Here is a 57,671-nt window from a genome sequence, read left to right as displayed (position 1 = left end):
CTTGCACGAGTGGCGAAGCTGGTAGACGCACCTGACTTAGAATCAGACGCAGTAATGCATGTGGGTTCGAATCCCACCTCGTGTACTTGGCAAATGCCAGAAAGGAGTTAGAAATGACACAGAATATTCCAGCGATCGATATGGTCGCTACGGGACAGAGAATTACTGATTTAAGAGTGGCAGCCGGTATGTCTGTTAGGGATTTACAGGATGTGTTCGGATTTGCTACTCCACAGGCGATTTACAAATGGCAGCATGGAACTGCTATGCCTACAATCGATAACTTAGTTGCTTTATCTGTTATCTTTGGCGTGGCTATTGATGACATCATTGTTTTAGGGGAAGGACTTTATGAACTAAGCGCATGAATTGAATATAGATAAGCAGGTGTGAATACGCCTGCACATGGTCCCATAGGCGTTGGGTGCGTGGCCTCCAGGGGAGGCCGAGCTACGCACTCGGAGGACGCGAAGCGACGACGGACACTGGCCTTTCACGTCAGAGATACCGGGTTCAAGTCCCGTTGGGATCATCTGCCTTCTTGGTCTAATTGGTTAGGACGTCAGCCTCTCAAGCTGGAGATGCCGGGTTCAAGTCCCGCAGGAGGTATTATGGGTGGGTATGCCTAGAAGCGAGGGCAAGAGTCTGTAAAACTCCCACATTTGAAACACCGCAGGTGCAATTCCTGCTCCACCCACTTATGTTTGCGTGACCGAGATGGCTTATGGTGCTGCCCTGCTAAGGCAGAGCACGGCTTTTCGTGCCGAAGGTTCGCCTGTGCGTAGCTCGGCCGTGCTAAACGGATGTCCCCCGGACATCCAGCACCCTTCCGCAAACGCTCCGGGTAGGTATGCCTAGTGGCGAAGGCAGGGGTCTGTAAAACCCTGACAACAGAAACAACGTGAGTTCGAGTCTCACCCTGCCCACTTAAGTGTCATCCGATGACACTATACAAACTGGTCCGGCGGGACGATAATACAAATGTAACAAAGATATGGAGCTGCCAAAGAGCAGCAGAAAGTTAAGAGGATTTATTTAAGAATGTACTACGTAACTATCAACAAGCAATTTAATAACAAACAGTTTATGCAGTTCTGCAAAAATCAGAAGTGCTTTGTTAGTTATGCAAATTGCAAGTTGGTGGAAAGTGGTCCAGGATCCAGAAAATGATGGATGGTCCGGAGCATTAAGAATAGATTAGGTCGATTAGATCTGTAACCACTTAGCTTGCAAAGTTAAGTGGTTTTTTAATGCAAAAAAGGAGATTAGAAAAATGGATTATCCAGTAATAGATGTTGAAACAACAGGAACACACATAAGAGAGTTGATAAGAGAAAGCGGTCATACAGTCACGGAAGTTTCCGAATACCTTGGGACTAGCACATCACTTGTCTATAGATACATAAGAGGAGATGTCCTTCCAAGTATAGACAGGATAGTGGCGCTTTCAGTATATCTTGAAGTTCCTATTGAGAGAATAATTGCAGTCGAGTAAGACTGCATCTTACGGTATGGGGTAATGGGTAGCCCACAGGACTTTGATTCCGGTAGTCTTAGTTCAAATCTGAGTGCCGTAGTAAGACGTAGTAGCCAAGATGGAAAGGCTCCGGACGCGAAGCGAAGCTAGTCCCCTTGTGGGACAACTCCGGGATCGTGAGTTCCCTTCGCAGGCTCGGAGTCGCAAGCATGGCATCCCTTGGATGCCTGCGACCTCACTATGTCTCTATATGGACTTGTAGCTCAAATGGTAGAGCGGGGGATTGAAAATCCCTGTGAGGCGGTTCGATACCGTCCGAGTCCACTACGCTTCCTTGGCAGAGCGGATATGCACCGGCCTTTTAAGCCGAGAGATGCGGGTTCAACCCCCGTGGGGAGCACTAAGCTGTTGTAGCTCAGTTGGAAGAGCAACGGTCTCTTGACGCGAGATAGCAAATCTGTGATTTGCGTGATCGAGCTAATCCAGACGGGAAACCGAAGGTCGTGGGTTCCCTCGCGGAGCTCGGAGTCGCAAGCGTGGCATCCCCCGGATGCCTGCGCCCCCACCAGCAGCACTGATGCGGCATAGTTCAATTGGTAGAGCACCTGACTGTTAAGTGAGATAGCAAATCTGTGATTTGCGTGATCGAACTTAGGCAGAGACGACTCAGGGTGTTGCAGGTTCCCTTCGCAGAGCTCGGAGTCGCAAGCATGGCATCCCCTGGATGCCTGCGACCCTGCTACCGCAGTTTTGGATACATAGCTCAATCGGCAGAGCGCCCGGCTGTTAACCGGGAGGTTGTGGGTTCAAGTCCCTCTGTATCCGCTTTTCCAGGATAGCTCAAGAGGTAGAGCACCCGCTTCATACGCGGAAGGTTATGGGATCCCTCGCAGAGCTCGGAGTCGCAAGCGTGGCATCCACCGGATGCCTGCGACCCGTTCCTGGGACTATAGGAAATTGATTGATATATTTTTTTCTACTGTCTGCTATAATAGAAATGATAATTTTTGCAGAAGTAAAAATTATTCTCCAACCTCGAGGCATGATTAACTGCAGGGATAATCTGGTATTAGTGCCACCAGATTCAGCTTAGAAGGGGCATGTGTGTCCGCTATCTCGTGCGTGATCATTGCGATGGAATCGGGGAGAAAGGAGAAGGAGCTTATGGCAAAATGTAAGGGTGTATCATCAAAGACACATACTCAGAAACAGCTTAATGATTATGCTAATCAACATAATCCAAACAACAAAGCTTTTAAAGCAAATAGGCAGAATCAAAAAGCTCTAAAAAACAAGGCACGTCAGATTGCATTCTGGCGAGATATTGAGCCGGCTGAATGGTATTGCTATAGTAATCCATTTGACTTTGAATAATTGCAAATGAGATGGTAGGGGTCGCATAGCGATCCCTATTTTAAAATTATAAAAGTTGTCAACAATCTAATTGCAATAAATTCATAAATGTGTTATATTACCTAAAACACAAACGTCCGGGAGGTGAATCATGACAACGCTAGTAACCTACTTCAGTGCTGAAGGAACCACAGCAGCGGTAGCAAAGGAATTCGCAGCTAAGATTGGCGCTGATCTTTTTGAGATAGTTCCAGAGCAGCCTTACACAGCTGCAGATATCAAGTGGACCAATCCACTTGCAAGATGTAACAAAGAGCAGATTGGTAAGAAGGATGTTCCTGTAAGTGGAAGAATTGAGAACTTTGACAACTATGATACTGTCTACATTGGCTTTCCTATCTGGTATGGCCAGGCGCCAAGAGTAGTATACACATTCTGTAAGGGCTATGATTGGAATGGCAAGACTATACACGCATTTGCCACATCTGGTGGAAGCGGAATAGGTAAGACAGCTGAGAAGCTTGGAGAATATGTTTCAGGAGCAGCATCAGTAGATGCTAAGCTTGCACATTCCGCATCAGAACTGTAATACGTGAGATTTTTACAAAATTGTCCTAACATGGTAATATATATTCTGCCGTGTTAGGGCTATTTTTATTGTAGATTATTTATGTATTGAAGGAGATAAATACCATGAAGTTGGGCATAGTAGGTTTACCAAACGTAGGTAAGTCAACACTTTTTAACTCACTCACAAATGCAGGAGCGCTTGCTGCGAACTATCCTTTCGCTACAATCGATCCTAACGTGGGAGTTGTAGCAGTACCTGATAAGAGGCTTAAGGCTCTTGGAGATCTTTATCATTCCAAGAAGGTTACACCAGCAACTATTGAGTTCGTTGATATTGCTGGACTTGTAAAGGGCGCATCTAAGGGCGAAGGTCTTGGAAACCAGTTCCTTGCTAATATTAGAGAGACAGATGCTATCGTGCATGTAGTAAGATGCTTTGAGGATCCTAACGTTGTACATGTAGATGGAAGCGTTGATCCAGCAAGAGATATCGAGACAATTAACCTTGAGCTTATTTTTGCTGACCTTGAGGTACTTGAGCGTAGAATTGCCAAGGTTACCAAGACAGCCAGAATGGACAAGACAGCGGCTAAAGAGCTTGAGCTTCTCAATAAGATCAAGGCTACTCTTGAAGACAACAAGATGGCAAGAGAGCTTGAAATTGAGGATGAAGATGAGAAGGCACTTATGAACAGCATGGATCTTCTCACATGGAAGCCAGTTATTTATGCAGCAAATGTCAAGGATGATGATCTTGCAGATGATGGCGCTTCTAACCAGTATGTACAGGCTGTAAGAGATCTGGCAGCTAAGTCTGGTAGTGAAGTATTTGTAATCAGCGCTCAGATCGAGGCTGAGATTTCTGAGCTTGACGAGGATGAGAAGGCAGAGTTCCTTGATAGCCTTGGCCTTACTGAGTCAGGTCTTGATAAGCTTATTGCAGCAAGCTACAGAACTCTTGGACTTATGAGCTTCCTTACATCTGGTGAAGATGAGACAAGAGCTTGGACTATCAAGATTGGTACTAAGGCTCCACAGGCAGCAGGTAAGATTCACACTGACTTTGAGAGAGGCTTTATCAAGGCAGAGGTTATCAACTACGAGGATCTTCTCCGCGAAGGCTCACTTTCCGCAGCAAGAGAAAAAGGACTTGTCCGCATGGAAGGTAAAGAGTACGTCGTTCAGGATGGAGATGTGATATTATTTAGGTTTAACGTGTGATACTGCAAAGCATCGCAGAAATATTGATGTGTAAGACAATGCAAGCTCGCTTGCGTATTGGTTTACATATCAATATTTGTATGAGGCGCGCAGCGCCTCAACGAGGAATTACGAAGTAATTCCGAGTCTGCGATGCTGACATATATATAACATGGAGGATATTATGCCTGACATAATGGGGAAAATGGATATTGCATTTCCGAATCTGCATATCTATTTAAAAGATGTTCCGAAGTCATTTTCAATATTTGGCTTTGATATTGCTTTGTATGGGGTGATCATAGGGCTGGGATTTTTCCTGGCGCTGCTGCTTATATCCAGAATGGCTAAAAAGACTGGTCAGAACCCTGATGATTACTGGGATATAGCGGTTTATATCATTGTCTTTTCCATAATAGGAGCGAGGATTTACTACGTGTTCTTCGCCTGGGATTATTACAAGGATAATCCGATAAGTGTGCTGTACATCAGAAATGGTGGACTTGCCATTTACGGAGGTGTTATTGCGGGCTTCCTTACGGCCTTCATTTACACCAAGGTCAAGAAAAAGAACTTCCTCATGATGGCAGATACTATCATGTATGGACTTCTTCTTGGGCAGCTAATTGGCAGATGGGGGAACTTTACTAACAGAGAGGCTTTTGGAGAATACACAAATGGCCTTCTGGCAATGAGACTTCCCGTTGATGCTGTAAGGGGCGGCGAGATCACAGCTCTTATGAAAGAGCATATGAGCGCAGCCACAAATTACATTCAGGTGAGCCCTACATTCCTATATGAGAGCCTTTGGAATCTGTGCCTGTTGATACTTCTTTTTATCTACTGCAAGCACAAGAAGTTTAACGGCGAGATAGTTCTTTTGTATCTTGCAGGCTACGGCCTTGGCAGATCATGGATCGAGGGCCTTCGCACAGATCAGCTTATCATGCACACTACAGGACTTCCAGTTTCACAGATGCTGGCTATATGCCTTGTAATCTTTGGAGTTTTAGCGGATGTTATAGTAAGAATCAGGATCATGGGAAAAGAAGTTTCCACCTGGCCTGAAGCAGCAGAAGCAGAAAAAGAGACATCTGAAATAGAGACATCTGAGAAAGAAACATCTGAAAAAGAGACAAAAACAGAATAAGTTATATTGAAGATAGCAAATGAGTTATTTATTACTTGAAAGAGTGATAGATAGCTCTTTTTTTATCTCTTTTTTGCCTCATATCTTTCTGCAAGTTAAACACTCTGACATGAATTATTAATTTTTCATAAATAAAAATTCTGTTCTACAACATATTCTTACTCTTTTGTTACCCACCACAACATATATTTAACATTTGTTAATTTGCTAATTTGGATGCAAAAACGGGGTTGTTTTAATAAAAAAATTAACCTATAATACATTTAGGTGGTAAAAAGTGTCACAAAGTGGTAAAAAGTGGTAGAAAAAGTGGTAAAATAATTTGGGAACAGCGTTTAAAGGTGAATACAGTCATTCCATAGATGCTAAGGGAAGACTCATAATGCCTGCTAAATTCCGCGAACTCCTTGGCGAACAATTTGTGGTGACTAAGGGATTTGACGGATGCCTTTTTGTGTTCTCTGAAGAAGGGTGGGAAGCCTTTGAGGAGAAACTACAGGCCCTTCCTATGGATAAGCCTGAGGCCAGAATGCTGGGAAGATTCTTTATCGCTGGAGCCATCGACGCTGAAGTGGACAAGCAGGGCAGAATACTGATTCCTGCAAATCTTTTAGCTCATGCCAAGATCGAGAAAGAGGCTGTGATCGCCGGAGTCGGCAACAGAGCTGAAATCTGGAGCAAGGCTGAGTGGGAGAAGGCTAGCACCTTTGATGACATCAATAGCATTGCTGCGAAGATGAGCGAGTACGGTTTGAGTATTTAAGGAAAAGACATGGAATTTAAACATTATTCGGTGCTTCTTAATGAGTGCCTGGACAATTTGAATATTAAGCCTGATGGAATCTATCTTGATGGTACTCTGGGCGGAGCCGGTCACTCTTTTCACATAGCAGAGAGACTTACCGCGGGCGGACATCTCTACGGGACTGACCAGGATGAGGATGCTATTGCTGCGGCTACTAAGAGACTTGAGCCCTTTGCGGACAGAGTCACCATTATCAGAGATAATTACGAGAATGCAGTTACAAGACTCCGTAATCTTGGAGTTAAGGGCGTGGATGGAATTCTTTTGGATCTTGGAGTATCTTCCTATCAGCTTGATAACGCTGAAAGGGGATTTACCTACAAGGAGGATGTGCCTCTTGATATGAGAATGGATCAGAGACAGACCCTTACAGCCAGAGATATTGTCAACGACTATTCTGAGACAGAAATCTTCCACATCATAAGAGACTATGGCGAGGACAAGTTCGCCAAGAACATCGCCAAGCACATCTGCATAGAGAGAGCTAAGGCTCCAATTGAGACTACATTCCAGCTTAACGACATTATAAAGGCAGCAATTCCAGCCAAGATGAGGGAAAAGGGAGGACATCCTTCCAAGAGGACCTATCAGGCTATCAGGATTGCGCTCAATAGAGAACTAGATGTGCTGCAGAACTCCCTTGATGGATTCATAGATTTTTTGAATCCGGGAGGAAGACTATGCGTTATAACCTTCCATTCACTGGAAGATCGTATAACCAAGAATAACTTCCGAACAAATGAGAACCCTTGCACTTGCCCACCCAACTTCCCAGTTTGCGTGTGTGGCAAGGTCTCCAAGGGTAAGGTTGTGACCAGGAAGCCTATTTTGCCAAGTGATGAAGAACTTGCAGAAAATAAGAGATCACAGAGCGCTAAACTCAGAGTATTTGAGAAGGCTGGCGAATGAGTCTTGGACAACAATCATCAAGCAGCTAATCGCATCTAGGAATACAGAATATTAGAAATAAAGAAATACAGATATAAAGAAATACAGATATTAAGAAATACAGAAACATAGAAGTACACAAATTCGGAAATTCAGAATAGAAAAGGAGGATGAACATGGCAAACAGATATGTTTATGGAAATACTGTTAGAAAAGTAAATAGACCAGAAAGTCAGCCCAGGCCACTCCATGTTCAGCCTGAGAGAAAAAGAAGACATCATATGAGCCTTGGCTATTTGCTGTTTTTATCAGTGGCTGTCATGCTAATGGTTGTGACTCTGTCCTGGTATATTTCTCTTCAGTCACAGATCACAAACTCTGTTAAGAACATTGCTACACTTGAGAGTCAACTTAACACATTGAAACAGGAGAATGATGAGGCGTATAATAGAGCGAATGGAAATGTTGACCTCGAGGAGGTTAAGAGAATAGCCATTCAGGAATATGGAATGACCTATGCATCAGAGGGACAGATCGTTACTTACTCTGATGGAGGCGGCAACGACTATGTTCGTCAGGTTGCTCCGATTCCACAAAGTGATGGAAAGTGATGTGCCGTAGATGAGACAAAAGAAAAAGCCAAATGGTCAGAAATTTACTTATGGAATGAGAAAAAAGCTGTTAGTACTATTTGTTTTAGTACTAATGGCTTTCGTTGGATTAGGGGTCAGACTCATTCTGATCACTCAGAATAATGGAGAAGAGTACGAGAGGCAGGTTTTGTCACAGCAGCAGTTTGACTCAACAACCTTGCCATTCAGGCGAGGAGAGATACTTGATGCCAACGGAACGATCCTTGCCTACAGTGAGAAGGTCTACAACCTGATCCTGGATGCCAAGCTTCTTTTAAGAGATGAGAAATATCTCGAGCCCACTTTAAAAGCTCTCGTAACTGAATTTGAGCTTGATGGAGGGCAGATCAGAAACTATCTTAGTGATCATCCAACATCTCAGTACTACGTTCTGGCAAAAAAGCTATCTTATGAGCAAATAGCTGATTTCCAGGAGATGATAACTCCCGGTACAGAAAAATATGATGAAAACATCCAGGGTGTCTGGTTTGAATCAGGATACATAAGGAAGTATCCAAACGGGTCGCTTGCCTGCGATATCATTGGTTTTACAACTGGTGATAACAATGGTATGTATGGCCTTGAGGAATACTACAATGACGTCCTGAGCGGAACTACAGGAAGAGAGTACGGCTATATCGATGATGATTCAAATCTTGAGAGGACTACAATTCCTGCAACTGATGGAGATAGCATAGTTACTACAATTGATGGTAACCTTCAGAATATTGTTGAGAAGTATCTTCAGGAATTTAATGACGAATATGTCAACAACGTCCGTGAGGGTAATGGAGCCAATAATGTGGGCTGTATCATGATGAATGTTGATACCGGCGAGATCCTGGCTATGTCAAGCTACCCCTTTTACGACCTTAATGACCCAAGAGATACATCAAGGCTTATTGGTATGCCTGCAGTTGATGAAAAGGGCAATAAGATAAAAGGCGAGTCGATTTATGACTCAGGCGTTTATATCACAGAGGACATGCTCTCTACCTTTACCAGCGAGCAGCTTTATCAGAACTATAACGCTCTTTGGAAAAACTTCTGCATAACAGATACCTACGAGCCTGGATCTGTTGCCAAGCCCTTTACAGTTGCTACTGGCCTTGAAACAGGGGCTATTACAGGTAACGAGGTGTACAATTGTACAGGATCTTTGGAAGTTGGCGGATGGGATATCAAGTGCCATAACGTCTACGGTGATGGACAGGTTTCTGTAGAAAGAGGTGTAGAGATTTCCTGTAACGTTGCAATGATGTACATTGGTCAGTCCATTGGAATTGATGATTTTACCAAGTTCCAGAGACAGTTTGGCTTTGGACTAAAGACCAACATTGACCTTGCAGGAGAAGCCAGAACAGAGGGACTTACTTACAAGTCTACAGATATGGTTCCTACTGACCTTGCGGTCAATACCTTCGGACAGGGCTTTAACGTAGATATGATCGAGATGATCACAGCCTACTGCTCACTTATAAATGGTGGCTATTTCTACGAGCCTCATGTGGTAAAAAAGATAGTTAATTCAAGTGGTGCTACAGTCAAGAATATTGAGCCAAGAGTATTAAGACAGACAGTTTCCCAGAGCACTTCTGATAAGATAATCCAGTACTGCGAAGCGGTTGTAATGGGAGATGAAGGTACAGGTAAGACTGCAAGACCAGCGGGCTACAGGATAATTGGTAAGACTGGAACAGCCCAGACTCTTCCTCGTGGTAACCGTCAGTACGTTGTATCTTTTATGGGAGCAGCTCCTGCTGATGACCCCAAGATTGCAGTTTATGTTGTAGTAGACAGGCCAAACGTTGCAGATCAGTCTACATCAACAAGACTTGCTACAACCCTTGTCAGAAAGATCCTTACAGAAGCACTTCCTTATCTCAACATTCCTATGACTGAGGAACTATCTGAGAAAGAGCAGCAGGAACTTGCTGAGCTTCGTGAAAAGATGATCACGCCTCCTCTTGCAGAAGGTGCTGAGAGCTCAGAAGCTGCAAGCGCAGAATCTTCTGAGGAAAATATAGAAGAAGTTGAGATTCAGGTAGAAGAAACTGGAGATACAGAAGAAAAGCCAGCTATCTGGGAGTCGTTTGACGTTGACCCTACAACGGGGTATTATATTGACCCGGACACAGGTAATCTTTTAGACCCTGTAAATGGAAGTCCTTCCGGATCAGATGAACTACCTGATTTTGGAAATGATGAAAAGTGGAATAGTAGCGAGGGAAGTAGCGGTGAGTGATTATTTATTGAGAATACTGATACCAGTTTTTGTAGGATTTATTATTGCGGCAATCATTGGTCCCTGGATCATTGAAATGCTAAGAAGCCTTAAGGCAAGACAGACAGAAAGAGAAGAGGGCCTTGAGTCCCACAAGAAGAAGCAGGGAACACCTACAATGGGAGGAATTATATTCCTTATACCTTTTCTTTTGATCGGAATATTCTATGCAAGCAGTCATAAAGAGATAATTCCGGTGCTGATCCTGACCTTTGGCTTTGGAGTTATTGGTTTTCTTGATGATTATATCAAGGTTGTAAGAAAGCATAACGAAGGCCTTAAGCCTATGCAGAAGCTCTTGGGACAGCTTATTGTAGTTGTTCTTTTTGCAGTATATGTCAGCATCTTTACTGACATTTCTCTGGCCATGACCATTCCTTTTACAAATATAACCTTGGATTTTGGAATATTTAATTATCCTGTTCTTTTCTTTATTGCTCTTGGAACAGGTAATGCAACCAACCTTACAGACGGCGTTGACGGCCTGTGCGCCTCAGTAACCGCTGTAGTGTCCGTATTTTTTATATTTGCAGCGAAGTTCTATGGAGCAACTGGCTCAGAAGTAATGGCTTCAGCCATGTTGGGAGCTCTTTTGGGATATCTTATATATAACGTATATCCTGGAAAAGTCATGATGGGAGATCTTGGATCTCTTGCTATAGGCGGCTTTGTAACAAGTATGGCCTATATGATGAAGCTCCCGATCTTTATTGTGATCTTTGGCATTATCTATTTTGCGGAGACAGTGTCAGTTATCATGCAGGTTACCTATTTTAAGGCAACTCATGGTAAAAGAATTTTCAGAATGGCACCACTTCACCATCACTTTGAAAAAGGTGGCTGGTCAGAGACAAAGGTTGTAAACGTATTTACAACAGTGACAATACTGGCGTGCCTTCTTGCCTATGCAGGACTTAGATAAAAGATATAGTTATGGCGATAATATGGATAAAATGATTTAAATGGTAACCGGATATTATCTGGAGATCATTAAAAAAATTAAGAAATACAGAAGGAAGTTACAATGACAGCAGATTTAAAAGGAAAAAAAGTTCTTGTGATCGGTTCTGGCCTTTCAGGTGTAGGATCAGTAAATCTTCTCAATAAGGTAGGCGCATTGCCTGTTGTTCTTGAGGAAAATACTAAGGTTACAGAGGAAGACATCAGAAATAAGCTCCACGAGGAAGACAGAGACAAGACTGAAATAATTATTGGTACAATAGAGGATTCAAAGCTTGATGAAATAAGCCTTACAGTTCCATCACCAGCTGTACCTCTTGATGCGCCTACTGTAATGCGTATCAAGGAAAAGAATATCCCTATCTGGAGCGAGATAGAGCTTGCCTATAATTTTGCAAAGGGCAAGATGGTAGCTATCACAGGAACAAATGGTAAGACTACTACAACAACTCTTGTGGGCGAGATCATGAAGGCTCACTTTGGAAAGGCCTATGTAGTCGGTAATATCGGCGTTTCCTATGCTGAGAGTGCTCTTGAAATGACAGAGGATAGCGTAACAGTGGGAGAGATCAGCTCTTTTCAGCTTGAGGCGGTAGATAATTTCCACGCCAACGTTTCAGCTATTTTGAATATTACTCCAGACCACCTGAACAGGCACCACACAATGGAGTGCTACGCTCAGATGAAGGAGAATATCACTCATAATCAGACTCAGGAAGATACCTGCGTTCTTAATTATGACAACGAATATACCAGGGATTTCGGTACAAGGTGCCCAGCCAGAGTTGTCTTTTTCTCAACAAAAGAAAAACTTGCTGACGGCTTCTATCTTGATGGTGAGGACATTTTCATGAGCACAGCAGGAAATGCAATGAAGGTTATGAATATCCATGATATGAACCTTGTAGGCATGTGCAATGTAGAAAATGTTATGGCAGCTATTGCAATGTCACTTGCTATGGAGGTGCCACTTGCTACAATCCTTGAAGTTATCAGGAATTTCAAGGCTGTTGAGCACAGAATTGAGTTTGTAGCTACTAAGCGTGGCGTTGACTATTACAATGATTCAAAGGGAACTAATCCTGATGCTGCAATTCAGGGCATCAGAGCCATGAGCAAGCCTACAATCCTCATCGGAGGAGGCTATGATAAGGGCAACGAGTACGATGAGTGGATCGAGAGCTTTGGAGATACAGTAAAGCTCCTTGTTCTCATCGGACAGACAAGGGACAAGATAGCAGAATGTGCACAGAAACATGGCTTTACTAATTATGTTTTCAAGGATACTTACGAGGAAGCGCTTAATTTCTGCACAGAGAGCGCACAGCCGGGAGATGCAGTTCTTTTGTCACCAGCCTGCGCAAGCTGGGATATGTTCCCAAATTACGAGACAAGAGGCAAAAAGTTTAAGGAATACGTAAACAAATTGTCTGACTAAACTGTATTAAAATATTAGAGAGATAACGAAGGCTCTTTGCCTACACAGGGGGGAATTTTGACAAAGCCAGCTTTTTTAACAAAACCAAGAGAAGAATCATATGTGGATTATAGTCTGATATTTATAGTTCTGTTTTTGATCGCATTTGGACTTATCATGCTCTATTCCACAAGCTCATATGCCGCTGCGATCAGTACCGGGGATTCTGCGTATTATTTTAAACACCAGATGGGACCTACGATCATAGGGCTTATTGGCATGATTGGCTTTTCATATTTCCCGCACAGGTTCTTGCAAAAGCTCTCTGTGCCGATTTATATTTTTGCGGCAGCGCTTCTTTTTCTCATTATTCCTTATGGAAAAGAAATCAATGGTGCCAAGAGATGGCTTATCATCGCTGGTGTATCAATTCAGCCTGCTGAGATTGCCAAGTTTGCTGTAATCATCTTTTCAGCAACTATGATCATCAAGCTCAGAAAGAACCTTACTACGGTTAAGGGGTTTATGGTTGCATTAGTGTTCCCACTGATCATTGCCTTTATGGTTTATAAGATCACTAAAAACCTGAGTTCTGCAATTATCATCTTGGGTATCACGATCATCATGCTCTTTGTTTCTACACCGGGCTATAAGCTCTACGTGTTGTCTGCTGCAGCGATACTTGCGGTTGTGGCTGTTGGCGTGTATCTAATAGCCAATGCTGAGGACAGTAGTAGCATGAACTATCGATTTATACGAGTTCTGGCCTGGCTTGATCCTGCTGCATATGCCAGCGATAAGAGCTTCCAGACTATTCAGGCTCTTTACGCCATTGGCTCTGGCGGCTGGGCAGGTAAGGGACTTGGCGAGAGTATGCAGAAGATGAAGCTTCCAGAAGCTCAGAACGATATGATCTTTTCTATCATATGCGAGGAACTTGGGCTCCTTGGCGCACTGGCTGTTATGTTCATGTTCTTTTTGCTGATCTGGAGACTTATGATTATAGCCAACAACGCCAATGACATGTATGGAGCTCTTTTGACTATAGGAGTTATGGCGCATATTTCTATCCAGGTTATCCTGAATATCGCCGTAGTGACCAATACGATTCCTAACACAGGAATTACGCTGCCCTTTATAAGTTACGGCGGATCTGCGGTCATATTTCAGCTGGCAGAGATTGGAATTGCACTGAATGTGGCCAGAAGTATTGGCAAATAAGGGAAAAGACTTAACTGGGGGAGATGTAGTTCTTTTACATGGCAAAAAAGAGAAGAAAAAGGGCCGTAAAGCGGCGAAGAAGACAATATGAATATCGGCCTGGGTTAAGAGAGAGGCTTGAGGATTTTCACCCGATAGAGAGCATTAAAAACTCGTTTCAGACCAGTAGGAGTTTGTATATAATAATTGGAATTTTATTTCTGCTTCTTCTGGGGTGCGGGATTGCCGTTAAATATGTGGCAAACACCTACACTGTGACTAACATTTATGTCAGCGGCAATACCCATTACACCAATGAAGAAATCATTGATATGGTCATTACCGATAAGCTTAGTCACAATTCCTTGTATCTTTCGCTTAAATACAGGAATAAGAGCATTGAAAACGTTCCGTTTGTGGAGAAAATGGACGTGGACATTGTCTCACCTGATACTATCAGGATAAATGTCTATGAGAAGGCTGTGGCAGGATATATAGCCTATCTTGGGCATTACATGTACTTTGACAGGGATGGAATAGTGGTTGAGAGCTCAATGGAGCCTTCTGACTCGGTTCCGCAGGTCTTGGGCCTTGATTTTAACTATGTTATCCTCTACGAGAAACTTCCAGTGGAAAATGAGACAGTATTTGCCGAAATTTTGGATATAACACAGCTGCTTGATAAGTATCATTTACACGCTAATAAGATATTTTTTGATGCAGAATACAATGTATATTTGTATTTCGACGGTGTTGAAGTGAGTTTGGGAACCCGTGAATTTATAGATGAAAAAATAATACAACTTCAATACATATTGCCTAACCTGGAAGGTAAAAATGGCATCTTAGAGATGAAAGATTTTGACGAAGACACCAAAAATGTTACATTTGAAGAGAAAAAATAATAAATTGTTTTCGAAAAACCAAAAATTTAGAATAAAAAAACGGGTTGATAATTGAAAGAAAAAATCGTATCATAGCTATTAGGAGTTTATGAGGTTTGTGAAGGAGGAGTAATCTTGCTGGAGATAAAGTCAAATGAGGCTGAATCTGGCTGCAAAATCATCGTAGTTGGGGTTGGCGGCGCAGGTAATAATGCTGTAAATAGAATGGTAGATGAAAATATTACCGGTGTAGAATTCATCGGTATTAATACTGATAAGCAGGCTCTTCAGCTCTGCAAGGCACCTAAGCTTTTACAGATTGGTGAGAAGCTTACCAAGGGTCTTGGTGCAGGTGCTAAGCCAGAGATTGGACAGAAGGCTGCAGAGGAGAGCGCAGAGGAGATTTCTGCTGCACTTAAGGGCGCAGATATGGTATTCGTTACCTGTGGTATGGGTGGCGGAACCGGTACTGGTGCTGCTCCTGTAGTTGCCAAGCTTGCCAAGGACATGGGAATCCTTACTGTAGGCGTAGTTACTAAGCCTTTCAGTTTCGAGGCTCGTGTTCGTATGCAGAACGCTATGCTTGGTATACAGAATATTAAATCTAATGTAGATACACTTATCGTTATTCCTAATGATAAGCTTCTTCAGATTGTTGACAGACGTACTACAATGCCTGATGCACTCAAGAAGGCAGATGAAGTACTTCAGCAGGCTGTTCAGGGAATTACTGATCTTATCAATGTTCCTGCAGTTATCAATCTTGACTTTGCTGATGTTCAGACAGTTATGAAGGATAGAGGAATCGCTCATATCGGTATCGGTAGTGGTAAGGGCGATGACAAGGCTACAGATGCTGTTAAGATGGCTGTTGAGTCTCCACTTCTTGAGACTAAGATCAATGGCGCATCTAATGTTATCATCAATATTTCTGGTGATATCACTCTTGCAGATGCATCTGATGCTTCCGAGTATGTTCGTAGTCTTGCAGGAGATGACGTTAATGTTATCTTTGGTGCAATGTACGATGAGAGCAAGACAGATACATGTACTATTACTGTTATTGCTACAGGTATTGAGGACAAGATCAATACTGTTGTTAAGCCAGCTGCCACAGCAACTGCAGCTCCTCACGTTGGAGTTTCACCAGTTCAGGCACAGAGCCAGGTACAGCCTACAGTAGTTCCACTTCAGGCTTCACCTGTAACACCTCTTCAGGCAGTTGTTAGCCCTATGCCTACAGCAAGCGCTGAGAGCGTTAATACAGTTAATATCGCAAGACCTACTCAGCCACTTACTCTTAACAAACCTTCAGAGATCAGAAGCACAGTAGAACCTAAGTCACTTAAGATTCCTGATTTCCTTCAGAGAAAGTGATTTAAGGATTTGATTTTCGATTTATAGGATAAAGATTTAGCCCTTGTTTCCGCGACGCGGGAACAAGGGCTTTTTTTGGTGGCATTACACGAAAGTGCATAGAAGTCGCAAATTCATATAAACAAGTTTTAGGTTGTAGTGCTTGCTGAGACTTTATGGCTTATACGAAAATGGTGTGCAGGCTGATTTGCGTGTAAGCCAGGTTCCTGGTGGTTTTATACGAAAGTGTAGTGTAGGCCAGATTTCGTATAAGCCACCACTTTGGTGGCATTACACGAAAATGTATAGAAGCCACAAATGCATATAAACAAGTTTTAGGTTGTAGTGCAAGCTGAGACTTTAAGGCTTATACGAAAATAGCGTGCAGGCTTGTTTGCATGTAAGCCGTGGTTCCTGGTGGTTTTATACGAAAGTGTAGTGATAGCCAGATTTCGTATAAGCCACCACTCTAGTGGCTTTATATGAAAGTGCATAAAAGCCACAAATGCATATAAACAAGTTTTAGGTTGTAGTGCAAGCTGAGACTTTAAGGCTTATACGAAAATAGCGTGCAGTCTTGTTTGCATGTAAGCCATGTCTCTAGTGCCCTTTATACGAAAGTGGCTTGCATGCCAGTTTTCATGCAAACCACCACTTTAGCGGCTTTATACGAAAGTGCATAGAAGCCACAAATGCATATAAACAAGTTTTAGGTTGTAGTGCTTGCTGAGACTTTATGGCTTATACGAAAATGGTGTGTAGGCTGATTTGCATGTAAGCCAGGTTTCTGGTGGTTTTATACGAAAGTGTAGTGTAGGCCAGATTCGTATAAGCCACCACTTTGGTGGCATTACACGAAAGTGCATAGAAGCCACAAATGCATATAAACAAGTTCAAATTTTCGGTTCAAATTTTTCCCCCATTTTCTAATTCCTTAATTTTTCATTTAAGTTATTTTTAGGTAAGTTCCCCATAATAAGGCCATAAGCTACAGACGGATCAAACAAGGCAACCAAAGAAAGAGAGATTAGAAGCATGAAAAAGAGAAAACAAGTTTTAGCCATATTACTTCTAAGCGCCGCGCTAGCTGCTACAGGATGCAGCACAACACTTGCTAGTGGCACAAGCTCAGAAGTATCACAAGATAGTGAAAGTTCAGCAGATGTATCTGCAAGCTCCGATTTAGATCAGAACCAGTCAGCAGATGGCAATGCCTCAGAAGAAGCAAATGCTAGCGGAGACAACAATGAGACCGCAGATGCGCAGGCAAATGGCCAGTTCCCAGGAGGCGCTGGTCCTCAGGGGTTCAACGGCTCCGGATCTTCAGTTGCATCAACTGCACTTGACCTGACAACAATTCTTGATTTTGAGAATATGTTCAGCGATAGAGATCTTGAGCAGGAGGCAGATTTAAGTGAAGCTCAGAACCTGACTCTGGAGAGTGGAAAAGACATAACTATCACCGAAGAAGGTGTTTATGTGATAAGCGGCACAGCCACTGACTGCACAATAATTGTAGAAGCAGATGATACAGCTAAAGTCCAGTTGGTGCTCGACGGAGTATCAATCACAAATACTGATTTCCCAGCTATCTACGTCAAAAACGCTGACAAGGTATTTGTTACAACAACTTCATCAAGCAATACACTTACGGTGAGCGGAACCTTTACTGCTGATGGAGAGACAAACACAGACGCAGTTATTTTTTCAAAGGATGACATTACATTTAATGGAACAGGTACACTTTCAATCAGTTCCACAGCAAATGGCATTACCGGCAAGAATGACGTGAAATTTACAGGCGGCACTTACACAATCACTTCCGCAGAAGATGCAATTGAAGCTGGCGATTCAATCAGAGTATGCGATGGTTCTTTTACCATCAAATCGGAAAAAGATGCCCTTCATAGCGAAGATTCAGATGATGACACCACAGGATATGTATATATCAGCGGAGGAAGCTTTGATATCGACGCTGCTGACGATGGAATCCAGGCCACAACATATCTTGTGATTGACGGCGGAACAATTGATGTAAACGCAGCAGAGGCGCTTGAAGGAACCTACATCCAGATAAATGACGGAACAATAAACATCTACGCCACAGATGATGGAATCAACGCTTCTACAAAGTGCAGCACAATAGGCCCTGTTATTGAAATCACAGGTGGCGATCTCACGATAGAGATGGGCAGCGGTGACACAGATGCCCTTGATGCTAACGGCGCGCTTTACATAACTGGCGGAAACATCGACATTACAGCCCAGTTCGCATTTGATTATGACACCGAAGCAACCTTTACAGGCGGAACAATTACAGTAAACGGTGAAGAAGTTACAGAAATCACAGAGTCCATGATGATGGGCGGCGGAGGCTTCGGAGGACGAGGCGGCATGGGCCCTCAGGGACAGATGAATGGTCAGGGCGGCACTCCACCCCAAGGAGATATGAACTCTCAGGGCGGCACACCACCAGAAGGTAGTGATCAGCAGTTTGGCACACCACCTCAGGATAATCAGAATGGTCAGACAATGGGCCGTGGCGGCAAATTCAATCAAAACCAGCAGACAACCCAGTCACAGGAATCTACAGAGCAAGCTAGCAACTAAAAATTCATCATAGAGAGGAACAAAAATGGCAGGCTTTAAAGACGTATTTGAAAGAATCGAACTTAAATTTTTACTGGATGAAATGCAGTACAGAGCCCTCATGAAAAGGCTTGAACCCATCGCAAAGGTTGATAGCTATGGGCAGACATCCATACTCAACATATATTTTGACACTCCGGACTTTCAGCTAATCGAGAAATCCCTTGAAAAGCCCGTATACAAAGAAAAGCTCAGGCTCCGCACCTACGGAATCCCTGAGGATGACACAAATGCTTTTATCGAGATCAAGAAAAAGTATAAGGGCGTCGTGTACAAAAGGCGCATTTCCATGGGCTATGAGGACGCTTTATACTATCTCTTGGAGGGAAAAGAGCCAGAGAAGCCCAGTCAGATTTCCCACGAAATAGACTACTTTATGCAGTACTACAAGGGAATAAAGCCTGCCATGGCTATTTCCTATGACCGAATCGCGATGGCCGGAATAAATGATCCAGACCTTAGGATCACCTTTGATACCAATATCAGATGGAGACGGGATAATCTTTCTCTCAAGTATGGCAACACAGGAAAAGACATACTTCTTCCAGGACAGCACCTGATGGAGCTCAAGATTGCAGGCGCAATGACCATGGAAATGGCACATATACTAGACGAGCTTAATATACGCCAGACCTCTTTTTCCAAGTACGGGAGAGGCTACACCAACTACATGACTGAACTTATTGAGAGAAACAAAAAGAAAAATGCCAGCATCCAGCAGTTTCGCGAAGCTGTGTAAGTATTATTAAGCAATGAAATAAAAGGAGAATTCAAATGACAACAGATCTTATTTTTGGAACCATAATGACAAGCGGCACAATCTCAGGCGTGAGCTTTATCATAGCCACCCTCTGCTCACTTGTAATAGGCTGCTTTATCGCCTTCATGTACACTTTAAAGAACAACTATTCAAAGAGCTACATAGTTACGCTGGCTCTTCTTCCTGCCATCGTTCAGGTAGTAATTATGCTTGTTAACGGCAATATCGGAGCCGGAGTTGCGGTAGCTGGCGCCTTTTCACTGGTACGTTTCCGTTCAGCTCCTGGTACAGGAAAAGAAATCACAAGTATCTTCCTTGCCATGGCTGTAGGCCTTGCAACAGGTATGGGCTACATCGGAATCGCTGCTATTTTTGCAGTTATCATCACACTTGCTAATCTCCTCCTCTCAAGCCTTTCATTTAAGGGAATCGGCCTTGAGGAAAAGACTTTAAAGATCACAGTTCCAGAAAGTCTTGATTTTGAAGGAATCTTCGATGACATTTTCATGCGCTATACAAATACTGCAAATCTTGAAGAAGTTAAGACATCAGGAATGGGAAGCCTTTACAAGCTTACATACAAGGTAGTATTAAGGGATAAGGCTTCAACTAAGGGAATGATCGATGAGATCAGACAGAGAAACGGAAATCTTGAAGTTACTTGCTCAAGACCAGTCATGGTAAAGGCTGAGGAACTTTAAACTTGTTTATATGAATTTGCGGCTTCTATGCACTTTCGTGTAAAGCCGCTAAAGTGGTGGCTTGCATGGAAACTGGCATGCAAGCCACTTTCGTATAAAGGGCACTAGAGGCATGGCTTATATGCAAACAAGCCTGCACACCGTTTTCGTATAAAACCACCAGAGACCCGGCTTACATGCAAATCAGCCTACACACCATTTTCGTATAAGTCATAAAGCCTCAGCTAGCACTACAACCTAAAACTTGTTTATATGCATTTGTGACTTCTATGCACTTTCGTGTAAAGCCGCTAAAGTGGTGGCTTATACGAAATCTGGCCTTAACTACACTTTCGTGTAAAACCACCAAAAACCTGGCTTACATGCAAATCAGCCTGCACGCTATTTTCGTATAAGCCATAAAGTCTCAGCTAGCACTACAACCTAAAACTTGTTTATATGCATTTGTGGCTTTTATGCACTTTCGTGTAAAGCCACAAAAGTTTTACTAGTGATAACAATAAAACGCAATTTAGTGTAGAAAAGACGGAGAAATGATGATACAATAGTTTGTGTGATGTTTAATTGTCTATACAATATACAGTGTGGTATATTTATATTGCAATTATACAGGCAATTAAACTTGCAATCGGAAAGTTGTTTCTAGTAAATGAGAGTAATGAGATAACGGAGGAAATCCCATGAAATGCCCTTTTTGTGGAAAAGATGACACAAGAGTAATTGACTCAAGGCCAGCAGATGAGAACACTTCTATCAGAAGAAGACGTGTATGCGATTCCTGCGGCAAGCGTTTTACGACCTATGAGAAGGTTGAGACAATCCCTCTTATCGTTATTAAGAAGGGCGATGTTCGTGAGCCTTACGACAGAGCCAAGATAGAAGCTGGCGTATTCAGAGCCTGCCATAAGCGCCCGGTAAGCGCTGAGCAGATCACCAAGCTTGTTGATGCTGTGGAGACCGAAGTCTTCAACATGGAGCAAAAAGAGATCCCCAGCCGCGCTATTGGTGAGATTGTGATGGATAAGATGAAGAATCTTGATCCTGTTGCATATGTAAGATTTGCTTCCGTATATAGAGAGTTCAAGGACGTGAATACCTTTATGGATGAGCTTAAGTCAGTGCTTCGCAAGGAAGCTGATGGAACCATCACAGATTCTACAGACAAGAACACTCCACTTCTCAAGAAAGAGTAAAAGAAATAATAATAAGTAGCTAATAACACCCCAGGTTTACTGGCTCTAAACGCTTAGAGTGTGCAGTGGGCTTGGGGTTATTTTTGGCAAATGGAGGGAAAATGCTAAAGAGATACCAATACAGATGCACTTTTAAAGAAGAATGCGGCGCTGACAGCTTCCAGCAGGCAATAGATAAGTGCAAAGAAAAGGCTGCCCAGGCTATAAGAAGAGGGGATTTTGTCAATATTTCTTTTTACAGATATAAAGATATGGGATTTATCTATGTTGAGTCTGTGGCAGAGAAATTGGTGGGGGATATTCTAACTGACATCAAGGATTTCCTGAAAACCTGGCCAAGGGAAGATGGCGACACCTATTTTGTCCCTATGATCAACGTGTATTACCATCACACTCCTGAAGATGATCTTGATGTTTGGGAAAAAGAGAGAACGACTGCGGTCAAGACTAGAGTTGGAAGAATTGCTTTTGTTTACCCGGATAAGCTCACTTCTTACATTCTCCACCACAAGGAAATAGTGGACGAGGGACTTTTGAAAGGCGACAAATACGCCTATATCTCAATGCATGAGAATCTTTTGTTCTCATATTATGAGGAGCCTAGGAATAATGTGAATATCAGCGGACTTGATAAGGAGTCAGAAGCCATAAAGAGATGGCTGGAGGTTGATCCTGAGTCTCACTTTGACAGAGTCAAGGCCAAAGGAGATAACTTCCTTGTTATACCATGTCTCTTTTCCGTGGACAGGTTGGATCTGTGATAGACAGGATGAAACTGCGATAGACAAGGTAAATCTGTGATAGAACTAAGAATAAATAATAGAGGACCATCGTTACTAAGATGTAATGATGGTCCTTAATCTTTTTAATACATGGCAGTTGATCTGAATTCTGTTAGCTATTATGAACTAGCAGTTTGCAGACGAGTAGGATGTCCAATGGTTTTTTACTTAATTACTTGCCCTCAAGGTCTGCAACGCGGACAGGCTCTCCGTTTAAGAGGATATATCCAGGCGGAAGCTTGGAAGCATCAGACATTGAAGTTGTATATTTCCTGGTCTCATGAACGTGAGGCATTGTTCCTGCGGAATTGTTCTTGGCATATTTGTTAAAAGAAACATATTCGCCAGGGGCTGAATGCCTATGGGGCATGGAGGAAGACTGCTGCGCCCGCTCAGTCACCTTCTTGTGTCTGACAGCGATTGCAATTACGATAACTCCTGCATATATCAGTATAGTTATAATTTCACCCATTTGAATACCTCGCCTTGATATTTTTTCGAATATATATCTTGATTTTACTAATATTTTGAATTCACTAATATATTGTATCACAAGGTAAGGCTATTTAAGCACTGTTTTTGTATGAAATCTGCCTTGCTAATGCTTTCGTGTAAAGCGAAAATCTACCTCGGCCGATTCCTTTTAAACTTGTTTATATGAAATTGCGGCTTCATGTAACTTTCGTGTAAAGCCAGTAAAATACCGGCTTATACGCAACGCTGCAAATCTATTCATTTCGTATAAGGCACTTCAGAAGCTAGTTTACATGCATTTACGCCTCCATGGCACTTTCGTATAAGTCGAAAATCTACCTCGGCCGATAGCTCCTAAAACTTGTTTATATGAAATTGTGGCTTTATGCAATTTTCGTATAAAGTCAGTAAAATGCCGACTTACACGCAATTCTGCAAATGTATCACTTTCGTATAAAGCCTCCCAAAAACTTGTTTACATGCAATTACGCTTCCATGGCACTTTCGTATAAAGTAGTGCTCTCACCAAGGTAGGCGCAGGAAAGCCATAGAAATATAATGTCGGTTTTAAAGAAGATATTATCACCGTTAGTAGTTAATAGACTGAATTTTCTGAACTATTACAAATATATTACAAAAATGTTTAAATTATATTGACAATTGGTTCCCATAACCATATGATATAGTTGTCGCGACAGAAAATATGGGAGGTGCAAAATAATGCACAATTTAAAATGCATTAAAAGGGGTTTATCAGTTCTTTTGGCTGTGCTCACTGTTGTATCTTTTGCTCCTGCAGCTACAGTTCATGCAGCAGGCACTACAGATAAGACAGCGACAGAGGTTGTAACAGATATGAGGGTAGGCTGGAACATCGGAAACAGCTTAGATGCAATCAGCCAGGCTTATACTTATCCAGCGACATCTTTAAATGAAACTTATTGGGGAAATCCAGCAACAACCAAGGCACTTATCGATGAAGTGGCTAAGGCTGGATTTAATACAATTCGTGTTCCCGTATCATGGGGACAGTATACAACAGGTTCTAACTACCAGATTCCTGACTTCGTAATGAAGAGAGTCAAGGAAGTAGTTGATTACTGTATCGCCAACGATATGTATGTAATTCTCAATTCTCACCATGACATTGGTTCTGAGAAGAATTTCTATTATCCAAACAATGCTAACAAGAGCCGTTCAGAGGCATATTTCAAGTCTATCTGGACACAGATCGCTACTGAGTTCAAGAACTATGACTCACATCTTATTTTTGAGACTATGAACGAGCCTAGACTTGTAGGCCATGGCGAAGAGTGGTGGTTCCCAAGAAATAACCCTAGCTCAGACATCAGAGAGGCAGTAGCTTGCATCAATGATTACAACCAGGTTGCACTTGATGCTATCAGAGCAACAGGCGGAAACAACGCAAACAGATGCGTTATGGTTCCTGGATATGACGCTTCAATCGAAGGCTGCATGGTTGATGGCTTCAAGCTTCCTAAGGATTCTGCAAGCAACAGACTGATCCTTTCAGTTCATGCTTACATTCCTTATTACTTCGCACTTGCAAGTGATACATTTGTTACAAAATTTGACGACAACCTTAAGTGGGACATTGATTCATTCTTTAATGACCTTAATTCTAAGTTCCTTTCAAAGAACGTTCCTGTAGTAGTAGGTGAGACAAGTGCTACTAACAGAAATAACACATCAGAGCGTGTTAAGTGGGCTGATTACTATTGGGGAACAGCTGCCAAGTATAGCAATGTAGCTATGGTTATCTGGGATAACAATGTTTACCAGAATGATGCTTCAGGTTCAAACGGCGAGTGCCACATGTACATCGATAGAAACTCACTTCAGTGGAAAGACCCAGCAATCATCGATGCTATCATGAAGCATGTTGACGGAACACCTGCAACAATCAATGGAAAAGAAATCCCTGGCACAGAAGAGCCTACTCCAGTAGACCCAGATCCTACACCAGTAGATCCTGATCCAACACCTGTTGATCCAGAGCCAGTTGATCCTACTCCAGTGGATCCAGATCCAACTCCAGTAGCTACAGGCCTTAAGGCTGAGTACACAATTAATAACTGGGGTTCAGGCTATCAGGTACTCATCAAGGTTAAGAATGATGGCGCAGCTACAGTAAACACATGGACTGTTAAGGTTAAGAAGAGTGAAGTTAAGATTGACTCCAGTTGGTGTGTAAATGTCGCCGAGGAAGGTGATAGCTACGTTATCACTCCTATGAGCTGGAACTCAACTCTTACACCTGGCGCTTCTACTGATTTTGGTATCCAGGGAAGCGGCTCTATCGGAACATCTGTAAATGTTACAGTAGAGTAATAAGTTCGAGTTACATCAAAATACATTTTTTCATATTCCACATTAGAATCTCCCTGCGTGTGCGCGGGGAGATTCTTGCTTTTATGAGGAGGCCTTACACGAAAAGGACTGTAGGCGTAAATACATATAAACAAGTTAAGAGAGCAGGACTGAAGGCCTTACACGAAAATGACTGAAAGGCGTAGATTCATATAAACAAGTCAAGGGTAGTAGAACTGGGCACTTACACGAAAATGGTAGTTAAGCATAGTTGCGTGTAAGAGAGAATTTTTGTGGTTTTACACGAAAGTGGCTGTAGGCGTAAATGCATATAAACAAGTCAAGAGAGTAGAGCTGGAGGCTTTACACGAAAATAGCTGAAAGGCGTAAATTCATATAAACAAGTTAAGAGTAGTATAGCGGGGCACTTACACGAAAATGGTAGATAAGCATAGTTGCGTATAAGAGAGAATTTATGTGGTTTTACACGAAAGTGGCTGTAGGCCGTAATTTCATGCAATCAACATATGTGCGGAGCACATAGCCTGGAAAGCAGAGGCGATAGCCTCTTGCTTTCCAGGCTCTAGTAACGCTTGCCGTGCACTAACTAATACTCAGTCTCTTACAGCCCGCCACGAAACAGTTGATGGCTCCGGGCGTGGCGGGCAGTATTGCGGTGTAGCAGGAGCGTTTGTGAATCCGCGACCGGGTTTCAAAAGAGTAAGCTGAGCTGCAAAAATGCTAAAGCTGCGAGACATTCGCACGGAGGAGATAATGCATGAGGCTTTGAAACGAAGACTAGTTTTCTGCTTATGGTTCACTAGGATTTGAACCATAGAAAACTAGTCAGAGGAGCAAAGCCCATGCATTACGACGAAGGTGAAGTGAGCAGATTTAGCATTTGCAGCTTAGCGCTCACTTACAGCACGAAACCAGCGGATGCGCAAACACCCTGCGTTACCAAATACTGCGGGTTGACAATTCTTTGACGAAGTTTTATAGTGCTTATGTGGCGTCCGAGGAGTACGCCGCGGTCGTAGATTCCACTTCAGGGAGCTACAAATCAATTAAATAGGAGGAAGATTTTAACATGATGAGAAAAAGACTTAATGGAAGGGCAGCAAGCTATCTTCTATCTGTCGTGTTAACAACGCTGACTGTTGCATTGAGCGGATGCTCAAGTGACAAGGCAGGAGATTCCCAGAATCAGAGCGAGAACACAGGGGCAGGCACTGAAACAGTGACCAGCACAGAGACACCAGCTGCTGAGACTACGGATGATCTTTCCAAGCTTACTGTAGGAATACCTCAGGACATTGACGGTCTTGACCCACACAACGCAACAGGGGCAGGAACAAGAGAAGTATTCTATAACATTTTTGAAGGCCTTGTTAAGGCTGATGAAAACGGTAATCTTAACCCTGCTGTAGCCAGCGACTACCAGATTTCAGAGGACAGTACAACATACACTTTCACTCTTAGAGATGGCATCAAGTTCCACGACGGATCAAACGTTACAGTAGAGGATATCAAATATTCCCTTGAACGTAACATGGGCGTAGATGGCAGCGAGCCACTTATCAAGGCCTATGGCAAGATTGACAGTGTAAATGTAATTGATGACAGCCACGTAGAGGTTGTTCTTAAGGAAGCTGATTCAGATTTCCTGACACAGCTCACAGTCGCTATTATTCCAGCATCTAACGAGCATCCTGAGACAACACCTATCGGAACTGGCCCATATATGTATGTTTCAAACTCACCACAGGAGAATTTCGTTGTTACAAGATTCGATGATTACTGGGGAGAGAAGGCATATATCAAGGACGTTGTTTTCAAGATCGAAGCTAATATGGACGCTATCGTAATGGATCTTGAGGGCGGCTCTATTGATATGATGGCTCGTGTTACACCAACACAGGTTGCACAGCTTTCAGACAAATTTGAGGTTTATGAGGGAACAATGAACCTTGTACAGGCTCTTTACCTCAACAACGCAGTTAAGCCTTTTGATGATGTAAGAGTTCGTCAGGCTCTTTGCTATGCTGTAGATCCACAGGGCATCATGGACTTTGTATCAGATGGTGCAGGAACAGAGGTTGGTTCAGCTATGTTCCCTTCATTTAGCAAATACTACATGCCTGAACTTAACGACACCTACAACCTTGATACAACCAAGGCAAAAGAGCTTCTTACAGAGGCAGGATATCCAGATGGATTTGAGTTTACTATCACAGTTCCATCTAACTATGGTCAGCACGTAGATACAGCCCAGGTAATTGCTGAGCAGCTTAAAGAGATCGGCGTAACAGCAAACATCCAGGAAATTGAGTGGAATTCATGGGTTTCTGATGTATACAGCGGCAGACAGTACGAAGCTACAGTAGTAGGTATTGATGCTTCTACACTTTCAGCATCAGCACTTCTTTCAAGATATGTATCAGACAATGGCAAGAACTTCGTAAACTTTAATAGTGAAGCCTATGATACAGCTTATGCAAATGCTTCTGCAGCAACTGATGATGATACTAAGACTCAGTACTACAAAGAGTGCGAGACAATCCTTTCACAGGAAGCAGCAAGCGTTTATATTCAGGACCTTCCTGAATTTGTAGTCCTTAACAAGAAGTTTACAGGATATGTTTTCTATCCTCTCTATGTTCAGGATATTGCTAAGATCAGACCAGCGCAGTAAAAGATTTAGAAATACACGTTTATCATTGGACATATAGCCCTGTAAACATGTACAATAAAATACAAGTGGAATCTTGCATTATGCAGGATTCATGAGAAAAATGTTTGGCGGGGAATACGATATGAAATACACATTAAAAAAGTTTATCTCAACAGTAGTTACTTTGGTTGTGGTTTCATTATGCGTATTCCTCGCTTTTAATGTTCTTCCAGGGGACCCGGCCGTCAGAATGCTGGGACTTGAGGCATCCCCTGAACTTATAGAGCAGACAAGAGAGCGCATGGGCCTTAACGACCCGCTGCTTGTAAGATATTTTAGATGGTTCTTTGCTTTTCTTCAGGGAGACTTTGGCACAAGCTATAGCTATAGCGTTTCCGTGGCAAGTCTCATCGTCAAAAAGATCCCAATTACGCTTACATTGGGGCTTTTGGCATTTCTTTTCACAGTACTGATTTCTATTCCCCTTGGAATACTTACAGCTAAATATGAAAACGGAATCCTGGACAGGACAATTACCGTTATAAATCAGGTCATCATGGCTATTCCGCCTTTCTTTTCCGGAATCCTGATCACATTTGTGTTTGGCATGATATTTAAGCTGTTTACTCCAGGCGGATTTATTTCATATACAGATGATTTTGGCGGATTTCTTAAGTATCTCTTTTTCCCATCCCTGGCGATAGCCCTTCCCAAGGTGGCTATGACCGTCAAGATGCTAAGGGGCAACCTTATCGATGAATCGGGAAAAGATTATGCGAGAACCGCATATAGCAGAGGAAACAACACCAACGGTGTTTTATATAGACATGTTCTTAAAAACGCTATGATACCTGTCATCACCTTCCTGGGCATGGCCCTTGCAGACATGGTGGCTGGAAGTATCGTAATAGAGCAGGTTTTCAATATTCCGGGCATCAGCAGAATTCTCCTTAGCAGCATCAGTAACAGGGATTATCCAGTGGTTGAGGCCATCATCATGGGAATCGCCACAATCGTTATTGTGATCAACTTCCTTGTGGATGTGATCTACAGGGTCATTGACCCTAGAATCAGCATAGAAGATTGATACAAAAGCTAACATTATAGGGGAAAAGAGAGAAAGTTAGCAGGATAAAATGTATAATATTGGACTTTGTAAAATTTGTAAGCAAGGCTTGCTTGAGATAGTCAAAAACGAAAAGACAAATAAAATATATATTTGTTGTGATGAGTGCGAGGCGGAATGGGATTTGCCGTCTGATGCTTTGTGTCCCCAAAACGGTACTAGAGGCAAATATGGAAAATCAATTTATCCATCTTTATCAGAAATAAATAGACTAAACTGGGATGTGGATATTTTTGAACATCACAACTAAACCTCCCATAGGCAGGTTTTAATAAGTGTTATATGAGCAGTCGAAAATGTCGGAATAAATGAGCAATGAAAAATAAAATGATAAGAAAATTTTTAAAAAATCCATACCTTGTTATTGGCGGCATTATCATGGGTGTAATCCTCCTTATGATAATTGTGGGCTTTTTCTGGATGCCCTACGAGCCTACCAAGATGAGTGCCTCTGAGAAGCTTCAGGGTATCTCTTTTAAGCATCTCTTTGGAACTGACAATATGGGCCGTGATGTCTTTAGCAGAGTTATGTACGGTAGCAGAGTGACCCTTATGATCGCCATTGGAACAATTATAATCGGCGCGGGAGTTGGCACCGTGATTGGCGCTGTGACAGGTTACTACGGCGGAATGGTGGACGAGGTTACCATGAGGGTAATCGATGCTCTTTTTGCCTTTCCTAGTATTCTCCTGGCTCTTGTAATTGTCAGCGTATTTGGCGTTGGCTGGCCGCAGCTTGTGGCATCTCTTGGAATTGCCTTTGTTCCCAGTTTTGCCAGGATTGTAAGAGGAGAAGTCCTCAGGGTAAAAAATATGGATTATATCGAAAATGCAAGGCTTCAGGGAGTATCTGACGTCAGGATGATCTTCCTGCACATACTGCCTAACATCAAGGGAGTCTTTGCATCTTCTATACTTATTGGCTTTAATAACGCAGTTCTTGCAGAGGCAGGACTTAGCTATTTAGGCGTTGGCTCTCAGCCGCCCTACGCAAGCCTTGGCCGAATGCTCTCAGATGCCCAGCAGTACATGTTTACAAGGCCTAGTTACGTGTTGTGCCCAGGTATTGTCATCGTTCTTATAGTTCTTGGCTTCGCATTTTTAGGGGAGGGTATAAAGAGATGGAAATAATCCTCGATGTTACGGATCTTCACATAGAATTCCATGATTCCTCCACTCCTGAAACTGCAGTTGAGGACTTTGATCTGATGCTTGGAAAGGGCGAGATTGTAGGAATCGTGGGAGAATCAGGTTCAGGCAAGAGTATGAGTGCCCTTGCGATTGCAGGTCTTTTAAATAGACATGCCATCAGGAAGACAGGCAGGATCATGTTCAGAGGTCAGGACCTTCTAACCTGCGACAGAGCAGTGCTGCGTTCTTTTCAGGGAGATGAGATATCAATCATCTTCCAGGAACCCATGACAAGTCTTAATCCTGTCAAAAGAATTGGCTGGCAGGTGGAGGAGCCGCTTAGGATCCACCACCCTGAGATTAAAAAGAAAGAGCGCAAGGAACGCGCAATAGCAATGCTGGGGGACGTGGGGCTTGAGCATGCCGAGGAAGTTTACTACATGTATCCTCACGAATTGTCTGGCGGTATGAGGCAGAGAGTTATGATCGCTGCAGCCATGATAGGCAATCCTCAGATTCTTATTGCAGATGAGCCCACAACAGCCCTTGATGTCACAGTCCAGGCACAGATTGTGGATCTTTTAAAGAAGCTCAACAGAGAAAAGGGAACATCAATCATCTTTATTTCCCATGATCTTAGCCTTGTAAGCCAGCTCTGCGAAAGAGTTATTGTAATGCAGAAGGGCAATATCGTTGAGACTGGAGATACAGATGCTATCTTCACAAGGCCTCGCCACAACTACACCAAGAAGCTCATCGCGGCTATTCCCAAGATTGATCTAGGGGAGTGATGAGGGCTGATCATTGTCAAAAATGGAAAATAGATATTATGGAAAAAGAAAAAGTTCTAAGAGTAAGTAACCTGAACGTCTTTTACAAGAACAGGAAGCACAAGCTCTTTTCAAAAACAGACAAAAAAATACAGGCTCTTTTCGATGTTTCTTTTGACATGGAAGAGGGAGAAGTGCTGGCAATAGCCGGGGAGTCGGGTTGCGGTAAATCAACGCTTGCAAGGGCTATTGTTGGCATCAACAAGGACTATCAGGGCGAAATCTGGCAGAAGTACAATAGGCCCCAGATGGTCTTTCAGGACCCTTACAATTCCCTTAATCCTGCCAAGAAGATTGGCTGGCTTTTGGAGGAGCCCCTCAAGGTCGACAAAGAGAGAAAGTGGACTAAAGAGGAGCGGAGAAAAAGAGTAGAAGAGATCATGGAGGAGATTGAGCTGCCACTTAGCATGCTGGATAGATTCCCTTCACAGCTCTCGGGCGGCCAGAGGCAGAGAGTCTGCATAGGAATGGCTCTTATGCGGGAGCCCAAGCTTCTTATCGCTGATGAGCCGGTTTCTGCGCTGGATGTAACTATTCAGGCCCAGATCATGGAGCTACTTCAGAACCTTCATAAGAAGCACGGAATCTCAATTATTTTTATCTCTCACGATCTTAGAGTCGTCTACCAGATCAGTGACCATGTTATGGTCATGAAAAATGGCCGTGTTGTGGAGTATGGTGAGACCAAACAGCTCTACAAAAAGCCTCAGGCCAAGTACACAAGACAGCTCCTTGAAGCCGCAGGCATCAGGAAGGATAAAACAGCGGAAAATGCCTGACAATCTTTTTGAAACCGCATAGAACTGAATTATAAAAAGTATATTAAAAGTCTTAAAATCCCATTAAACATGCTGGATTTTAGGGCTTTTTTTGTATACTTATATTAAGTATTGTTGTGTTTTTTCCGATATATCCTTTGAAAAATAGGGATGTGATCAGAAAGGACGAGGAGTATGGCATTAGATAAACTTGGTGGTTATCTTAATAACTATAATGCTTACAATATACCTCCGGCAGTAGATAACAACGTTAAGGTAGGCAATTTAGAAAAGGTTCAGGTTCAGCCAAATGAGCAGCCAAAGAAGGAACTACAGCAGGAAGAACCTAAAAAGGGCCTTGACCTTACCGTTGAAGAAATACCAGTCAGAGAAAATGCTTCAATTGAGAATATTGCTATTTCATTTGGACAGTATGACAGCTCCTCAATTGATCTTTTTGGCGAGAAGGGACTTGCATCAGAGGATATGAAGCAGGCCATCTCTGGAATGCAGAAGGACAAGATCCTCCACGAGTATCAGTACTTTGTTGGCGGAAAGGATATGACTGGCAAGCAGAGCAACATTATAACTGGAACAGAAGATGGTTTAGTTATCAAGCTGTAACATTTTTTATAATATGATTATTTCGGGAGACATCAAAAGGTGTCTCCTTTTCTTTTACCCTTTCTTATTTGATTTTGCCGTGGTATAAAGCGTTAGGATTTAGTATAATTAGGACAATGTGACAGAAAGTTTAGATACTTGGGCATCTACACAAGAAGGAGGCTTCTATGGGGAACTATACTGATGGAAATACTTTTGTTTGCGGTCTTATGGGTAATCCGGTGAGACATACTCTTTCACCGCTTATACATAATAGTCTTGCGCAAATTACTGGGATCAACATGGTATATGTGCCTTTTGAAGTGGAGACTGAAAGCGTTGGAGATGCCATAAAGGGGGCTCTTGCTCTTGATATAAAGGGGATGAATGTGACAATTCCTCATAAAAGCGAGGTTATTCCTTATCTTGAGGACATAGATCCTCTTGCCAAGGGAATTGGAGCAGTTAATACGCTGGTTAGAACGCCAAATGGCGGCTTTAAGGGCTATAATACGGATATGACAGGCCTTTACCGCGCCATGCTAGATGAAGGCGTTGAAATAGCCGGACAAACTGTTGTTATCCTGGGAGCTGGCGGCGTTGCAAGGCCAGCAGCTTTCCTCTGTGGCAGCAAGGGAGCCAAAAGGGTTTATATTCTTAACAGAACCTTTGACAGGGCCAGAGACGTGGCAGATGAGGTTAACAGAGCTCTTTTTGATATGAAAAGAGATGACAAGCTCACGGCAGATGGGATAAATGCCGCAGGAGAAGCTGCGGATTATCCAGAGATAGTTCATCCTATGCGCCTTGAGGACTACAAGGATCTATATCAGGAAAAAGAAAAATTCATAGCCCTCCAGTGCACTTCAGTAGGTCTTTTCCCGGATGTGAATAGCGCAGTTATTGAGGATATTGAGTTTTATCAGCATGTAAGTGCTGCGCTTGATATGGTCTACAGGCCAATTGATACCAAGTTTATGAAGCTTGCAAGGCAGGCTGGGGCTGTAGCTTATTCAGGCCTTAAGATGCTGCTGTATCAGGGAATTGATGCCTATGAATTATGGTTTTCTGATGAACTTACGGATGAAAATGGAAATCTTGTGCGCATCACCAAGGAACAGGCAGATGATATCTACAGATCCCTTGTTCTTGAAGTTACAGGGGCCCGCAATATAATCCTTGAGGGCTTTATGGGAAGCGGCAAGACTACAGTTTCCCAGATACTTGCAGATAAGCTTAGCCTTGAAATGCTGGATACAGATGCCGCTATCGTGGAGGCTGAGGGCCGCAGTATCAACAAGATTTTTGCAGACGACGGCGAGGAAGTATTCAGAGATATGGAGACAGCTCTTTTGGCTACTGCAGTTTCTGAGCATTTCAGGGAGATGGTCATTTCCCTGGGAGGAGGTTTGGTTCTTCGCGAAGAGAACAGAGAAATGTTAAAAGAGCTTGGCAAGGTTATCTACCTTAGAACCAGTCCCGAAAAAGTTTACGAGAGAATTAAGGATGATGATTCCAGACCCCTTTTAAAGGGTGAAGATCCTCTCGGTAAGATTAAAAAGCTGCAGGCTGACAGGGGACCGGTTTATGAGTCTTGTGCGGACATCATAATCGATACCGATGATTTGACGCCGGAGGAAATTGCTAGTAAAGTCTGCGAAATGGTACTTGGGGACGGGGCAATGTCATTTAGATAAGAAAAAGATGTGACAGAGCAACAAGCATGATATTTATAGCGTCTACGTGAGACGCTGCTCTTTATTAGTAGTAGAACACGTAAAAACAAACAGATATTTGGAAAAAATACGTGAGGAGAGGCTTGTTAAAGGAATGTATCACGTAGAATGCCAGAAAATCATAGCAAAACTACGTGATAACAGCCTAAAGATAAAACGGTGTCACGTAGATGTCCACGCTACTGTATGATCTGAAGAATGTAACGTGCCTATTTAGCATTGAGAAAGAAATATGAACACAAATAAGAGAAATTATTCAAAAGAACTTGAAAAGAAAATAGAAGAATTTGAAAAAGAAAATGCGCATCCGAGGCTTTTATTGCATGCCTGTTGTGCACCTTGCTCCTCATACTGTCTTGAGTATCTAAGGGAGTATTTTGATGTAACAGTTTTTTTCTATAATCCCAATATTACAGAAGAGGCTGAGTACAGGAAAAGAGTTGAGGAAGAAAAAAGACTGATTTCAGAGTATAATAGGCAGGTGGACGAGGGCTCTTTTGACGGGATGAATTCAGATGAAAGGGCCAGAAAGATTGAGATTCTGGAGGTAGACTACATTCCTAAGGATTTTCTTGATGCCGCAAAGGGGTATGAAGACTGCCCTGAGGGCGGTGACAGATGTAGGAAATGCTTTGAACTAAGACTTGATGAAACGGCGCGGATTGCCTGGGAGAAGGAATATGAGTATTTCACAACCACCCTAACAATCAGCCCTCTTAAAAACGCTGATGTTTTAAATGAAGTAGGCGAGGAGGCAGCAAGGAAAATCAACTTAGAGAAAACTGCGAAAGATCCAGGGCAAGAGAGTTTTAGAGTGGAGTTTTTGCCTTCTGATTTTAAAAAGAAAAATGGTTATAAGCGTTCAATCGAGCTGTCTCATAAGTTTGGCTTATATAGGCAGGACTTTTGCGGCTGTGGATTTTCCAAGGCTCAGAGGGAGAGGGAAAAGAAAGAGCGTAGTGAATAAGTTTTGATGAATATAGAAAAGGGGAATTAAAATGGGGAATGATATTAAATATGATCCGGTGACAGGTCAGCCGGTTTCAGAAGATTTGGATGGCGGCCAGGGCCTTGATCCGAATATGCTTGCAGGTTTTGATCCTGCTACAGGTCAGCCGATACAGGCGCAGCCATTGCCACCTATGCAGCCAATGCAGATGCAACCACAAATGCAACAGCCGGTGCAGATGCAACAGCCGGTGCAGCCAGGGTATTATGTTCCACCAATAAATCAGCAGCCAAGGTATGTTACACCAAAACCTCAGGCTCAGCATCCGGATGATACAGATCCCAAAGCTAAAAAGCTGGTTCTGGCTTCTGCTATATGCCTTGCACTTGGGCATATTATGCCGGGGATTTCTTCATATGTAAATGCCCTGAGCAGCTCTTTTTATGATGACGATATATCTTATATTTTTGGTGGTGGCGCATTTTTCCTGTATATTGCAGCGCTGATACTGATGATAATTCTAAGAGTCAAGTATCCTAAGAATAAGGGCGGCAAGATCATTATGATCGTAATGATAGCTGAGATTGCCCTTACTCTTTTTGCAGTAATCTTGCTTTTTGCAACTTGCTGGGTCTTCCTTGATGCGTTGGGATGTCATTATTAAATTTGAAGCTATGTACAGATTGATGATTTTTTTATCCCTGCTTTTGGGAATTGGATTTGCAGTATTGAGGAGCAAAAGAAAAGGAGTGCCAGGAAACATTATCGGCTATACGGTGATGTTGTCAGTAGTACTTCTTTTGAGCCTTTCAATTGGTGTGACCTTTATAACTTCTGCCGGAGAGGCAATTGGTCTTAACGGTACCGGAGCTGCAGTAGGAATAGGCCTTGGAATTTTTACCATGGCTATGATAACCCCGCAGTATAAAAGGGAACTTGCAGGATCATTTTTTATGGCTCTTCCACTTATGTACGGAATTGGGAAAATAGGTTGCTCTTTTGCCGGGTGCTGCGCAGGACTCCCATATCACGGGGCTTTTTCTGTGTCTGGAAGAGAAGGAATAGAAGTTTTTCCCATACAGGCTCTTGAGGCGGCGGTATTTCTTTTGCTATTTCTAGGATCAGTAATCCTGGATATCAGAGGGCATTTTAAGCCTGTAATTGCAGCTATAGTCTATGCCTGCGCCAAGATTCTGCTTGATTTTCTAAGAGATACGCATGTAGAGCATATCTTTTCACAAAATCAGATCATGTGCCTTGTGATCGTGATTGTTCTGTGCACCATGCAGATAATAAGTGCTATAAACAATAAAGACAGGCTGCAAGTCAGACAGTAATACGGGTAAAATATAGACTTCACATAATTGGAAAACTCTGTTAAAATCGATTAAGTTATCTTCTTATAACAGTAAAAGAAAAGTTGAAGTTTAGTTATAAATCATAAGAAAGAAGGTTTAATTTTGGAAAAAGTACTTGAACTAATTTCTAAAGAAGTAGGAGATGCCTTTGAGGCAGCTGGATATGACAGGGACCTTGGAAGAGTAACAATCTCTAACCGTCCTGACCTTTGCGAATACCAGTGCAATGGCGCTATGGCTGGTGCCAAGAAATATGGCAAGGCTCCATTTATTATTGCTGATGAGGTTGCAGCAAAGCTCCAGAACAATGAAATGTTTGATAAGGTTGATTCTGTTAAGCCAGGATTCCTTAACATCACAGTAAGTGGAGATTTTGCAAGGGGATACATTGTCAAGATGCTCCATGAGAAGCACTTTGGAGTTGACAGACCTGCCCACGAGCCTACATACATCATCGACTACGGCGGACCAAACGTTGCCAAGTCTCTTCATGTAGGACATCTCCGTAGCGCAGTTATTGGTGAGAGTATCAAGAGAATCCTTAAATATACAGGTAATAAGGTAATTGGTGATGCACATCTTGGCGACTGGGGCCTTCAGATGGGTCTTGTAATTTCTGAACTTGAAGTTAGAAAGCCAGATCTGTGCTACTTTGATCCAAATTACGAGGGAGCATATCCCAAGGAAGCTCCTTTTACAGTAGAAGAGCTGGGAGAAATCTATCCTGCAGCCAGCGCCAAGTCCAAGGAGGACGAGGCTTTCAAGGCCAAGGCTATGGATGCTACCAAGAAGCTCCAGGATGGCTACAAGCCTTATAGAGCTCTTTGGCACCATATCATGAATGTTTCTCTTGCAGACCTTAAAAAGAACTACAAGAACCTTAACGTAGATTTCGATCTCTGGAAGGGCGAGTCTGATGCTGATCCAGTTATTCCTGGAATGGTAGAGTATATGAAGTCCCATGGATATGCGCATGAGAGCCAGGGAGCCCTTGTTGTAGACGTTGCTGAAGAGACAGATACCAAGGAAGTTCCACCTTGCATGATCCTTAAGTCAGATGGAGCATCTCTTTACAATACAACAGACCTTGCTACAATCAAGCAGCGTATGGATGAGAACCACCCACAGGGCATCATTTATGTAGTTGATAAGAGGCAGGAGCTTTACTTTACACAGGTATTTAGATGCGCTCGCAAGACCAAGCTCGTTATGCCTGAGACAGAGCTTCACTTTGTTGGCTTTGGTACAATGAATGGCAAGGACGGCAAGCCTTTCAAGACAAGAGCAGGCGGAGTTATGCCACTTGGTGATCTTATAGCTGAGATCGATGATAAGATGTACAACAGAATTAAGGAAGGCAACCCTGATATGCCAGAGGATGAGGCAAAAGACACATCTCACAAGATTGCTCTTTCTGCTCTTAAGTATGGTGATCTTTCAAACCAGCCATCCAAGGATTACATCTTTGATATAGAGAAATTCACTTCCTTTGAGGGAGATACAGGCCCATACATTCTCTACACAATGGTTCGTATCAAGTCAATCCTCAAGAAGTATGAAGCAGAGGGCGCAAGCGTCAAGGATGCCAAGCTCGGCAATCCTGACAGCCCTGCAATGAAGGAACTTATGCTTAAGCTTACAAGATTTGCAGATGCTATCGAAGGCGCAGCCAAGGACTTTGCACCTAACAGAATCTGTGCTTACATCTACGACCTTAGTAACGCTTTTAACAGCTTCTACCACGGAACCAAGATCCTTGCAGAAACTGACGCAACCAAGAAAGAGAGCTACATCGCCCTCATCGCAACAACACTGAAGATATTAGAAACAGGTATAGATCTTCTCGGCTTCTCAGCACCAGAGAGGATGTGAGCGATATAGGGACGAAAAGTCACATTTATGGCTGCTCGCAGACATATAAATGTGACCTTGAGGACCGTACGGACATGAGGAAAAAAGACATACGAACGAAGTGAGTATGTCGATTTCCGAATGGACGTAGCATGGCGAGAGCGAAGCGGAGCCATGCGTGATATCGCGAACAAAATGACCGACGAGTTCCGAATGGACGTAGCATGGCGAGAACGAAGTGGAGCCATGCGTGATATCGCGAAATCACTGCAATGATTCATTACGCAGATATGCAGATTCTTTTTGTAGCATCGCCGATCCATACCTTTGTACATTTCGACCGAGCAAGCCAAAAAGAATCGCATATCCCCCTAAAGGTATTTTAAATGAAAGACACACAGCACATGTTCAGCAACAGGAAGCTCTTCCTGTTGCTGATTCCAATTATAGCGGAACAGTTTTTGAACTCCCTGATGGGAATGGCAGACTCCATGATGGTCAGCAACGTAGGAGCTGCGGCTCTCTCCGGAGTATCTCTTGTAGATTCCATCAATAACCTTGTGGTCCAGGCCTTTAATGCCATGGCTACAGGCGGAGTTATCATCTGCTCCACATATGTAGGACAAAAAGATATGAAAAGGGCTCAGGATGCCGCAAGACAGGTCATCCTCGTTTCAGCCTTCATATCTTTTGTTTTGATGCTAGTTTGTCTCATATTTAGAAACCAACTCCTAAGAGTGATCTTTGGCCAGATAGAGCCAGATGTTTATAAGGCAGCCAGCATATATTTTCTTTTAACTATTCTTTCTTACCCGGGAATATCCCTTGCCGCTGCGGGAAGTGCCATCTTTAGGGCCCAGTCCAACACAAGACTTCCAATGAACGTGGCAATAGTGTCCAACATCCTAAATGTGGCCGGTAATGCAGTTCTTATCTGGGGATTTGGCCTTGGAGTTTATGGAGCTGCTATAGCAACACTCCTTTCAAGAGTCTTTTCAGCGGTAGTACTGCTAACTCTTTTACGCAGAAAGAATCAGGAAATATCCGTCAGAGATTACCTTAAGATCCGACCTGATTTTCCAAAGATCCATCGTATCATGGCCATGGGAATTCCAAATGGAATCGAGAACTCCATGTTCCAGTTTGGTAAACTGGCAATACAGTCATCAGTATCAACCCTTGGGACTATGGCTATTGCAGCTCAGTCTATGACTAACATTTTTGAGAACGTCAACGGAGTTGCCGGAATTGGCGTTGGAATTGGACTTATGACCATAACAGGCCAGTGTCTTGGCGCAGGGCGCAAGGATGAAGCTATCTATTACACCAAGAAGATGATTGGATGGGGATATATAGCCATTCTTGTTAGCTGTCTCTTTACCTACGCTATTGCAAGGCCTGTCACATTCCTGGCCGGCATGGAGCCAGAGAGCGCAAGCCTCTGCATCTATATGCTGGGTTGGATCACAATCGCCAAGCCACTTTTGTGGGCGCCTTCCTTTGTTACTCCTTATGCCATGAGGGCTGCAGGCGATGTGAAATTCTCAATGATAATCGCAACCCTAACCATGTGGCTTTGCAGAGTTACTCTGGCTACATACCTCATCAGAGTTGTGGGAATGGGAGCTATGGGAGTATGGATTGGTATGTTTGCTGATTGGGCTATAAGAGGCATTATATTTACCTTTAGATTCCGCTCTGGAAAGTGGATACACAGAGTTGTTGAGTAAAAGTTATTAGTGTTTTAATGGTTTTTTAATTAAATAACAAACTAATCTAAAATATAATTAAGGTGTAGCAATTTACGTTTATTTTGTGATGGCAAAACGTATGAGTAAAGACAGGAAAAAGTTTCTTTTTTATGTACGCTACACCTTAAGTGTGATTGGTGTTTTATTACTATTATCTTCAATATTTGAGCTCATCAGAATATCACGTTCTGACGAGCTTTCTAGTTCTGTCCAGAGTCCTACTATGGTCAGTCATAGAGTACTTTTCCTGTGCTCATATAATCCGCTTTATTATACTTATAATGATCAGATCGAAGGCCTCAAGGAGACCTTGTATCCAAACGGAATAGAGTTTGATGTTGCGTATATGGATACCAAGAAATATGGATCTGAGCATGATATAGAGATGTTCCATACCTTCTTTAAGGACAGGTTAAAAAAGGATAACGGTTATGAGGCAGTCCTTCTTGGAGATGACGATGCTGTTAAGTTTGCCTTAAAGTATCAGGATGAGCTTTTTAAGGATCTTCCTATGGTGTTTTTTGGAGTAAATGACAAAAACTTTGCCGAGGAAGCTGCCAAGACCCCCATGATGACAGGCTTTTATGAGATGGACTATCTTAGCGACTGTATCGATCTTGCAATAGCTCTTTTTCCAGAGAGAAAAGAACTGGTTGCTCTTCACGACAATTCCGCAGCAGGTATAGCGGATGAAGAGATATTCTATTCTCTTGACTTAGAATACCCTGGATACAAATTTACAGATATAAACAGCGCTCTTCTTACGCAGGATGAGCTTGTTGCAGCATTGCAAGGAATTTCAAGTGACGATGCAGTGCTCCTTTATATGACCTGCTACAGCGACTGTGAGGGCAATACCTATTCAGTTCTAGATAGGACTAATACGGTTGTAAAGTATGCAGATGTACCAATTATAAGGAACTATTCCGGAGGAAGAGAGCAGGGAGTTCTGGGCGGCGTTTACATGGACTTTAGGCATCAGTGCAGGGATGCAGCCCTTATCATTGTTGACATTCTGGAAAATGGAGCAGACATTTCTAACTATGCACTTGACCTTGATACACCTAGCAAAAGCGTGTTCAGCTATCCTTTAATGCAGAAATATGGTATTAGCAAAAAACAACTTCCTATTTTCACTGAATATATTGGGGAGCCGGAAAATCTTTTTACCTATTACAGTAAAGTGCTACCTGCTGCTGTCATGATAGTTACGGCGCTTTTAATCCTGATCGTTACTTCTAACATGGCCGTTTCCCAGCAGAGAATAGATAATGAGCAGCTAAAGCGTTCAAAAGAGGATTTGGAAAAATCAAGGAACAGGCTAAAATACCAGGCGGACCACGATGAACTTTCAGATCTTCTAAATAGAAGAGCTATAGTTGATACTTTAGCAAGAAAAGTTAAGAGCGGTGATAAATATGCAATCGTCATGGTTGATATCGATGGTTTTAAGGACGTGAACGAGAACTATGGACATAGCATGGCGGATTATATTATCAAACATCTGTCAAAAGAGCTAAAGGAGATGTCCGAAAAGGGCAACTGGCTAACTGGAAGATACGGTGGTGATGAGTTTATCATCATGATTCCTAATGTGAATCTTGATACTGATTCTGCAGAAGTAATACAGATCCTGGAGGCCTTTAGAAAGCCTATAGTTGTGGGCGAAGAGACGATACTTCTATCTGCCAGCATAGGAGTTTCAAATTCGAATTTTGAGAGCCTTCCGGAGCAGCATATCATAAATGCTGAAATTGCCATGTATGAGGCCAAGAATATGGGCAAAAATACTGCATTTATCTATGCTGACGAGATGCAGCTTAGGCTGAGGGAAGAAAGCAGGCTAAAGAATCTTGTGATTGAAGCCTTTGACAGAGACCAGTTCTACATTTTGTACCAGCCAAAGGTAGAGACTCTAACTGGCAAGGTGGTTGGTTTTGAGGCACTGGTAAGAGCTGAATTTATACAGGAAGGCCCGGGAGTATTCATACCTATAGTAGAGAAGAACGGCTGGGTCACAAGGCTGGGGCGTATTGTGACTGAGAAGGTCATTAAGCAGCTTGCAGTATGGAAGGCTCAGGGAAAAGAACTACTTCCGGTATCAATTAATTTTTCTTCTAAGCAGGTTAATGACCTTGGTTATGTTTCTTTTCTCAGTGACTTGTTAAAAGAGTACGATATACCCGCTAAATATATAGAGATTGAGATCACAGAGAGTCTTTTACTGGAAAAGAGTATTCAGTCGGATAGGCTTTTTGCAGAGCTTAAGGGACTGGGCATCAGGATTCTGATGGATGATTTTGGAACAGGTTATTCGTCCCTTGGATATCTGATTTATGTCCCTGTGGATGAGATAAAGCTTGATAAGTCCCTTGTAGATAATTACCTTGTTCCGGAAAAGGATGGCTTTATAGGCGATGTTATTAAGCTTGTTCATGACATAAATAAGACTATTATCATTGAAGGCGTAGAGGAAGAATGGCAGTTTAAAAGACTTTGCGATTTTCAGGCAGATGCTGTGCAGGGCTATTACTTTAGTAAACCTCTTGACCCTAGTTCAGCTATCGATTTTCAGGTAGAAATAGATTGAAAGGAAGTGGACGTATGAATATGAGAAAAGTGCTTGTAAGGAGCTGTCTGGCTGCGGTGATGTTTATCTTTTTACTGGGAGCAGGCTTTAAAAAGGCCAAAGCCAGTGATTTTGACCCGGGTTTTTATGCTTCCTATTATCCCGATGTAGCGGCGGCCTATGGGACTGACCCCAATGCTCTTTACAGCCACTATCTTACCTTTGGAATAAATGAAGGAAGATTTAAAAATGCCCAGGAGGCGGCAACAGGGCATAGAGATGATACTTTGGATACGCCTACTACTTATGTTGATGTGGATCTTACAAATCAGCAGATGATCTATTATGTTGACGGAGCACCAGTGCTCTCCTCAGCAATTGTTTCAGGAAATACCAGCAATGGTAATGGAACGCCAACAGGAGTATTTTTTATAAACGCCAAAGTCCCCGGAAAATACCTGGTGGGACCTACCTGGAACGTGTGGGTCAATAGATGGATGAGATTTACCGGAGCTGTGGGACTTCACGATGCCAGCTGGAGAAGTGAGTTCGGAGGTGAAATCTACAAGAAAAATGGGTCTCATGGATGCGTGAATCTGCCAAGTGATGTGGCTAATTCTCTTTATGATATGGTAAACATTGGCACCATGGTCATAGTTCACTGACCACTAGATATAAAGATTTTTCTTTTTATATTTCGTTTGTATAAATAATTAGGCAGAGGATGTAGGATCATGTTATCAATGATTATCAAAATGTCAGCAATATCGGCACTTTACGTTGTCTTAACAATCGTTTTGTGGCGCTTTTTCAGGGAAAAGAAATTAAGCAAGGCTTCAATACTTATAATAGGACTTATCTATGGCATGTGTTCAGTTTTGTCCACTCATTTTGGGGTGGACTATGGAGACATGCTTTTAAATTTGCGTGATGTGGCGCCTCTTGCTGCGGGACTTTACTTCCACCCGGCAGCTGGCGTTATCGCAGGTCTGATCGGCGGCATAGAAAGATATATAGCTGGAACCTATTTTGGAATTGGTTCCTACACCAGGATTGCCTGCAGCTTGTCAACGTGCCTTGCGGGCTTTGTAGCTCTTTTGATGAATAAAAAAGTCTTTAAAGGTAAAAAGCCCTCACCTATGTTTGCTTTCTTTATGGGAGCAGTCATGGAAGTGTTCCATATGTATGTTGTGTTCATCACCCACAGAGCAGATATGAGGATGGCTTTCGTGGTTGTAAGGGCCTGCGCCATACCAATGATCATTTTTACCGGTATTTGTCTTGCTGCAATGGCTATTATCATGCAGATTCAGGCAGGAGAATGGAAAAATCCTTTAAGGGATGTTTCTGGTGAGAAGGTATCTGTTTCACAGACCTTCCAGAAATGGCTGTTTATAGTTACTTTGTCCGTGATCGCCATAAACTTTGCCTTTTCATTTCTGGTTCAGACTCAGTCTGCCTATCAGGATGGAAGCAACCGGATGAACGATCAGGTTGAGGATGTGAAACTTAGATTTTCTGCGGGACTTAAGTATGTTGTTCCCGAGTCCTCTGAATTTTTTGAAATCATAAGGCCGGATGGAACAATAATTGCCGGCAAGCATATAAACGATAAGGTTTCTATAAATGCGCTGGCCAGCATCCAGGACCATCAGGGAAAGAGAATTTACAGGGCAGAGTACTTCGAGGAAATGGCCTTTAACAGGGTAGATAGCCTTTCTTCAGACTTGATCCTTCTTACCTACATTCCTGAAAGTGAGATGTACTGGTACAGAAACGCTCAGGCTTATGAAACAGGCTTTGCGGATATTCTGCTATTTACGGTTATATATGTGCTGATTGCCTTTTTGGTAAGGCAGATTGTGGTAAATAACATTGATCTTATTAATACCTCTCTTGATAAGATCACTAATGGTGACCTTAATGAGGTTGTGACGGTAAGAAACTCCTCTGAGTTTGCGTCCCTTTCTGATGATATCAATCAGACTGTTGATACTCTAAAGGGCTATATAGATGCTGCGGAAAAGAGAATTGAGCAGGAACTCTTTTTTGCAAGGACCATTCAGGAGTCATCCCTTCCGAGGGTTTTTGATTTCCCGGGTAGAGATGAGTTTGAGATTTTTGCATCTATGAAGGCGGCAAAAGAGGTAGGTGGAGACTTCTACGATTTCTTTTTCGTAGACAGCAAAAGGATTGCCCTTGTTATAGCGGATGTTTCCGGTAAGGGAATTCCGGCATCTTTATTCATGATGAGAAGTAAGACAGCTATCAGAAGTTTTGCTGAGACAGGTGAAACTCCTGGAGAAATCCTGGCAAAGGCCAACAATGCCCTTTGCGAGGGCAATGATGCTGAGATGTTTGTCACTGTCTGGCTGGGAATCATAGATCTTTCAACTGGAGTCATGAAGTGCGCCAATGCAGGCCATGAGTACCCTCTGATAAAGCGTGCAGGCGGAGATTTTGAGATTTTCAAGGATAAGCACAGCCTTGCGCTTGCTGCCATGGAGGGATTAAAGACCAAGGAATATGAGATTGAGCTTAAACCTGGAGATAAGCTATTTGTCTACACAGATGGTATTCCAGAGGCTATAAATGAAGAGGTTGAGCAATACGGCACTGACAGGCTCACAAATGAGATCAATACTGTAAAAGATAAGTCTTTTACCAAGATACTTCCATTTTTGTCCGATTCCGTGGCCAAGTTCAGGGGCAGTGCTGAGCAGTTTGATGACATTACTATGCTGGGATTTAATTTCTTTGATTATTTGAAGTTATAAGGCACTTGAGTACGCAACAGATGATTCCGCTATTTTGTTTTTTATTTTAAAGAGCCTTCCGTTTTTGGTATAATATGCAAGGCTTAAAAATATAAAGAAACATGATAACGGGAGAAAAGTTTTGAAAGCGGAGTTTTTATTTACTACTGATATAGTCGAAAAGAGACAGAGTCAGTGGCCTTTTGATGAGAAAACTAATGAGATGGCCTATGTTTCAGGTGGCGCCAGATCTTATATCACGGTCACTGAGAATGGAATAAATGAAGTAATAAGGGGCTATGATGGCCTTTTTAAAGATGTTACCTGCAGCTTTAGTGAGATAGAAAAAGTTAAGTGGACTGAGGATTATCTTTTCCTAAAGACTAGCAGACATACTTTTGGAATAAAGCTTGATACGGTTTATGAGGGAAGTCTTGATGAGATCACTTCTAAGGTCAAGGCTGCAAGGAAAGACCGCATCAAGTCTTTATTTGCAAATTCCAAAAAGGAAGATGGTATTTCCAAGGAGGCTAGGGATTTCTTTAGGGCAAACAGTTCTTTAGATGCTAAGAGAAGTAAACTCCCTCTTTCTGCAAGATTCAGGCCAAATATGATTGGTATGATGTTGTTTGTTGCCTATGAGCTCGTTGGCCAGTTAGATTCGGCTTTGTTTGACGGAGTTAGCTTTTATACTCTTTTTCCAATTGCGATGGGAGTTCTTTTAGCTGCGGTGCGAGGCTTTGCTGCAGGCTATATCTATACATTTTTTGTCACCTGGTTTTTCCAGCAGAAGGAAAGCGTAAGAGTGGCATCCATAGTTCTTTTCCCTGTTACATTTGTAGCTTTTGGTTTAATGGCTGTTGTAGGGGCAATTCCTTATACAATCTATTTGCTGATAAAGGGCAGGACTACGGCGACTTTTGACAGGATTGTCAACGTCAGTGCTGTATTTTTTGGCGTGGCCGCAGTGGCTGTCGTGACTTATTTTGCAACGATATTTCTGGTGTGAAAAAGGAGCGTAAGACATTGAGGTATGCAAGGCCAAATAGAACTAAAAAAGAATCGGCTGGTTGCCTGTTTGGGTTACTGACTTTTATTCTCGAGATGCTGGGACTAATTCCGGGAATATATATTGTGAAGTTTGTTGACGACACTTTCAATAATAGCACCCTGACTCAAATTGCAGTCTTTATTTTTCCATTTCTTGGCCTAGTTATAGTTGGATTTTTGATGGATTGCCTGGAAGAAAGGATAGTAGCTGCAAGGCATCCAGAGGTTTCTCCAATGGATGAAGCTGAGAAATACTTGCCAAAAGAGCCATTTGAAAAGGTACCTCATTTTGGAAAACTCTTTGGAGATGATCAGGTAGATGAGTTGATTGGCAGTTATAGCTTTAGCCCCTATATAGATAAAAAAGGAAATTCGTCTGAATTCATAAATTTAAGCGAAGATAAAAAGTGGATGCAGCTACTGGGAAGTTACCTGCCGCTTGATCTTTTATGCGGTTATAACGAGAATAACAACTATCTCTATACAATTGACGGTGCAATTATTCAGCTTCCTAAAAGGGCCCAGAAAGCTGATGTAAAGGATCAGATCAGAGAATTCCTGGATGCGCGCGGGATGTACTACAAGTTTTTGCCATCTTCTGCTGAAAATGTGTTTAATGAAATCAGCAAAAAATATGGAACTTTGTCTAGGGCTGACTGGAGCAGGATGCGCTATGAATGGGAAAAGAACATACTTAGTAATAAAAAGGTATTTAGAGAATTAGGTTTTCAAAAGTATACCCCACATTCCACGAAAGTTAAGGAAAATCAGTACTTTTTTGAAAGAGTTCTTACAGCCAATGAACTTGAAAATACTGCGTTGGCAGTAAGAAGAAAAAAAATACCGCTTTCTGATTATCTTGTTTTTGAGATGTATAAGAATGAATATAGCGTCTGCAATGGTATTGAACTTATAAAACTTGTAAATGATTCTCAAAAGAAAGAGGGCTTGGATTTTCTTTTTGACTGCTTAAGAGACGTAGATGAAGCCTATTTCATACCTGCTGCAGAGCTACTAAAGGAGTTACCTGCTAATCTTGTATTTAAAAAGATGGAAAAGAATGTAAGGCGAGCCTACGAAAACAGAGATGCAAACAGGCTTGCGGGAATCCTCTATTTATCTAAACTGATGGGCCACGAGACAGAATATATCAGGAAGAAAAAGGAAGAAATAAGGAAGGGCAAAGAAGAGGAACTTCAAAAAACTATTGAATCAGTTTATGATACAAGGAAGTATGTCATGTATATGCTCTCCAACAGTATCGAATAAGGAAAAAAGAATTCTAAGCATGATCACAGGTAATATTTTCCGACAAGCCATATGGCTATCCTTTTAGGCAAAATATTATAGAGCGATATAAAAAAGCGGTATTTGATGCCCACAACGTAAAGCGGAGCAGGATTTTTTTTGCAGGCTGCGCAAACTATAACATTAGCAACCTGTTCAGGAGACACACCATTTCTCTCGTCTTTTTCAATAGAGGCAATTGCATTGCCGTATCCTGGATATAAAGCTGCACTATCCGTAGTTTCAATATCACAATCGTTATGCTTGATTCGTGCATCGGTAAAACCGGTGCTTGCATCTCCCGGCATGACCACTGTTACGCATATTCCATATTTGCGCACCTCGTTTCGAAGTGCCAGTGCCACGGAATTAACCGCTGATTTAGTTGCAGAATAAAAAGCTTGAAAAGGTAATGCGATAGAAGCTCCTACAGAACTTACAAAAACGATAGTACCGCCCTTTTGTGCGCGCATATATGGAAGAACTGCCTGAACGATATGAATTTGGCCAAAGAAATTGACATCCATGATTCGTCGGGCCATCTTTTCTGAAGTCAACTCTACCGGACCCGAAATGCCCATACCTGCATTTGCAATCAGCAAATCAATTCGGCCTTCTTTAAGTGCAATATCATCGACTATTAATCGAACGGAATTGCCATCAGATACGTCTGCGCAAAAAGTTGTTACGCCAGTCGGCGCATGATTCCTTCGGCTGATACCGTAGACTTTATAACCTTTTTCAACCAATTGCTTACATACCTCATATCCGAACCCAGAGCTGGCACCTGTAACGATAGCGACCATATAAAAACCTCCATATTCTTAAAAAGGGAGTGATAAACATGCCACAAAATAACATTATGATATTTTCGCAAATGAGTAAATAGAAACAAGTCTCTCTTCATTTTACGACTTTTTTTCCATCTTTTACAATTCAAAACGATATAGATGGTAGAATAATAGTATGAATAACTATAATTCTGTCATTTCTTTTGTTATAAATATAATTGTGATTTGGAGCATATTATGTATTCGAAAATAATTATTTGTGTTGATGGGAATGAGGATGAAATACTTACGAAGCAAGTTGCTATGCTGAGTGAGAGACATCATGCTGCTATTGAAAAAGTAGATTCTGAGAGGGCTGCAAGAATTATCGCAGATGGTGATACTGATATTCTGTTCATTTGTGATAATGAGGGACTATTGTCGAGGGCAAAGAGCAGAGGAATAATAACGAATACCCCGGCTAAAATGAAAGAATCTTATGCTAAAGCAATGGAGATGTTGAAAGCATTAGGCAAATGAGAAACTCAAGTTGACTAGATTCTGATATGCTGATAGACTTAAGATATACCAAATAAAGGAGAAAGCGAGGTAAATTTGATGCGTGTAGTTAGAACAGAGATTGTAACTAAATACAGTATGATGACCTCGGTTTGTGCCTTATAATACTTGCTTTATTTTATGACGCTTATTTAACCGTGGCTAGTGAGCTGCGGTTTTTCTTTGCCTATTTCTGGGCATTTTCCAAATTCGAGGTCTCCATAGATTCTTGAACGCATTTAAATTATTGCGATCAAGAAGTCACTCTAGATGAAAAATGATGTTGTAAAAACTTATTACAAGGAGACAAAACAGAAATGAATAATATAGTTATCAGAAAAGAAACTAAGGACGATTTTTACGCTACTGAACTAATGACAATGCGAGCATTTTGGAACCTTCATGGACCGGGATGTAATGAGCATTATCTGGTACATAGGCTTAGAGATGCCAGGGAATATTTGCCCAAGCTAAGTCGCGTGGCAGAAATTGATGGGAAGATTGTAGGAGCTATTTTTTATTCAAAAGCCAGAGTCGTAGATGGGGATAAAGAGCATGAGGTTTTGTGCTTTGGTCCGTTGGCAGTTGAGCCCATCTATTGCAATATGGGAATAGGCGGAAGATTATTAGAAGAGACTATAGCACTTGCCAGAGATGCAGGATATAAGGGGATTGTAATATGCGGTGAACCGCAGTATTATCCAAGACATGGGTTTAAGACCTGCGATCATTTCGGAATAATTCATCCTGCCTTTGGAAATAGTGACGCTTTTATGGCATATCCTCTGAGCGATGAATTTGAAAGGGTTCACGGATATTTCTATGAAGCGCCTGTTTTTGAAGAGTGTGAAGATGAAAGAAGTGTACAGGAATTTACAAAGGGTTTTCCTTACTATAAGCCTCTTAAACTTTCATGCCAGTGGCTTCATGTTGAAAAACTTGGCAGAATATCGGAAGTAAGCAGGAATAGTTATAAAATTAGATTTTGGGAACAGGAGATTTCTGCAAGGCTTAAAGGAAATTTTTTTGAAAAGAACTCTGATATTGTCCCGGTTGTTGGAGATTATGTGACATTTCTTTATAACAGAAGAGGAGATAGTATAATAGTTTCTGTATGTGAGAGAAATACTTTTTTGCAGAGGCCTGACCAGGCCAAAACCGGCGTGATGCAGAATATGGTCTCTAACGTGGACTACTGCTTTATAGTTACTTCTCTTAATGAAGACTATAGCTATAACCGCATTGCCAGATATGTGAGTATTGCCTTGCAGGGTGGGGCAATCCCTGTTGTTGTTCTTACCAAGACAGATCTGTGCAATAACGTTGGGCGTTACGTTAGAGAGGTTGAGAGCATTTCAGATAAAACGGAAGTTCATGCAATCTCAGCCCTGTATAGTATTGGTCTTGATGAATTGGATAAATATTTTGAGCCTGGCAATACGATTTGTCTGATGGGATCCTCAGGAGCTGGGAAGTCGACTCTGATAAATGCCATTACAGGGGAAGAAACCATGAAAACCTCTGAGATAAGGGAAGATGATGACAAGGGAAGGCACACCACAACGCATCGACAGATGATTTGCCTTGAAAATGGTGTATCCATAATCGACACTCCAGGCATGAGAGAAATTGGAATGGCCAATACACAGGATGGAATAGATGATACTTTTTCTGATATTCTGGAACTTGAGAGCCAGTGCAGATTTAGCGATTGTAGGCATGAAACAGAGCCTGGCTGCGCTGTCAAGGCAGCCATCGAAAGTGGCGAGCTTTCTTTAGAAAGATATGAACTATACAAGAATCTTGGGGCAGAAAACACACGCAACTATGCTAAAAAGAAGATGATCTCAAAGTGGCAGAAGGAGTATAAAAAATACGGAAAGATAAAATAATCGCCGTTCTAATGATATACTTATATAGGTGTCAAAAGTCAAAAGCACGTGCATGCTTGCGTATTATGTATTTTGACTTTATGACCCGAACAAATATAAGAAATAAGAAATTTAAAATCACCGATGATTTCATTGGAGGAGAATAGGGACCTGATGAGAAAAGACACATTTAAGAAACGTAGGAAAAAATCTATGAGCAACTGGTTTGAGGAGATGGTGGAGCGCCTTGGTGGAAGAGCGATAGCCATCGCCTCATTGTCCATGCTTGTGATTATAATTGCAATCATTGTGCTCATTGTGATCAAAATAAGTTCAATGGACAAAGATTTGGCTGATGGCTACAGTGATGCTCAGGTTGCTGGTGAGGAAATGACTGCTGGCGGAGACTCAAATCTGGCTGAGGGAGATATGCCTGTTGTCGAGACTGCAACCGAAGGGACGAAGACTGAATCAACTTCGGATACAACTATACTTGCGAAAAAAGAAGGCGCCAAGGAAGGATATCTTAACAGGTGTGTATTCCTTGGCGACTCTAGGACAGTTGCCATGGTCAACTATGGCTTTTTTAACGATGATGCCGCACTGGCCCAGATTGGCATATCTCATCCGGCATTTGCATCCAATAAGTTTATCAATAATGCTGGAAAAGAATATACCTTAAAAACTTATCTTAAGTCCCATCAGGCTCCTGTTATTTATATTCTTTTGGGAGTAAACGGGATAAATGATCCCAGTGAGAAACATTATCGGAATACGTTTATTTCTCTTATCGACAGTGTGGCCGAGATGGCGCCTAATTCCAATATTGTACTTGTGGCAATAGGCCCTGTTGATGACAACGGAATATACAAAAATAATGTCCAGAACGCAATGATAGACAAATATAATAAGTTTCTTCTGGAAACTGCCAAGGAGAAGCATATCTTTTACCTTAATATCGCGGAAATCCTCAAAGGGCCTGATGGACAGGTCAAGTCTGAGTATAACGGCGGCGATGGGCTTCATTATTCCGGAAAAGGGTGTGAGGCCATATTCAAGTACATAGTAGAACATCCTGTGCCCCAGATATCTGATGAGGGCGAATATGTTGTTAAGTATATCAAGCCTGATCCTAACAGAATCAAGGTTACCATGGGCAAAGACTCAGGAATTGATGAAGATAAGATTGATGATCTTATGAAAATGATGACTGGAACTGCAGAAAACCAGACTTCTTCTGATGCCAGCACACAAAGCAGTACAGAAACTGAAGAGGAACTGCGTAAAAAAGAGGAAGAAGAGAAGAAGGCGGAAGAGGAAAAGAAGAAAGAGGAAGAGGAAAAAAAGAAGGCTGAGGAAGAGAAGAAGAAACTAGAAGAGGAAGAGAAGAAGAAGGCTGAAGAAGAAAAGAAGGCTGAAGAAGAGAGAGAAAAAGAGGAAGAGCGAAAGAAAGCTGAAGAGGAAGAAAAGAAGAAAAACGAGGAAGGAAGCGAAGAAGCGCCCAAAGACGATGAAGAAAACGAGGGAAGCGGAAAGGCTAGCACCGCTGCAAGCTCAGCTGCCAGCTCAAAAGTCGAAGCTCCAGACCAGTCTGAAACACCGTCCGATCAGTCAGAAGCAGAGGCTGGGGATACGCCGTAATGGTCCTCTTGACACCGCTCCTATGACTTTTTACAGGTCTGTCGCATTAGATGTTTAATCATCGGGCGGCGGACCTTTTTTATTGAATAGGAAATTGCTTTCCTATTCAATAAAAACGCTCCGCTGTGGATGCGCACCTCGCGGAGATGAAGTTTATTGCTTCGCAATACCGCTCGGGCGCGAAAGAGTCGCTAGCGACTCTTTGTTCGATGAAAAAGGCTAAACAAAAGAAAGCTGAGAATAGACAGGAAAAAAAGCAGAATGGTATGGAATTTTTGATGTTCGCGCTTAAATTATTATTGTTTTGTGACGATATATGTATAGATAAGGATGAGTATGTAGAAATGCAGGCAGCGGTCAGTACTTTGGTTTGAAATTAACCGTTAACTCCGTCTCTTAGGACCATTTTGGAGGTACTTTATGAAAATACAACAGAACACGGATGTTCAAATAAATCCTTTTCAAAATCAGGATAATGCAAGGGCTGCCACAGGTGCAGGGCAGTCTGTACATAAGAGTGGCAGTCTGTCTTCAGTATCTGGGGCTAATCTTAAAGGTGAAAGCCTTGTCCAGCAGAGGCAGGGGCTTGCAAGAAAGCAGGCACTTAAGGTTGTGTCAGATGCTTTTGGCGGCGAGAAGAAGTTGGATGCTCAGATGCAGGGCATTAAAGATGAAATAAAGCGTCTTCAGGATGTGATAAGCGAAAAGACTGCTGATACGATGGAGAATGATGCCAGGTTAAAAGAACTACAGGAAGAATATGGTATTGATTCAGAAGGTGAAGAGAGTAAAGAACTGTCAAAGCTGGCGTTTAAGATGAATAATTCCAAGGACGGATTATCTGATGAAGAAATCAGTAAAATGTCGGAGTATCAACAGAAAGCACTTTATTATGTGGCAGCAAATCAGCAGAACTCCCTTGATATAGACAGGGCCAAAGCACAGCAGATGGGAAATGTTCAAGGCTACGCAGATATGAAAAGAGAGCGGGCAAAATCTCAGGATATGCTAAAAGCCCAGGATGCCGCAGAGGAAATTATGGATGCAGCAAACGGCGAGGCAATAGCTCTTTTGACTCAGGAAGCAGTTGAGCATGTAGATGAAGAGCAGAAAGAGCGCGAGGAAGAGGTCAAAGAGGCTGCGGAAAAGAAGAAAGAGGAGAAGAAGGAAGAAGCGAAGAAGCTTGAAAAAGAGGCAATGCAGCAGGAAATGATAGAGAACATCAAGCAGCACGCTGCAGAGAGCCAGCGTACCAGCGCTGACACCAAACGGGCCATAGCAAGAAGAGAGCGTGCCGAAGCAGACAGTATGGGAGCAGAGGATGCCCAGAGGACCATTATTTCTGAAGGTACATCCATGGAGGATACACAGAATGCTGTTAATTCTGAAATTACGAATATCCTCAATAAGCTGAGCCTTCTTTCAAATGATGTTAAGGGCAGCACAGTAGACAGTCAGATATGAGTCATATAAACAAGATAAAGAAGCTATTGAGTTAGTTAATTTCTTGTTTTACACGAAAGTGGTGAGATGGCTAAATGCGTATAAGCACGTTTTAAGACTCTATTGCACGAAAAAGGGAAAATAGCAAAATGCGTATAAGTAGGCTATGGCGTCATCATTACACGAAAGTGGCTGCGAGAGTGAAATCATATAAACAAGATAAAGAAGTTATTGAGTTATTTACTTTTTAGCTTATACGAAAGTGGTGAAATAGCCAAATGAATATAAGCAAGTTTTAAAATCTCATTACATGAAAGTACAGGAATGACCAAATGCGTATAAAAAATGAAGCACAAACTCCGCCCCAATGACCACTGTGGAATCCAAAATGGACCACAAACCCCGTCCCAATGCCATTTAGATAAGGATTTCCCGTCCCAATCCTATAGTTACAATTAAATATATTACTGAAATCAGAGGTGAAATACCCTCTGATTTTTTTGCAGTTTTCTGCGAAAACTGCTTGACAAGTCAGCCAAAAAATGTTGCCGCGCCTTGATTATAAGACATTTTTACGGAGGTGCTGACATGTCATTTACTGTTACTGAAATACGTCAAAATCTATTCTCGGTGTTTTCATCCCTATTGGAACGAAGGGATGAATTCTTAAAAAATCCATCTTCCGATTTTACCCGGAAAAAGAAGATATCGTTTGAGCAAACCATGCTGTTTCCTATGATTGCCGGTGCAGACAACGTTGCCACAGAATTACTCGACCTGTTCGGTGAAGAAGAGCTCCCTCTGCCTTCAGCAATGATTCAACGTCGCAATCAGATCAAAAAAGAAGCTTTCCAGGAACTGTTCTATCTGTTCAACAAACGCATTCCCAAAGAGAAAACTTTTCATGGATATCAGCTTGTTGCCTGCGATGGTACTCGGCTCAATCTTCCTTACAATCCTTCAGATTTAGGCACTCTCGTTGATAACATTGAGGGCCGAAAAGGATTCAATCAGATTCATATGAATGCACTTTATGATGTCATGAATGACATATTTATTGATATTGAACTCCAAGGAATGCAGGAAATGAATGAAAGAGATGCATTCTGCAAGTTTCTCGATAAGCATTCAGATGACATGCTAAAAGCAATCTTCATCGCTGATCGTGGATATGCTTCTTTCAACATTTATGCACATGCAATCAATAATAATCAGTTTTTCTTGATTCGTATGAAGGAAAGCGATGCTCAGTCTCTTTGCCTTGACAACAAGCATTTGCTGGACAATTCCTTTGTTGATGAGAATGTAACAATTCATATCGGACGTAGACGTAAGAAGAATAATTGCGAATACGAAAACTATCATTTCATCCGAAAGTGGCATCGCTATGATTTTATCGAATATAGGACAAATAAAGTGGATTCTTTTAAGCTCCGTATACTAAAGTTTCCTCTCTCTACCGGCACTTTTGAATATATAGTAACCAATCTTCCTAATGATATGTTTTCACTAGATTCAATCAAAAAGCTTTACAACTTAAGATGGGGCGAAGAAACTGCTTTCCGTCACCTTAAATATGCCGGAAATATGGTTCATATCCACTCGATAAAATCTGATTTCCTGATACAGGAAATCTATGGAAAGCTAACTCTTTATAACTTTTCTTCATGTATCACAAAAGCCATAACCAAAAGGGAAAACTTGAACACCGTCCACAAATATAACTTCAACCACACTCAAATGCAGAAGTTTGTGCGGCTTTACGTTATAGGAACAGTCAAAGATCTTGAGAAATTGATTAATAGATTCTTGGTGCCAGTCCGACCGGGGCGTAAATTCAAAAGAATTATACGCCGCCAATCAGCTGAACCGTTATCATACAGATAACCCAAAACAACTAAATACCTTTCAGTAGGCAGTCTCCCCAGACTGTCTGTTTGCCTTTTTCAAAAATAGAATTTTTGACCGTAAACCCGAGAACTGGCTGTATTGTGTTTGGAATTATCATGGCTTAAATGATACACTACTCTTAAGTTTTTTACTATCTAAATGACATTGACCCCGTCCCCAGAGACCATTTCGCCCATACACGCAACAAAAAAAGGAAAGCAATAATGCTTTCCTTTTTTAGTAGCGAGAGGGGGACTCGAACCCTCGACACCGCGGGTATGAACCGCGTGCTCTAGCCAGCTGAGCTACCTCGCCATATGTGATTGTGTTGCTGTCGGTCGCAACCGACTTGTATAATATACCGCGTGGAGAGAGCATTGTCAACAAATAATTTTCAATTTTTTTCAAAAAATATATACTCGTTTTATATTTATCAATAAAACGTTTCGAAATCTCACATACCAATTATGATAGAATATAAGGAAGTAGACAAATATTGAAGAAAGCAGAGGAGTAGGTTAGGTATGGACGCAGTTGTGGGGAACTCTTTTTATTTTGACTTTGAAGTGAGGCTTATGGAAGCTTTGCAGGGGCTACTTGGCGAAAAGGGAGCAGTACTATTATCACAGCTATCAGCGCTGGGAGAGACATTGATTTTCATAATGATCCTGGGATTCTTGTATTGGGGTATTGATAAAAAGGCTGGAATTAAGGTAGGAACAGGGCTTATGTTTGCGCTTTGCCTAAACCCAATGGTCAAGAATATAGCTAACAGAAGAAGGCCGTATTTTGATAATACTAACGTAAAGTGCATAAGGCCTGTAGAAAAAGACGCGGATATTTATGATATTGCAGCTCAGGGCTTTTCTTTTCCCAGCGGACATTCAACCAATTCAGTTGTGGTCTATGGGGGCATTGCAAGGTGTTACAAGAATAAGCTTATAAGGGCACTTGGAGTAATCCTGCCTGTTCTTGTTGGATTATCCAGGATAATTGCAGGGGTTCACTATCCAACGGATGTGCTGTGCGGATGGGCATTGGGCCTTGTTGTGATCCTGATAGTGCCGGTAATATTTGACAAAGCTGGAGATGAAAAGAGATGGCTTGTCTTTTTGATACTATCAGTGATCAGCCTTCTTGGAGTATTCTACTGCAAGACAGATGACTATTTTACAGGACTTGGGATGATGCTTGGTTTTTCTGTTGCAGTTGAAATAGAAGAGAGATTTATAAAGTTTGAGAGTACCAACAGACCTTTAGAGATAGGGCTCAGACTAGTTTTGGGAGCAGCAATTTTTAGCGCTATCACAAGCCTTTTAAAGCTTCCATTTCCTTCAGAAGTACTAGAAAGAGGCGACTTTATAGCCCATCTTATAAGGGTTTTCAGGTATTTTATTGCATCTGTAGTCAGCATGGGGTTATACCCAGCTTGCTTTAAGAAAATGTCAGGTCTTTTCAATAAATAAGATCTTTAAAAATCAGGAGGTATCAGCTATGTGGGCTTATGAGACTTCTTTTTATCAGATCTATCCATTAGGATTTTGTGGTGCGCCCTTCGAAAATGATGGAAAGCTAGAGCATAGGATTCTAAAAGTCATAGACTGGATTCCGCATTTTAAAAAGCTTGGCATAGGCGCTGTCTTGTTCAATCCGGTATTTGAGTCTGATACTCATGGCTATAATACCAGGGATTATAAAAAGATAGATGTGCGCCTTGGTACTAATGCTGATTTTAAGAAGGTTTGTGATAAACTCCACAAGGAAGGCATCAGGGTTGTGCTTGATGGAGTGTTCAACCACGCAGGCAGAGGCTTTTTTGGATTTACTGATGTTTTGGAAAAAAAGTGGGATTCTCCCTATAAGGACTGGTTTAACATAAGCTTTGACGGAAACAGCAGCTACAATGATGGTTTGTGGTATGAGGGCTGGGAAGGCAATTATGATCTGGTCAAACTCAATCTGAAAAATCCGGCAGTCACTGATTATCTTTTGGAAAGTGCCAA

48 protein-coding genes and 8 tRNA genes (1 of these 56 cut by a window edge) are annotated in these 57,671 nt (G+C 42.1%); 53 read left to right on the top strand and 3 right to left on the bottom strand.

What is annotated here, in order from left to right; all coding sequences use genetic code 11:
- Positions 1-3: 3 nt before the first annotated feature.
- The 27 genes from G631_RS0102795 (at position 4) to G631_RS19860 (ending at position 22,240) form a co-directional block, all read left to right on the top strand.
- Positions 4-85, top strand: a tRNA-Leu gene (locus G631_RS0102795).
- A gap of 28 nt (positions 86-113) precedes the next feature.
- Positions 114-368 carry a helix-turn-helix domain-containing protein gene (locus tag G631_RS0102790; RefSeq protein ID WP_035789255.1) on the top strand — a complete coding sequence of 85 codons (255 nt, stop codon included), beginning with the start codon at positions 114-116 and terminating at the stop codon, positions 366-368.
- A 167-nt stretch (positions 369-535) separates the two neighbouring features.
- Positions 536-609: transfer RNA gene (locus G631_RS0102785), tRNA-Glu, on the top strand.
- Between the two features lie 4 nt (positions 610-613).
- Positions 614-697: transfer RNA gene (locus G631_RS20865), tRNA-Tyr, on the top strand.
- 145 nt (positions 698-842) lie between these two features.
- Positions 843-926: transfer RNA gene (locus G631_RS0102780), tRNA-Tyr, on the top strand.
- A gap of 347 nt (positions 927-1,273) precedes the next feature.
- Entirely contained in the window at positions 1,274-1,495 is a 222-nt protein-coding gene (locus G631_RS17770; RefSeq protein ID WP_035789126.1) for a helix-turn-helix domain-containing protein, read from the top strand.
- A gap of 234 nt (positions 1,496-1,729) precedes the next feature.
- Positions 1,730-1,801, top strand: a tRNA-Phe gene (locus G631_RS0102765).
- A gap of 4 nt (positions 1,802-1,805) precedes the next feature.
- Positions 1,806-1,877 (top strand) — tRNA-Lys (locus tag G631_RS0102760).
- A gap of 352 nt (positions 1,878-2,229) precedes the next feature.
- Positions 2,230-2,302, top strand: a tRNA-Asn gene (locus tag G631_RS0102755).
- Between the two features lie 339 nt (positions 2,303-2,641).
- A complete protein-coding gene (locus G631_RS0102750) occupies positions 2,642-2,851 on the top strand; it encodes a hypothetical protein (RefSeq protein WP_026488149.1) in 210 nt (69 codons plus the stop codon).
- Between the two features lie 130 nt (positions 2,852-2,981).
- Positions 2,982-3,419: a flavodoxin gene (locus G631_RS0102745; protein ID WP_026488148.1), complete on the top strand. Its 438-nt coding sequence runs from the start codon at positions 2,982-2,984 to the stop codon at positions 3,417-3,419.
- 104 nt (positions 3,420-3,523) lie between these two features.
- Positions 3,524-4,621 (top strand): redox-regulated ATPase YchF, encoded by a 1,098-nt coding sequence (gene ychF / locus G631_RS0102740; protein WP_026488147.1) that lies wholly within the window; start codon positions 3,524-3,526, stop codon positions 4,619-4,621.
- Positions 4,622-4,784: 163 nt separating this feature from the next.
- The gene (gene lgt, locus G631_RS17765; RefSeq protein ID WP_242829049.1) at positions 4,785-5,750 is read left to right on the top strand and encodes a prolipoprotein diacylglyceryl transferase; all 966 of its coding nucleotides are present in this window, start codon (positions 4,785-4,787) and stop codon (positions 5,748-5,750) included.
- 322 nt (positions 5,751-6,072) lie between these two features.
- Positions 6,073-6,513, top strand: a complete 441-nt coding sequence (gene mraZ, locus G631_RS0102730; RefSeq protein ID WP_026488146.1) for a division/cell wall cluster transcriptional repressor MraZ — start codon at positions 6,073-6,075, stop codon at positions 6,511-6,513.
- A 9-nt stretch (positions 6,514-6,522) separates the two neighbouring features.
- The gene (gene rsmH, locus G631_RS0102725; protein WP_026488145.1) at positions 6,523-7,464 is read left to right on the top strand and encodes a 16S rRNA (cytosine(1402)-N(4))-methyltransferase RsmH; all 942 of its coding nucleotides are present in this window, start codon (positions 6,523-6,525) and stop codon (positions 7,462-7,464) included.
- Positions 7,465-7,619: 155 nt separating this feature from the next.
- Positions 7,620-8,054 (top strand): cell division protein FtsL, encoded by a 435-nt coding sequence (locus G631_RS0102720; RefSeq protein WP_026488144.1) that lies wholly within the window; start codon positions 7,620-7,622, stop codon positions 8,052-8,054.
- 10 nt (positions 8,055-8,064) lie between these two features.
- Entirely contained in the window at positions 8,065-10,320 is a 2,256-nt protein-coding gene (locus G631_RS0102715; protein WP_026488143.1) for a penicillin-binding transpeptidase domain-containing protein, read from the top strand.
- Positions 10,313-11,281: a phospho-N-acetylmuramoyl-pentapeptide-transferase gene (gene mraY, locus G631_RS0102710; protein ID WP_026488142.1), complete on the top strand. Its 969-nt coding sequence runs from the start codon at positions 10,313-10,315 to the stop codon at positions 11,279-11,281. Before G631_RS0102715 ends, mraY begins: the two co-directional genes overlap by 8 nt.
- A 102-nt stretch (positions 11,282-11,383) precedes the next feature.
- Positions 11,384-12,757 (top strand): UDP-N-acetylmuramoyl-L-alanine--D-glutamate ligase, encoded by a 1,374-nt coding sequence (murD, locus tag G631_RS0102705; protein ID WP_026488141.1) that lies wholly within the window; start codon positions 11,384-11,386, stop codon positions 12,755-12,757.
- 57 nt (positions 12,758-12,814) lie between these two features.
- Positions 12,815-13,957, top strand: a complete 1,143-nt coding sequence (locus G631_RS0102700; protein ID WP_026488140.1) for an FtsW/RodA/SpoVE family cell cycle protein — start codon at positions 12,815-12,817, stop codon at positions 13,955-13,957.
- A 38-nt stretch (positions 13,958-13,995) separates the two neighbouring features.
- Positions 13,996-14,841, top strand: a complete 846-nt coding sequence (locus G631_RS0102695) for a cell division protein FtsQ/DivIB (RefSeq protein WP_026488139.1) — start codon at positions 13,996-13,998, stop codon at positions 14,839-14,841.
- A gap of 114 nt (positions 14,842-14,955) precedes the next feature.
- The gene (gene ftsZ, locus G631_RS0102690; RefSeq protein ID WP_026488138.1) at positions 14,956-16,197 is read left to right on the top strand and encodes a cell division protein FtsZ; all 1,242 of its coding nucleotides are present in this window, start codon (positions 14,956-14,958) and stop codon (positions 16,195-16,197) included.
- A gap of 1,014 nt (positions 16,198-17,211) precedes the next feature.
- On the top strand, positions 17,212-18,786 hold the full coding sequence (locus G631_RS17760) for a carbohydrate-binding domain-containing protein (protein WP_051196743.1): 1,575 nt from the start codon (positions 17,212-17,214) through the stop codon (positions 18,784-18,786).
- A 25-nt stretch (positions 18,787-18,811) separates the two neighbouring features.
- Entirely contained in the window at positions 18,812-19,564 is a 753-nt protein-coding gene (locus tag G631_RS0102680; protein ID WP_026488137.1) for a polyphosphate polymerase domain-containing protein, read from the top strand.
- A gap of 35 nt (positions 19,565-19,599) precedes the next feature.
- Complete coding sequence (locus tag G631_RS0102675) at positions 19,600-20,286, top strand: DUF4956 domain-containing protein (protein ID WP_026488136.1); 687 nt, start codon at positions 19,600-19,602, stop codon at positions 20,284-20,286.
- A 680-nt stretch (positions 20,287-20,966) separates the two neighbouring features.
- Positions 20,967-21,479, top strand: a complete 513-nt coding sequence (nrdR, locus tag G631_RS0102670; RefSeq protein WP_026488135.1) for a transcriptional regulator NrdR — start codon at positions 20,967-20,969, stop codon at positions 21,477-21,479.
- A 101-nt stretch (positions 21,480-21,580) separates the two neighbouring features.
- A complete protein-coding gene (locus G631_RS19860; protein WP_026488134.1) occupies positions 21,581-22,240 on the top strand; it encodes a hypothetical protein in 660 nt (219 codons plus the stop codon).
- Positions 22,241-22,433: 193 nt separating this feature from the next.
- Here G631_RS19860 and G631_RS0102660 read toward each other — a convergent pair whose 3' ends face one another.
- Positions 22,434-22,733: a hypothetical protein gene (locus tag G631_RS0102660; protein ID WP_026488133.1), complete on the bottom strand. Its 300-nt coding sequence runs from the start codon at positions 22,731-22,733 to the stop codon at positions 22,434-22,436.
- A gap of 722 nt (positions 22,734-23,455) precedes the next feature.
- Here G631_RS0102660 and G631_RS0102655 point away from each other — a divergent pair.
- From G631_RS0102655 to G631_RS0102565, 19 genes are all read left to right on the top strand, one after another.
- Positions 23,456-25,087 carry a cellulase family glycosylhydrolase gene (locus tag G631_RS0102655; protein WP_026488132.1) on the top strand — a complete coding sequence of 544 codons (1,632 nt, stop codon included), beginning with the start codon at positions 23,456-23,458 and terminating at the stop codon, positions 25,085-25,087.
- A 1,069-nt stretch (positions 25,088-26,156) separates the two neighbouring features.
- On the top strand, positions 26,157-27,761 hold the full coding sequence (locus G631_RS0102650) for an ABC transporter substrate-binding protein (protein ID WP_081671199.1): 1,605 nt from the start codon (positions 26,157-26,159) through the stop codon (positions 27,759-27,761).
- A gap of 121 nt (positions 27,762-27,882) precedes the next feature.
- Complete coding sequence (locus G631_RS0102645; RefSeq protein WP_026488130.1) at positions 27,883-28,827, top strand: ABC transporter permease; 945 nt, start codon at positions 27,883-27,885, stop codon at positions 28,825-28,827.
- 49 nt (positions 28,828-28,876) lie between these two features.
- Positions 28,877-29,116: a hypothetical protein gene (locus G631_RS0102640; protein WP_026488129.1), complete on the top strand. Its 240-nt coding sequence runs from the start codon at positions 28,877-28,879 to the stop codon at positions 29,114-29,116.
- 77 nt (positions 29,117-29,193) lie between these two features.
- Entirely contained in the window at positions 29,194-29,997 is an 804-nt protein-coding gene (locus G631_RS0102635; protein WP_026488128.1) for an ABC transporter permease, read from the top strand.
- Positions 29,988-30,788 carry an ABC transporter ATP-binding protein gene (locus G631_RS17750; RefSeq protein ID WP_051196741.1) on the top strand — a complete coding sequence of 267 codons (801 nt, stop codon included), beginning with the start codon at positions 29,988-29,990 and terminating at the stop codon, positions 30,786-30,788. The genes G631_RS0102635 and G631_RS17750 overlap by 10 nt, the downstream gene beginning before the upstream one ends.
- A 38-nt stretch (positions 30,789-30,826) precedes the next feature.
- Positions 30,827-31,606, top strand: a complete 780-nt coding sequence (locus G631_RS0102625) for an ABC transporter ATP-binding protein (RefSeq protein WP_026488127.1) — start codon at positions 30,827-30,829, stop codon at positions 31,604-31,606.
- Between the two features lie 174 nt (positions 31,607-31,780).
- Positions 31,781-32,209 (top strand): hypothetical protein, encoded by a 429-nt coding sequence (locus G631_RS0102620; RefSeq protein ID WP_026488126.1) that lies wholly within the window; start codon positions 31,781-31,783, stop codon positions 32,207-32,209.
- Positions 32,210-32,376: 167 nt separating this feature from the next.
- Positions 32,377-33,885, top strand: coding sequence for a shikimate kinase (locus G631_RS20565; protein ID WP_026488125.1), 1,509 nt, complete (start codon positions 32,377-32,379; stop codon positions 33,883-33,885).
- 271 nt (positions 33,886-34,156) lie between these two features.
- Positions 34,157-34,891 (top strand): epoxyqueuosine reductase QueH, encoded by a 735-nt coding sequence (locus G631_RS0102610; RefSeq protein ID WP_026488124.1) that lies wholly within the window; start codon positions 34,157-34,159, stop codon positions 34,889-34,891.
- A gap of 31 nt (positions 34,892-34,922) precedes the next feature.
- Positions 34,923-35,537, top strand: a complete 615-nt coding sequence (locus tag G631_RS0102605; protein ID WP_026488123.1) for a hypothetical protein — start codon at positions 34,923-34,925, stop codon at positions 35,535-35,537.
- Complete coding sequence (locus tag G631_RS0102600) at positions 35,515-36,210, top strand: prolipoprotein diacylglyceryl transferase family protein (RefSeq protein WP_026488122.1); 696 nt, start codon at positions 35,515-35,517, stop codon at positions 36,208-36,210. The genes G631_RS0102605 and G631_RS0102600 overlap by 23 nt, the downstream gene beginning before the upstream one ends.
- Positions 36,211-36,333: 123 nt before the next feature.
- Positions 36,334-38,103 (top strand): arginine--tRNA ligase, encoded by a 1,770-nt coding sequence (argS, locus tag G631_RS0102595; RefSeq protein ID WP_026488121.1) that lies wholly within the window; start codon positions 36,334-36,336, stop codon positions 38,101-38,103.
- 365 nt (positions 38,104-38,468) lie between these two features.
- Positions 38,469-39,812 carry an MATE family efflux transporter gene (locus tag G631_RS0102590; protein WP_026488120.1) on the top strand — a complete coding sequence of 448 codons (1,344 nt, stop codon included), beginning with the start codon at positions 38,469-38,471 and terminating at the stop codon, positions 39,810-39,812.
- A gap of 100 nt (positions 39,813-39,912) precedes the next feature.
- Entirely contained in the window at positions 39,913-42,423 is a 2,511-nt protein-coding gene (locus tag G631_RS19850; RefSeq protein WP_196803801.1) for an EAL domain-containing protein, read from the top strand.
- A 14-nt stretch (positions 42,424-42,437) separates the two neighbouring features.
- A complete protein-coding gene (locus G631_RS0102580; protein WP_242829048.1) occupies positions 42,438-43,067 on the top strand; it encodes a L,D-transpeptidase in 630 nt (209 codons plus the stop codon).
- A 69-nt stretch (positions 43,068-43,136) separates the two neighbouring features.
- The gene (locus G631_RS19845; RefSeq protein WP_051196739.1) at positions 43,137-45,179 is read left to right on the top strand and encodes a SpoIIE family protein phosphatase; all 2,043 of its coding nucleotides are present in this window, start codon (positions 43,137-43,139) and stop codon (positions 45,177-45,179) included.
- 121 nt (positions 45,180-45,300) lie between these two features.
- Positions 45,301-46,167, top strand: coding sequence for a hypothetical protein (locus tag G631_RS0102570; RefSeq protein ID WP_026488117.1), 867 nt, complete (start codon positions 45,301-45,303; stop codon positions 46,165-46,167).
- A gap of 17 nt (positions 46,168-46,184) precedes the next feature.
- Entirely contained in the window at positions 46,185-47,477 is a 1,293-nt protein-coding gene (locus G631_RS0102565) for a hypothetical protein (RefSeq protein ID WP_026488116.1), read from the top strand.
- A 23-nt stretch (positions 47,478-47,500) separates the two neighbouring features.
- Here G631_RS0102565 and G631_RS0102560 read toward each other — a convergent pair whose 3' ends face one another.
- Positions 47,501-48,301 carry an SDR family NAD(P)-dependent oxidoreductase gene (locus G631_RS0102560; protein ID WP_026488115.1) on the bottom strand — a complete coding sequence of 267 codons (801 nt, stop codon included), beginning with the start codon at positions 48,299-48,301 and terminating at the stop codon, positions 47,501-47,503.
- 222 nt (positions 48,302-48,523) lie between these two features.
- On the opposite strand from G631_RS0102560, the gene G631_RS0102555 reads away from it, so the two are divergent.
- From G631_RS0102555 to G631_RS0102530, 5 genes are all read left to right on the top strand, one after another.
- On the top strand, positions 48,524-48,805 hold the full coding sequence (locus G631_RS0102555; RefSeq protein WP_026488114.1) for a hypothetical protein: 282 nt from the start codon (positions 48,524-48,526) through the stop codon (positions 48,803-48,805).
- 335 nt (positions 48,806-49,140) lie between these two features.
- Positions 49,141-50,715 carry a ribosome small subunit-dependent GTPase A gene (gene rsgA / locus G631_RS19840; RefSeq protein WP_051196737.1) on the top strand — a complete coding sequence of 525 codons (1,575 nt, stop codon included), beginning with the start codon at positions 49,141-49,143 and terminating at the stop codon, positions 50,713-50,715.
- A 153-nt stretch (positions 50,716-50,868) separates the two neighbouring features.
- On the top strand, positions 50,869-52,335 hold the full coding sequence (locus G631_RS19835) for a GDSL-type esterase/lipase family protein (protein WP_026488113.1): 1,467 nt from the start codon (positions 50,869-50,871) through the stop codon (positions 52,333-52,335).
- Between the two features lie 420 nt (positions 52,336-52,755).
- Positions 52,756-53,799: a hypothetical protein gene (locus G631_RS0102535; RefSeq protein ID WP_026488111.1), complete on the top strand. Its 1,044-nt coding sequence runs from the start codon at positions 52,756-52,758 to the stop codon at positions 53,797-53,799.
- A 567-nt stretch (positions 53,800-54,366) separates the two neighbouring features.
- Positions 54,367-55,665 carry an IS4 family transposase gene (locus G631_RS0102530; protein WP_026488110.1) on the top strand — a complete coding sequence of 433 codons (1,299 nt, stop codon included), beginning with the start codon at positions 54,367-54,369 and terminating at the stop codon, positions 55,663-55,665.
- A gap of 244 nt (positions 55,666-55,909) precedes the next feature.
- Here the strand turns inward: G631_RS0102530 and G631_RS0102525 are convergent.
- Positions 55,910-55,983, bottom strand: a tRNA-Met gene (locus G631_RS0102525).
- A 209-nt stretch (positions 55,984-56,192) separates the two neighbouring features.
- Here G631_RS0102525 and G631_RS0102520 point away from each other — a divergent pair.
- Positions 56,193-57,134, top strand: a complete 942-nt coding sequence (locus G631_RS0102520; RefSeq protein WP_026488109.1) for a phosphatase PAP2 family protein — start codon at positions 56,193-56,195, stop codon at positions 57,132-57,134.
- Positions 57,135-57,162: 28 nt separating this feature from the next.
- Positions 57,163-57,671 carry the 5' end (the start) of an alpha-amylase family glycosyl hydrolase gene (locus G631_RS0102515; protein WP_026488108.1) on the top strand. It continues 796 nt past the right edge of the window, so the window shows 509 of its 1,305 coding nt (coding positions 1-509); the start codon lies at positions 57,163-57,165; the stop codon falls past the right edge of the window.

It is taken from the genome of Butyrivibrio sp. XBB1001, assembly GCF_000424505.1.
Taxonomy (GTDB): Bacteria; Bacillota; Clostridia; order Lachnospirales; family Lachnospiraceae; genus Butyrivibrio.
This window is presented reverse-complemented; position numbering and strand designations above follow the sequence as displayed.

Bases quoted from the DNA above. Each gene is read 5' to 3' on its own strand.
- ychF (WP_026488147.1), top strand. From the start codon at position 3,524: ATGAAGTTGGGCATAGTAGGTTTACCAAACGTAGGTAAGTCAACACTT.
- G631_RS19845 (WP_051196739.1), top strand. From the start codon at position 43,137: ATGTTATCAATGATTATCAAAATGTCAGCAATATCGGCACTTTACGTT.
- G631_RS0102720 (WP_026488144.1), top strand. From the start codon at position 7,620: ATGGCAAACAGATATGTTTATGGAAATACTGTTAGAAAAGTAAATAGA.
- G631_RS19860 (WP_026488134.1), top strand. From the start codon at position 21,581: ATGCTAAAGAGATACCAATACAGATGCACTTTTAAAGAAGAATGCGGC.
- G631_RS0102600 (WP_026488122.1), top strand. From the start codon at position 35,515: ATGCGTTGGGATGTCATTATTAAATTTGAAGCTATGTACAGATTGATG.
- G631_RS0102625 (WP_026488127.1), top strand. From the start codon at position 30,827: ATGGAAAAAGAAAAAGTTCTAAGAGTAAGTAACCTGAACGTCTTTTAC.
- G631_RS0102635 (WP_026488128.1), top strand. From the start codon at position 29,194: ATGATAAGAAAATTTTTAAAAAATCCATACCTTGTTATTGGCGGCATT.
- murD (WP_026488141.1), top strand. From the start codon at position 11,384: ATGACAGCAGATTTAAAAGGAAAAAAAGTTCTTGTGATCGGTTCTGGC.
- rsgA (WP_051196737.1), top strand. From the start codon at position 49,141: ATGAATAATATAGTTATCAGAAAAGAAACTAAGGACGATTTTTACGCT.
- G631_RS0102745 (WP_026488148.1), top strand. From the start codon at position 2,982: ATGACAACGCTAGTAACCTACTTCAGTGCTGAAGGAACCACAGCAGCG.
- G631_RS0102680 (WP_026488137.1), top strand. From the start codon at position 18,812: ATGGCAGGCTTTAAAGACGTATTTGAAAGAATCGAACTTAAATTTTTA.
- G631_RS0102695 (WP_026488139.1), top strand. From the start codon at position 13,996: ATGGCAAAAAAGAGAAGAAAAAGGGCCGTAAAGCGGCGAAGAAGACAA.
- G631_RS0102660 (WP_026488133.1), bottom strand. From the start codon at position 22,733: ATGGGTGAAATTATAACTATACTGATATATGCAGGAGTTATCGTAATT.
- G631_RS20565 (WP_026488125.1), top strand. From the start codon at position 32,377: ATGGGGAACTATACTGATGGAAATACTTTTGTTTGCGGTCTTATGGGT.
- G631_RS0102590 (WP_026488120.1), top strand. From the start codon at position 38,469: ATGAAAGACACACAGCACATGTTCAGCAACAGGAAGCTCTTCCTGTTG.
- G631_RS0102555 (WP_026488114.1), top strand. From the start codon at position 48,524: ATGTATTCGAAAATAATTATTTGTGTTGATGGGAATGAGGATGAAATA.
- rsmH (WP_026488145.1), top strand. From the start codon at position 6,523: ATGGAATTTAAACATTATTCGGTGCTTCTTAATGAGTGCCTGGACAAT.
- G631_RS0102675 (WP_026488136.1), top strand. From the start codon at position 19,600: ATGACAACAGATCTTATTTTTGGAACCATAATGACAAGCGGCACAATC.
- G631_RS0102610 (WP_026488124.1), top strand. From the start codon at position 34,157: ATGAACACAAATAAGAGAAATTATTCAAAAGAACTTGAAAAGAAAATA.
- G631_RS0102645 (WP_026488130.1), top strand. From the start codon at position 27,883: ATGAAATACACATTAAAAAAGTTTATCTCAACAGTAGTTACTTTGGTT.
- G631_RS0102715 (WP_026488143.1), top strand. From the start codon at position 8,065: ATGAGACAAAAGAAAAAGCCAAATGGTCAGAAATTTACTTATGGAATG.
- G631_RS17760 (WP_051196743.1), top strand. From the start codon at position 17,212: ATGAAAAAGAGAAAACAAGTTTTAGCCATATTACTTCTAAGCGCCGCG.
- G631_RS0102530 (WP_026488110.1), top strand. From the start codon at position 54,367: ATGTCATTTACTGTTACTGAAATACGTCAAAATCTATTCTCGGTGTTT.
- G631_RS0102520 (WP_026488109.1), top strand. From the start codon at position 56,193: ATGGACGCAGTTGTGGGGAACTCTTTTTATTTTGACTTTGAAGTGAGG.
- G631_RS0102605 (WP_026488123.1), top strand. From the start codon at position 34,923: ATGGGGAATGATATTAAATATGATCCGGTGACAGGTCAGCCGGTTTCA.
- lgt (WP_242829049.1), top strand. From the start codon at position 4,785: ATGCCTGACATAATGGGGAAAATGGATATTGCATTTCCGAATCTGCAT.
- G631_RS0102655 (WP_026488132.1), top strand. From the start codon at position 23,456: ATGCACAATTTAAAATGCATTAAAAGGGGTTTATCAGTTCTTTTGGCT.
- G631_RS0102535 (WP_026488111.1), top strand. From the start codon at position 52,756: ATGAAAATACAACAGAACACGGATGTTCAAATAAATCCTTTTCAAAAT.
- G631_RS17750 (WP_051196741.1), top strand. From the start codon at position 29,988: ATGGAAATAATCCTCGATGTTACGGATCTTCACATAGAATTCCATGAT.
- G631_RS19835 (WP_026488113.1), top strand. From the start codon at position 50,869: ATGAGAAAAGACACATTTAAGAAACGTAGGAAAAAATCTATGAGCAAC.
- G631_RS0102580 (WP_242829048.1), top strand. From the start codon at position 42,438: ATGAATATGAGAAAAGTGCTTGTAAGGAGCTGTCTGGCTGCGGTGATG.
- G631_RS0102640 (WP_026488129.1), top strand. From the start codon at position 28,877: ATGTATAATATTGGACTTTGTAAAATTTGTAAGCAAGGCTTGCTTGAG.
- G631_RS0102620 (WP_026488126.1), top strand. From the start codon at position 31,781: ATGGCATTAGATAAACTTGGTGGTTATCTTAATAACTATAATGCTTAC.
- G631_RS17770 (WP_035789126.1), top strand. From the start codon at position 1,274: ATGGATTATCCAGTAATAGATGTTGAAACAACAGGAACACACATAAGA.
- G631_RS0102790 (WP_035789255.1), top strand. From the start codon at position 114: ATGACACAGAATATTCCAGCGATCGATATGGTCGCTACGGGACAGAGA.
- nrdR (WP_026488135.1), top strand. From the start codon at position 20,967: ATGAAATGCCCTTTTTGTGGAAAAGATGACACAAGAGTAATTGACTCA.
- G631_RS0102750 (WP_026488149.1), top strand. From the start codon at position 2,642: ATGGCAAAATGTAAGGGTGTATCATCAAAGACACATACTCAGAAACAG.
- G631_RS0102560 (WP_026488115.1), bottom strand. From the start codon at position 48,301: ATGGTCGCTATCGTTACAGGTGCCAGCTCTGGGTTCGGATATGAGGTA.
- G631_RS19850 (WP_196803801.1), top strand. From the start codon at position 39,913: ATGAGTAAAGACAGGAAAAAGTTTCTTTTTTATGTACGCTACACCTTA.
- G631_RS0102650 (WP_081671199.1), top strand. From the start codon at position 26,157: ATGATGAGAAAAAGACTTAATGGAAGGGCAGCAAGCTATCTTCTATCT.